We start from the raw sequence: 57,509 nt of genomic DNA, 5'->3' as shown, positions 1-57,509 counted from the left end.
CGATCGGCTTCGGCGCGCCGGCCTTCAGCGCGCGCACCTGCGGCCCGCGCTGCCACGGCTGCGTCTGCGGCCAGTGCCGCATCTGCCACGGGTTCGGGGTCGGTTTCGGCGCTGTCGGCGAGGGCTGGGCGGCGGCCGGGAGGGCGGTCAGCCCGAGGGCCGCGAGCGCCAGCGCCGCGGGCACCAGGAGAATCTTGTTCGCGCGCATGGTTCCTCAAGTCTCGGGGGTCGCCTGAGACCGTACGGACCGGCGCGTTCCAAGATCAATGTCCTTTTCGGACGAACCCCGCCCCACAACCCTGGCAAGCCCCGCCCGTTTACGCCGCGCTCCTCTCAGGCGAGGAGGTCGCGGGTGGCGAGGACGATGCCGTCGGCGTCGCTGTAGAGCCAGTCGCCGGGCGCGAACCGGACGCCGCCGAACTCGACCGGGACGTCGAGCGCGCCCGCGCCGTCCTTGGCGGACTTGCGCGGGTTCGAGCCGAGCGCCTTGATCCCGAGGTCGAGGCCGCGCAGCGCGACCACGTCCCGGACGGCCCCGTTGATCACCACGCCGGACCAGCCGGCGGCCACCGCGGACGCGGCGATCATGTCGCCCATCAGCGCGGAGCCGAGCGAGCCGGCGCCGTCCACGACCAGCACGCGGCCCTCGCCGGGGCTCGCCAGCACCTTCTTGACCAGGCCGTTGTCGCGGAAGCAGCGGACGGTCGCGACCCGTCCGGCGAACGCCTCGCGCCCGCCGAAGTCGCGGAACTGGGTCTCGCAGGAACGCAGCTCGTCCCCGAAGTCGTCGATGAGGTCAGCGGTGGCGAAGTCCATGCCCGGCAGCTTACTGACCGGTAGCCGGGCGGCGGCGGGCGGCGGTGGCCACGCCCCACGCGGTCAGGCCCGCGAGGAGGACCAGGCCGGTCCCGACCACGGCCGCCTGCCAGGTCAGCGACAGGTCCGCCTTGGTCCCGACGCGGCTCGGGACCCAGTTCGGCGAGCGGACGAAGCGCACCGGGATGTGCTCGTCCCGGCCGGGGAAGTGCATGCGGAAGAACCGGTCGGGGCACCCCGTCACGTCGGTGGCCTGCCGGTTCCCCGGCGGTCCCCACGCGATCAGGCAGTGCTCCTTGACGTAGCGGCCCTTGCCCGTCTTGTACGCCTGCCCGAACTCGCCCTGGACCTCGGTGCCCCGGCTCTTCAGGTAGAGCGGCGTCGCCGCGCCACCGGCCCCGACCAGCACGAGGAGGATCGGCAGCAGCGCGAGCCACGCCTGGAAGTGGCCGCGTCCGGCGACGAAGCCGCACGTCAGGACGGTCAGGAAGAACGTCGCGACGCCGAACAGCACCAGCGCCCAGCCCGCCGTCATGATCCCCCCGAACATCGCCAGCGGGACGGCCACCAGTGCGATCGCCCAGATCAGCGCCCAGGCGAGGAGCACCCGGCCCGGCGTCAGGGGCGGTCTGCCGGGCAGTCCCTCCTCTTCGACCCGCTTGGCGAACTGCCGCTGGCGGCGTTTGACCTCGGCGGCGTTCGCCTCGTCCTCCGGACGCGGCGGGCGCGAACCCGTCTGCGTGTGCAGGGCGAGGACGCTCTCCACCAGGACCGCGCCCTCCGGCTCGGACGCCAGGTGCGTCAGCCCGAGCATGGGCCCGAAGCCGTACCGGACGAGCTTCGCGGTCTCCCTGTCGGTGAGCCTGCTCAGCGTCCTGCGCACCGACCGGGGGGTGGGCTGCGACATGCGGCGTCCGTCCTTCGCCGAGGGAGGGGTGATCGAAGATACGCCCCTCCCTCGCGCCCCCGCCACAGCGGCTTCGCCGCAGCGGCCGGTGTCAGGCCGGGGTGGTCGCTCCGGTGTCGGTGGGACGGCCGATCAGGCGGGACAGGACGATCGCGGTCTTGGTGGCGGTGATGTTCGGCTCCCGGCGGAGGCGTTCGAGGGCCTGTTCGAGGTGCTGGATGTCCTGCGCGCGGACGTGCACCAGCGCGCTCGCGTCACCGCTGATGGTGTAGGCGGCGACGACCTCGGGATGCTTGTGGACGCTGTCGTAGATGTCCTCCGGGGACGTCGCGCCGGTGCAGAACACCTCGATGAAGGCCTCGGTCGTCCAGCCGAGGGCGGCCGGGTCGACGACGGCGGCGAAACCGGTGATCACGCGCTCCGCGCGGAGCCGGTCCACCCGGCGCTTCACCGCGGGGGCGGAGAGCCCGACGCGGTCGCCGATCTGGGCGTACGAGGCGCGGCCGTTCTCCAAGAGCTGCGCAACGATTCGACGGTCCAAGTCGTCAAGACGCAACAAATATCTCCCCCCGAGAGCGCAATCGGCACTGTGTGATGGTAGATCCCGAACATACGCTGGTGCCTGGGCCCGCGCACCACGTTCGCGCGAGGTCCTCCCCCCATCCGGCACCGGCCGACGTCCGGTGTGGACCACGTTCCCGGCGACGGCGCCGGGCCGACACGGGTGAAGGAGTGTTCGTGACCCGATCCGAGCAGCTGCGGGCCTTGTCCGAGGAACACAGCGCGCACAACTACCACCCTCTCCCGATCGTCATCGCCGAGGCCGACGGCGCGTGGGTCACGGATGTGGAGGGCCGCCGCTACCTCGACATGCTGGCGGCCTACTCCGCGGTGAACTTCGGCCACCGCAACGCCCGCCTGACCGAGGCGGCCAAGCGCCAGCTCGACCAGGTCACGCTGGTCAGCCGGGCGTTCGACCACGACCAGTTCGGGCCGTTCGTCACCGAGCTCGCCGAGCTGTGCGGCAAGGACATGGTCCTGCCGATGAACAGCGGCGCCGAGGCGGTCGAGACGGCGCTGAAGACCGCGCGCAAGTGGGGCTACGAGGTGAAGGGCGTGCCGGCCGGGCGCGCCGAGATCATCACCTTCGAGGGCAACTTCCACGGCCGCACGACCACGATCGTCAGTTTCTCCACCGACGCCGACGCCAAGGACTCCTACGGCCCGTACACGCCGGGCTTCCGGACCGTCCCGTACGGGGACGTGGACGCGCTGAAGAGCGCCATGAACGCCAACACGGTCGGCGTGCTGATCGAGCCCATCCAGGGCGAGGCCGGCGTGAACGTGCCGCCGAGCGGGTTCCTGACGGCCGTCCGCGAGCTGTGCACCGAGCACGGCGCGCTGATGCTGGCGGACGAGATCCAGTCGGGCCTCGGCCGGACGGGCACGACGTTCGCGGTCGAGCACGAGGGCGTCGTCCCGGACGTGTACATCCTCGGCAAGGCCCTCGGCGGCGGCATCATGCCGGTGTCGGCGGTCGTCGCCGACCGGGACGTCCTCGGCGTGTTCAAGCCGGGGCAGCACGGCTCGACCTTCGGCGGCAACCCGCTGGCCTGCGCGATCGGCCGGGAGGTGATCGCGATGCTGAAGACCGGCGAGTTCCAGGAGCGGTCCCGCGAGCTGGGCGCGCACATGCACGAGCGGCTCGGCCGGCTGCCGTCCGACCTGGTCCGCGAGGTGCGCGGGCGCGGGCTGTGGGCCGGCATCGAGCTCGGCGGCCCGGCGCGTCCGGTCAGCGAGCGGCTGATGGAGCTCGGCGTCCTCGCCAAGGAGACGCACGAGACCACGATCCGCCTCGCCCCGCCGCTGGTGATCTCCCGCGAGGACCTCGACTGGGCGATCGACCAGCTGGAGATCGCCCTCAAGGGCTGACCGCGCCCTACACCGCAGATCTCGAGGCCGCCGCCGGACAACGACGTCCAGCGGCGGCCTCTCGCCATACCCTCGGGCCAGCACTCACCCGCGGCCTCTCCTCATACGCGCGGGCCGGCGCTCCCGCGCCCTCCTGTCATGCGCGCGGGCCGGCGCTCCGGCGTCTCGCCATGCGCGCGGCCCGGCGCTCCGGTGTCGCGTTACGCGCGCGGGTTGGTGCTCCGGTGTCGCCTTACGCACGCGGGCCGGTGCTCCGGTGTCGCCTTACGCACGCGGGCCGGTGCTCCGGTGTCGCCTTACGCACGCGGGCCGGTGCTCCGGTGTCGCCTTACGCACGCGGGTTGGTGCTCCGGTGTCGCCTTACGCACGCGGGTTGGCGCTCCGGTGTCGCCTTACGCACGCGGGTTGGTGCTCAGTTGCCGCGGAGCGCGAAGACCGCGAGGACGTCGTCCGGTTCCGCGACGCGCCGCACCAGCAGGACGGACGTGAAGGCGAAGTATCCGAGCGCGGCGAGCGCGGGCCCGGCGACCGCTCCGGGAGCGCCGGCCCACGCCGTCCCGGCTGCCGCGAGCGCGACGGCCGCGACCGCCGCCGAGATCCGCAGGGCGGCCGACCCCCGGACGTCCTGGAAAGCGCGCAGAGCCTCGGACGGCCCGACCGCGGCCCCCGCCAACGCCCTGTCGGCGGCCACGAGTCCGATCAGCGGAACGACCGCGCTCCAGGCCGTCCCGAGAAGGAGGCGCCCGGCGGACGCCGGAAGCGCGGCGAGCCCGGCTCCCGCGACGAGCCCGGCCAGGGCGAGCGTGAGCGACACCAGCGCCGCGCCGCGTCCCCGCCGATGCGGCGCGACCCGGGAAAGTTCGCCGCCCGCCGCCGTCCTGCCGACACCGATCAGCGCGTCCACCGGTCCGAACAGCGCCCGGACGGTCCAGACCGCCGCCACGGCCCGCGGCCCGGCCAGCGCGCCGACCGCGATCAGCAGCGCGTACTCCGACGCGGCGACCAGCGAGCGCGTCACGGCGTCCCGTTCCCGCCCTTGCGAGCCGGGCGCCGGACGCGGGACCCCGGAGCGCCGGAGGCGGCGGCGCGGGCCGCGCACGGCGGCGATCGCCACACCCGCCAGGACGGCCGCGCCGATCGTCCACTCGGCGATCACGCCCGGCAGCTCGCGGACGAGGTGAACGCCCGCGCCCAGCGTCAACCCCCAGCCGAGATCGCACAGGAGGGTGACCGCGGCGGAGACCCGGCGCGCGCCGGCGTCCCGGAAAATTCCGGCCGCCAGGAGGTAGTGGCCGTAGAGGAGCGCGAACGCGCCCAGTTGGGCGCTGGACAGCCAGTGCGCGAACAGCACCGTCAACCCCAGTTGGGCCGCGCACGCGGTGCCGTGCTCGACGAGCGCCCGGCCGAGGAGGCCGTCCGGGGGCCGGGCCGAGCCGTCGTCCCGTGCGTCCCTCACGCCGGACGAGGCGTTCACCGGGCGAGTTCGCGGAAGACGGCGAGGTGCAGGCGGGCGGCGCGGTCCCAGGTGAACGTCGCGGCGCGGGCGAGGCCCCGCGTGCGGAGCCGCGCGGCGCAGGACGCGTCGTCCAGGATCTCGGCGAGCGCGCGGGCCAGGCCGTCGGCGGTCAGCTCCGGCAGGACGCGCGCCGCTCCCCCGGCGACCTCGGGCAGCGCGCCGCGCTCGGAGATCAGGACCGGCGTGCCGCAGGCCATCGCCTCGACGATCGGCATGCCGAAGCCCTCGTGCTCGGACGGCAGGGCCAGCACGGACGCGGCGCGCAGCAGCGGCGCGACCAGCCCGCCGGGCACCGCGCCGAGCATCCGGACGTGCGGGTAGCGCGCGACCGACCGCACGACGTGCTCGTCCCCCGCGCACGGGACGCCCGCGAGCACCAGCGGCACCCGCAACCGCGCGGTCGCCTCGGCGAGCATCGGGACGTTCCGGCGCGGCGCGAGCCCGCCGAGGAACAGCACGAACGGGTCGGGAAGCCGGAACGAGGCCAGCACTTCGCCGTCGCCTATGGAACTGGTGTGGAAGCGCGCGGCGTCCACGCCGTGCGGGATGACGTAGAGCCGCTTGGCCGGGACGTCGAAACGCTCGCGGATCTCGTGCGCGGAGAACTCGGAGACCGTCACGATCGCGTCCGCCACCGAAAGCGTGCTGCTCACCCGGCGGTACCAGAGCCGCTCCCAGAGGCTCTGCCGCATCCCCGCCGGACGCCGCGGAGGCAGTCCGTGGATCGTCGCGACCATCGGCACCCGCGCGCGCACGAGAGCGCCCGTGTCGTCCGGGTAGTGGAGCAGGTCGAACTTCTTGCGCTTGGGCCAGACGAAGCCGTCCGCCACGGCGTACGCCACCGGACGCACCGGACCGAGCGCTCCGCGCGGAACCAGCATCCCCGCCTGGACGCCCATGGGCCGCAGCCGTTCGTACAGGGCCCGGGCATAGGTGGTGTTGCCGCCGACGTGGCGCTCCAGCGCCTTCCCAGAAACCCCGACCCGCATAGTGTCCGGACGCTATAGACGCCGGACGGGCCCGCCGCGTGCGGCTCGCGAGCCGTTGGCCTGTCTTGGACCACCGTTGGCGACCTTGTTCCCGTCCCAACGATCACCGTTTCCGTCCGGACGATCACCGTTCCCGTCCGGTCCCGTCCGGTCGGTCACCGCCCGCCGCGCGCCGCCGGACGCTGCCGGACGCCGCCGAGCACCGCCGGACGCCGCTTGCAGGTGAGACGACCGTCACGTCCCCGGAGCGCCGGAATCTCGCTGACAGACCTGTCATAGCGGATTAATCTAAGTGGACTAATCCACATCAACCAAAGAACGCTGATGTCCAGAAACCTGACCCCCCTCGCGCTGACCGTGCTGCGCATGCTGTGCGACGGCCCGATGCATCCGTACGAGATGCAGCAGCGCATCCGGTGGCACGCCTACGACCACGCGGTCAAGGTGACGCACGGGTCGCTCTACCACACCGTCGACCGGCTGGCCTCGTCCGGCCTGATCGAGCCGGTGGAGACCAACCGCGAGGGCCGCCGGCCCGAGCGGACGGTCTACGCGGTGACGCCGTCCGGCCGGGACGCGGCGTGCGACCGGCTGGCCGACCTGCTGGCCGCGCCCGCCGAGGAGTTCCCGCTGTTCGGCGCCGCGCTGGCGTTCGTGGGCCTGCTGCCGGAGGACGAGGTCGCCCGGCACCTGCGCAGCCGCGTGGTGGTGCTGGAGGCGCTGGTCGCCGGACACCAGGCGTCGTTCGAGTCGCTGCGCAAGCGTGGCCTGGACCGTCACAAGCTGCTCGATCTGGAGCTCGGCCTCGTGCAGAAGCGCGCGGAGCTCGACTACACCCAGTCCCTGGTGGACGACCTCGAAGCGGGCCGCCTCACGTTCACCGACTCCGAGGGCTCGCCCTGCTCGCAGCGGCACCCCTACGAGCGGCACCCCTACGAGCGGTACGCCGGCGAGCGGGACACCACCGAGCGACAGACCGGCGAGCGACACACGTACAAGCGACACACCGACGAGAACGCGCCCGGCCACGGGGCGCGCACTGAGGAGAATCCATGACCAAGTGGCGCGGGAACCCCTGGGCGGTGCTGCTGACGCTCTCCCTCGGGTTCTTCATGACGCTGCTCGACCTGACGATCGTCAACGTCGCGATCCCGAGCATGATCGACAAGCTGCACGCCTCGCTGGACGAGGTGCTGTGGATCACCAACGCCTACATCCTGGTGCTGGCCGTCCTGCTCATCACCGCGGGCCGCCTCGGTGACCTGTGGGGCAAGAAGAACCTGTTCATCGCCGGGGTCGTGCTGTTCACCCTGGCGAGCCTGGCGTGCGGGATCGCGCAGGACCCGACGCAGCTGATCGCCGCCCGCGCGGTGCAGGGGCTCGGCGCGGCGCTGCTGATGCCGCAGACCATGTCGATCATCATCGCGACGTTCCCGCCGGAGAAGCGCGGCGCGGCGCTCGGCGTGTGGGGCGCGGTGGCGGGCGTCTCCACGATCGCCGGCCCGACCGTCGGCGGACTGCTGGTGACCAGCTTCGACTGGCGGTGGATCTTCTTCGTCAACCTGCCGATCGGGATCATCGTGCTCGCGATGGCGGTGCCGATCCTGCCGGGGCACACCCCGGGCGTGCGGCACAAGTTCGACGTGCTCGGCGTCTCCATCGCGACCGTCGCGCTGTTCTGCCTGGTGTTCGCGCTGACCGAGGGCCAGAAGTACGACTGGGGCGCCGGGATCTGGGCGCTGATCGGCGCCGCGGCGGTGCTGTTCGTGGTCTTCCTCGTGCAGCAGCGCTCCCGGCAGGACGGCGAGCCGCTGGTGCCGTTCGCGCTGTTCCGCGACCGCAACTTCGCGATCCTGTGCTTCGTCGGCGCGGCCGTCTCGGTCGGCATGGTCGGCATGTTCCTGCCGATGAACATCTACCTCCAGTCGGTGCTCGGGTTCAGCGCGCTGAAGGCCGGCCTCGTGATGGCGCCGTCCTCGGTGGTGTCGATGTTCCTCGCGCCCGTCGCGGGCAAGCTCACCGACAAGATCGGTGGACGGTTCATCCTGATGGGCGGGCTGCTGCTGTACGGCGCCGGCATGCTGTGGATGCTCGCCGTCGCGGGCACCGACACCTCCTGGACGGCCTTCCTCGGCCCGCTCGTGGTGTCCGGCATCGGCGTCGGCGGCGTGTTCGCGCCGATGGCGACCGAGGCGACCCGGAACGTTCCGCCGCGCCTGGCCGGGGCCGCGTCCGGCGTGAACAACACCATCCGGCAGGTCGGCTCGGTGCTGGGCTCGGCGGCGGTCGGCGCGATCCTGCAGAACCAGCTCGCCTCGTCCCTGAAGGAGCAGGCGGTCACCCGCGCGCAGGGCCTGCCGCAGCCGTACCACGACAAGTTCGTGGCGGGCTTCTCGCAGGCGGCGAAGGGCGGCATCGAGGTCGGCGCGTCCCAGCACAGCGCGGGCCAGAAGCTGCCGCCCGGCACCCCGCAGAACGTGGCGCACCAGATCCAGGTCCTGTCGGGCCAGGTGTTCAGCCACGGCTTCGTGCACGCGATGAAGCCCACGATGATCATGCCCGTGGTCGTCGTGATGGTCGGCGCGCTCGCCTGCCTCGGCGTCAAGCGCTACCGGGCGGCGACTCCGGCCGACGCCCCGTCGCCGGAGCCCGCGCCCGCGGCGCACTGATCCGCTCGCGTTGAGCCGCTGAACGGCGAAGCCCGGCACGACACCCCGTCGTGCCGGGCTTCTTCACGCCGGGCTTCTCCACGCCGGGCTCGGTTGTGCCGGGCGTCCGCGTGCCGGGCTCCGTTGTGCCGGGCGTCCGCGTGCCGGGCGTCCGCGTGCCGAGCTTGGTCGGTCCAGGTGGATGTCAGGGACCGGCGATGCGCCGGTAGCGGCCGTCGTGGAAGATCAGCGGCTCGCCCTCGGGGTTCGGGACGTCGAGGGCCAGCACCTCGCCGACCACGATGCTGTGGTCGCCCGCCTCGTGGACGGCGTGGGTGCGGCACTCCACGACCGCCAGCGCGTCCGACAGGACCGGGACGCCGGTCGCGGGGCCGCGGTGCACGCGGTACCGGTCGAGCTGCCCGGCGAGGCGGCGGCCGGGCGTCGCCAGGTGCTCGGACGCCGCGCGCAGCTCCTCCGGGAGGACGCAGACCGCCCAGATCCCGGTGGCGAGGACGGTGTCGTGGAAGCGGGCCGTCCGGTCGGCGCAGAACATCACCAGCAGCGGGTCGAGGGACACCGAGGTGAACGCGTTGACCGTCATCGCGTGGTCGACGCCGTCCGCGACGGTGGTCACGACCGCCACGCCCGTGGCGAACCGCCCGACGACCTGGCGGAACAGGCGGGTGTCGGGCGCGGCGGCGAGGGCGCGGGCTTCGGGGCAGGGGGGCTCGGTGCTCACAACGCCCCTCACACTACCCGCGGGTATCGCCACCGCCTCCGGTGAGCCACTGTCCGGTGAGCCACTCCCCCGGCGACCGGCGGGACGGCACGACGGCGATCGCGAGCAGGGCGGCGACCATCCCGCCGATGATGTAGACGTAGCCCGCGGTGCTGCCCGGCACCACCAGGTCGCCCTCCGCCTGCTTGGACGACATGACGAAGGTCACGATCATCCAGGTCGCGGCCGGGACCACGGCCCCGAGCTTGCCGCCCATGCCGAAGCCCGCGCCGAACACCAGCCCGAACAGCAGCACGCACAGGCCGATCGCGGGCAGCGGCAGCGAGGCGACCGACCAGTCCTGGCAGAACGCGCCGACCAGCCCGAACACGAAGCCGAGCACGGCGAGCACCCCGTAGGCCAGCCCGGAGACCAGCGTGTACAGCCCGGGGGAAGGCGGGGTGGCCGGAGCGGGCGGCGGGGCGGGGTCGCCCGTCCTCAGCGTGGTGGCGTCGTCCTCGTTCACGCCGACAGCCTAGCCAGGGACGGGGTCAGGAGAGCCCGGCGAACAGGTCGGTCTCCCGACCGCCCGCCGCCGACGGCCCGCGCTCGCCTTCCAGCAGCACGAAGTACTCGGTGCCGAACGCCTGCTGGCCGAGGTTGTTCGACAGCGCGAAGAACGGCCCGGTCTCCTCGGGCGCGACCGTGATCTGGGTGCGGTGGGCGCGCAGCGCGGCGAGCTTGCGCGGCAGGTGGGAGCGGGCGTCCACGACCGTGGTGATCAGGTCGTCCGGGACGCCGGAGCCGAGCTCGTCGAGGGTGGCGACGCGCGGGAACGGCAGCCGCGCCTCCCGCATCACCGCGATCGCGCGGACCAGGACGGTGCGCGGCGTCGCGTAGGCGTACAGCTTGGCGACCCGCCACGGCTCGCGGCCCTCGCCGGTGAAGGACGGGTCGGCGGCCAGGCCGAACGCGCGGCGGGTGACGCGGTGCGCCTGGATGTGGTCGGGGTGCCCGTAGTTGCCGCGGTCGTCGTAGCTGACCACCACCTGCGGACGGACCTCGCGGACGATCTCGGCGAGCGCGCCGGCCGCCTCGTCGAGGTCGGCGCGCCAGAAGCAGCGCGGGTCGTCGTTGGTGGGCGCGCCCATCATGCCCGAGTCGCGCCAGCGTCCCGGGCCGCCGAGGAACCGGTGGTCGGCGACGCCGAGCGCCGCGCAGGCGGCGGCGAGCTCGCCGATGCGGAACTCGCCGAGCCGGTCCTCCTTGTCGGCGGCGAGGTGGCGCAGCTCGTCCGGGATGACCTCGCCCTCCTCGCCCAGCGTGCAGGTGACGAGCGTGACGTGGGCGCCCGCGGCCGCGTACTTGGCCATGGTCGCCCCGGTCCCGATGGACTCGTCATCGGGATGGGCGTGCACGAACAGGATGCGCGGCTCCTTCATGACCATTGAGCCTACTAACGCGTGGGACCGTTCTCGGCTGTCACCCTTCCCCGCGCGTGCGCGAAACGTCACGCTCCGGACGTGACCGTCGTCACGTCCGGAGCGTGCGGCGTCCGCGGGCCCGGAGCCGGGAGCCGACCGAGTTCGGGCGGGTCAGCCGCTGCCGTTGCCCTTGCCGCCGCCACCGCCACCGCCGCCGGCCCCGCCACCGCCGCCACCGGCGCCGCCGCCGGACGGGGGCGGCGAGGACGGGCTGTGCCCGGTCGGGGTGTGGGACGGCGTGTGCGACGGGGTGTGGGTCGGCGTGTCCGTGGGCGAGCTGGGCTCGGTCGGGCTGTTGCTCTCGGTCGGCGTGGTCGTGCGGTGCTTCCTGGTGGGAGTGTCGGTCGGGGTGTCCGACGGCGAGTTGTCGTCGGTGTTGCTCTCCGACGGGCTCTCCGACACCGAGCTCGTCTGGTCGCTCGGCGTGTTGCCGTGGTTCTTGCCGCCGCCCATGTTCGCGACCGCGATGCCGACGACGGCCGCGAGCACCAGGACGGCCACGACCGCCGCGATGATCGGGCCCTTGGAGCGCTTCTCCGGCTCCCAGTCGCCGCGCCGCGCGGGTCCGCCGCCGCGGTAGGCGTCCTCGTACCCGGCGACGGGCGGCAGGGTCGCGCCGCCGCCGCCCATGTTCTGGGTCTGCCCGTAGCCCTGGTCGTAGCCGGTCTGGTCGTACGCCCCGGCGGGGGCCATCCGGGTCGCCGCGGCACCCGCGGCGGCGCCGCCCGCCGCGGCCGCCGCTCCACCGGCCAGCAGCGCGGTGGCCTGCGCCGGGTCGTCCAGCGCGGTCGCGCCGGGGACGCCGCTCGTCCCGCCCGGGCCGCCGCTGCCGATCAGCGCCATCATGAGCTGCTGGGCGGTCGGCCGCCGGGCCGGCTCCTTGACCAGGCAGGCGGCGATCAGGTTGTGCAGTTCGGGCGGCAGGCCCTCCAGCGACGGCGGCTCGTTCATCACCCGGTTGATCACCGCGACGACGGTGTCGTCGCCGAACGGCGGGCGCCCGGTCGCGGCGAACACCATGGTCGAGCCCCACGCCCAGACGTCCACGGCCTCGGTCAGGCGCTGCCCGGCGACCTGCTCGGGGGCCATGTAGGACGGGGTGCCGATCGCCTTGGTGGCGTTGGTCTGGCCCGCGTCCAGGGCGCGCGCGATGCCGAAGTCGATCACGCGCGGGCCGTCCGGGGCCATGATCACGTTGTGCGGCTTGAAGTCGCGGTGCACGATGCCCGCCTGGTGGATCGCCACCAGCGCGGTCGCGGTGCCGATGGCGAGCCGCTCCAGCGCCGCGCCGGTGATCGGCCCCTGCTCGCTGACCTGGCGGTACAGCGACGGGCCGGGCACGTACTCGCTGGCGATCCACGGCTGGTCGCCCGCGACGTCGGCCTCCAGCACCTGCGCGGTGCAGAACCGGGCCACCTGCATGGCCGCCTGGGACTCCCGGACGAACCGGTGGCGGGCCTGGTCGTCGGCGGCGAGGTCGGCGCGCAGCAGCTTGATCGCCGCGTGCGCGCCGGTGGGGTCCACGCCGAGGTAGACGACGCCCTGACCGCCCTCTCCGAGACGTTCGGTCAGTTCGTAGGACCCCAGCCGCCGGGGATCTCCCGGCTGCAAGTCCGGCATGGAACAACTCCTTCGGCGGGCGACACTGGCGACGCTTCGGCGCTGGGCGAGGTATGAGCTTACGCGAGCAGGCGTCCGCCCACGGCGCGTTCACCCTGCGGGACCATACCCACTTAAAAGCCGCAAAGCAGTGCAGCGGACGGGCTCCCGCCCGGAACGGTCGGGAGCGGCTGGCAGACTTCCCACCATGAGCATCAGCTATCCGCGGCAGACCGCCCGCACCCGCCGGTTCACCCTCGGCGTCCCCCGCGCCTTCCAGATCGCGCCCGACGGGTCCCGGGTGGCGTTCCTGCGCACCAAGGCGGGCGACGATCCGGTCACGTGCCTGTGGACGCTGGACCCGCGGACCGGCGCGGAGACGCTGGTCGCCGACCCCGCCGCGCTGTCGGTCGCGGGCGAGGCGAACCTGCCCGCCGAGGAGCGCGCCCGGCGCGAGCGGGCCCGGGAGGGCGCGGGCGGCATCGTCGGCTTCGCCACCGACTCGGCCGTCCGCCAGGCCGTGTTCACCCTGGGCGGGCAGCTCTTCCTCGCCGACCTCGCGTCCGGGGAGATCCGCGAGCTGCCGGCGCGGACGCCCGTGTTCGACCCGCGCCTCGACCCGGCCGGACGCCGCGTCGCCTACGTGTCCGGCCGCACCCTGCGCGTGATCGGCGTGGACGGCTCGGACGACCACTCCCTGATCACGCCCGAGAGCGAGCAGATCTCCTACGGCCTGGCCGAGTTCATCGCCGCCGAGGAGATGCAGCGCATGCGCGGCCACTGGTGGTCACCGGACGGCTCGACCCTGCTCGCCGCGCGGGTGGACGAGACGCCCGTCCAGCGCTGGACGATCGCCGACCCCGCCAACCCGGACCGGCCGGCCACCGAGATCGCCTACCCCGCCGCCGGGACGCCGAACGCCATCGTGTCGCTCGTCCTGCTGCGCGCCGACACCGACGGCCGCGCCTCGGTCTCCTGGGACCGCGGCCAGTACCCGTACCTGACCGCCGCGTCCTGGGACGCGCGCGGCCCGATGATCGTCGTCCAGACCCGCGACCAGCGCGCCCAGCGCGTGCTCGCGGTGGACCCGCTGAACGGCGAGACCACGCTGCTGCACACCGGCCACGACCCGGTGTGGACCGAGATCGTCCCCGGCGTCCCGGCGCGCACCGGCTCCGGCGACCTCGTCTGGACCGTCGAGGACCACCAGGCCGACACCCGCCGCCTCACGATCGGCGGCGAGCCGGTCACCCCGCCCGGCATCCAGGTCCGCTCCGTGCTGGGCGTCGAGGGCGGCGCGGTGCTGTTCACCGCGTCCACCGAGCCGACCGAGGTGCACGTCCACCGGTACGCCGACGGCGCGGTGACGCAGCTCACCTCCGGCCAGGGCGTCTACTCGGCCGTCTCCTCCGGCGATGTGACCGTGATCTCCGGCTCGCGGCTGGACGCCCTCGGCGCCGTCGCCGAGGTCCGCGGCCCGGACGGCACCGTCGCGATCGAGTCCCGCGCCGAGACCCCGGTGATCACGCCCCGGGTCGAGCTGCTGCGCGCCGGGGAGCGCGAGGTCCGCACGGCCGTCCTGCTGCCCACCGGCTGGACGCCGGAGCAGGGCCGCCTGCCCGTCCTGATGGACCCCTACGGCGGCCCGCACGCGCAGCGCGTCCTGGCCGTCCAGCGGGCCTACTGCGAGCCGCAGTGGCTCGCCGACCAGGGCTTCGCCGTGGTGATCGCGGACGGCCGGGGCACTCCCGGCCGCGGCGTCGCCTGGGAGCGGGCCGTCCGCGGCGACTTCGTCACGCCCGTCCTGGAGGACCAGATCGCCGCCCTGGAGGAGGCCGCCCGCCGCCACCCGGCCGCGCTCGACCTCGACCGGGTCGCGGTGCGCGGCTGGTCCTTCGGCGGCTGGCTCGCCGCCCTGGCCGTCCTCGCCCGCCCGGACGTCTTCCACGCCGCCGTCGCCGGGGCGCCGGTCACCGACTGGGCGCTCTACGACACCCACTACACCGAGCGCTACCTCGGCCTGCCCGAGGAGGAGCCGGAGTCCTACGCGGCCAACTCCCTCATCGAGCTGGCCGACAAGCTCACCCGCCCGCTCCTGCTCATCCACGGCCTCGCCGACGACAACGTGGTGGCCGCGCACACCCTGCGCCTCTCCTCGGCCCTGCTGGCCGCCGGACGCCCCCACACCGTCCTGCCCCTGTCGGGGGTCACCCACATGACCCCGCAGGAGATCGTCGCCGAGAACCTGCTCCTGCTCCAGGTCGACTGGCTGAAGAAGTCCCTGGCCTGACCACCGGGCCGGGTGGCCGGGGCCTGGCGGCCCCGGCCACCCGGCGTCCGGCGACGCGCCCGCCGGGAGAAAAAGGACGAACCGACGCAAGCGTGTCACCACCCGCGCAGGGACGATGCCGAAGGCGAGTCCTCGCGCGTCGGGTCACGAAGCGATGCCGCGCCCGCACGAGCGTCCGCGCCAGACCGCGCAGATCGCAAACTGCCTCGCCCCGTCACCGGTTGCGGTCGGCGATCTCGACTGGCTGGTCGCGAAGCGATGCCGCGCCCGCACGAGCGTCCGCGCCGGGCCGCGCGGGGTGCGTGCTCCTTGCCGCTTCAGCGGTTGCGGTCGGCGGGCTGGCGGTCGCCGTGCCAGGACGACCAGAGGGCGGCGTAGGAGCCGTTCTCGGCCAGGAGCTCGTCGTGAGTGCCCAGTTCGGTGATGCGGCCGTCCTCCACGACCGCGACGCGGTCGGCGTCGTGGGCGGTGTGGAGGCGGTGCGCGATCGCGACGACCGTGCGCCCGTCCAGGACGGCGGCCAGCGAGCGTTCCAGGCGCCGGGCCGCCCTCGGGTCCAGCAGCGAGGTCGCCTCGTCCAGGACGAGCGTGTGCGGGTCGGCGAGGACGAGGCGCGCCAGGGCCAGCTGCTGGGCCTGCGCCGGGGACAGGTCCTCGCCCGCCGCGCCGACCTCGGCGGACAGGTCCGGGCCGTCCCAGTCGACGGCCTCCAGCGCCGCGCGGACCTGCTCGTCGGTGGCGCCGGGGTTCGCCATCACCAGGTTGTCGCGCAGCGTGCCGCGGAACACGTGGTGCTCCTGCGTGACGAGGGCGACGTGGCCGCGCAGCTCGTCCAGCGGCAGCTCCACCAGCGGGACGGGCGCGTCCTCGCCGACCTCGACCGTGCCCGAGCGCGGGCCGTCGATGCCCGCGATCAGGCGGCCGAGGGTGGACTTGCCCGCGCCGGACGGCCCGACCATCGCCAGCCGCTCCCCCGGACGCAGCGCCAGGTCCACGCCGTGCAGGACGTCGTGGCCGGGCCGGTAGGCGTACCGGACGTCGCGGACCGCGATCCGCTCGCCGTCCGGGCGCGCCGACGTCGGCACCCGGTCGGCCGGGACGTTCCCGACGCCGAGCAGGCGGGCCAGCGACGCGCCGCCGATCTGCACCTCGTCCAGCCGGGTGAGCAGCATGTCCACCGGGCCGACGAGCTGCTGGACGTACAGGGTCGCGGCGGTCACCTGGCCCAGCGAGGCGAGCCCGCGCGCGTGCAGCAGGCCGCCGACGACGAGCGTCCCGACGATCGGCAGCAGGTAGCCGCTCTCCACGACGGGGAACAGGACGGTCCGCAGCCCGAGCGTGTACCGCTCGCGCGAGAACGAGCGGGCGATGTCGGCGTCGCCGCGCTCGATCCGCCGCCGCTGGAGGCCGAACGCCTCGACCGTCCGCGCGCCCTGGACGGTCTCGGCGAGCCCGTCGGTCAGCTCCGCCCAGGCCGCCTCCTCGCGCAGGTAGCCGTCGCGGGCGCGCTTGAGGTACCAGCGCATGCCGAAGTAGATGGACGGCAGGCCGAGCAGCACCGGCAGCGCGACGAGCGGGCCGGTCAGCAGCAGCGCGACGAGCGTCAGCACGATCGTGACGCTGCCGATGACCATCTCCGGGACGGCCTCGCGGACCACGCCGGACAGCTCCCCGACGTCCCGCGAGGTGCGGCTGACCAGGTCGCCCGTCCCGGCGCGCTCGACCCGCGACAGCGGCAGGGCGAGGACGCGGCCGACGAACTCCTCGCGCAGCTCCGCCATGACCCGCTCGCCGAGCCGCGCGGACGCGAAGTAAGCGTACCGGGTCAGCACGCCCTGCACGATGACGAATCCGGCGATCGCCGCGCCGACGGCGTCGATGTTGGCCGTCCCGGCGCGGACGCCGTCCACCAGGCCGCCGAGCAGCCGGGGCGCGACGAGCCCGGACACGGCCGCGAGGGCGTGCAGGGCCAGCGCGCCGGCCAGGGCGCGCGGATGCCGCCGGGCGAGCTCGACGGCGTACGCGCGCACCTGGGCGCGCGTGGCGACGGGCAGGATGGCGGTGCTCATGTGGCTCCACGGGTGACGACGGCGGCGTAGCGCGGTTCGGTGTCGAGCAGGTCGCGGTGGGTGCCCTCGGCGACCACCTCGCCGTGCTCGACGAACGCGACGTGGTCGGCGCGGTCCAGGACGAGCGGGCTGGTGGTGGCGATCACGGTCGTCCGGCCGGCCCGGACGCGGCCGATCCGCTCGGCGATCGCGGCCTCGGTGTGCGCATCCACCGCGCTGGTCGGCTCGACCAGGACGAGCACCTCGGGGTCGGCGGCCAGCGCCCGGACGAGGCGCAGCCGCTGCCGCTGCCCGCCGGAGAACTCGCGTCCGGCCTCGGCGACGTGCTCGTCCAGGCCGGTGGCCTCCACCACGTCCGCCGCCGAGGCGGCCTCGACGGCCTCGTCCAGGGTGACCGTCCCGGGCGCGCGGGACGCGTCCGGCGGCGCGAGGGTGTCCGGTGGCGCGAGGGTGTCGTGGAGTGGGCCGGAGAAGAGCCGGTCCTCGTTCACGGCGACCAGCACTCGCGACCGGACGTCCGCGACGTCGGCGAGCGGGACGCCCGCGTAGGTGACGTCGCCCTCGGCGTAGCGGCCGAGGCGGTCGGCCACGGCGGCGGCGTCGCGCGGGTCGGCGGCGGCGACGGCGGTGACCCGTCCCGGACGCACGACCAGCCCGGACGCGGCGTCGACCAGCTCGGCCGGGCCGTCCACGACGCGGGTCCCGGTGGACGCGATCTCCGGCTCGATCGACAGCAGGCGGCAGACGCGCCCGGCGGCGACGCGTCCCTTGGTGAACTTCTGCGCCATCTCGCCGATCGTGCGCAGCGGCTCCACCAGGAAGACCGCGTACCCGTAGAACGCGACGAGCTGCCCGACGGTGATCCGGTGCTCCTGGGCGAAGTGCGCGCCGAGCCAGGTGACCAGCGCGACGAGCAGGCCGGGCAGCAGCACCTCCGCGCCGCTGATCCGCGACTCGGCCCACGCGACCCGCACCCCGGCCCGCCGGACCTCCTGGGACCGGCGGGCGTAGCGGCCCGCGAACAGGCCCTCGCCGCCGACGCCGCGCAGCACCCGCAGGCCCGCGACCAGGTCGGTGGCCGTCGAGTTCAGCTCGCTGACCAGCTCGCGGTGCGCGTCCTCGCGGCGCTCGTAGGGGCGCAGCAGCGGCGCGGCGAGCGCCAGGATCACCGGGACGCCGATCAGCACGACCAGCCCGAGCGGCCAGGACGTGGCGAGCAGCAGCGCCGCGACCGCGACGATCGCGACGACCGAGCCGGTGCCGCGGCCGACGATGTCCAGGACGTCCCCGATCCGGGCGACGTCGGAGATGCCGACGCTGACCACCTCGCCCGCGGTGATCCGCTTCGGCAGCGTCGCGCCGAGCCGCGTCGTCTGCCGGGTGACGACCTGGATCGTCCGGTAGGCGGCCGACAGCCAGTTGAACACCGCCAGCCGGTGCCGGGTCACGCTCGACGCCATCTGCAGCACGCCGAGCGCGGACAGCGCGCCCGCCCAGCGCAGCAGCGCGCCCGTGTCCTCCCCGGCCACCCCGTCGTCGATGGCGCGTCCGATCGCGGCGGGCATCAGGGCCTGGGAGAGGAAGAACAGCGACCCCAGGACCGCCACGCCGACGACGCTCCGCCGCTGGACGCGCACCAGCCAGAGCAGGTAGCGCGTCGGGGAGCCGTGGTCGGGGGTCCCCGGATCGGAAACCGGCAACTCCTTCACCCTGCGAAGGTATGCGGCGTCCCCCGGCCGGCACGAACCATTTTTCCGGCCTCGCCGCCCCGGCGGAACACTCTTCCCGTCCCGGCGGAACACTCTTTCCGCCCCGGCGGAACACTCTTCCCGCCCCGGCGGACCGCTTCTCCCCGGCCCGGAGGGAACCCCCCTTCCGGCCCGGCTCGGTGATCGTCCGAGGTGCGCCGCGCCCGCCGACCGGCTAGCCTCCCTCGGGACGTGACCACTCCCCGCCGCCCCCTCCCGCCGCCCGGCCAGTCCGAGACCGTCGAGCTCCTGGCCGTCTTCGCCGACCCCTCCGACGTGCTGATGGTGGAGAAGATGCTCACCGAGGCCGGGCTGGAGGTCGCGCTGACCGTCGCCGCCTCGGTGGACGAGGCGCGCCACCGGGTGACCCGGCGCACCCAGTGCATCCTGCTCGACCTGTCCGGGCCGGAGGCCGACCGGCTGACCGGCCTGCGCCGGATGCTGTCGGTCTCCGGGACGGCCGCGGTGATCGTGCTGACCGGCGTGGACGACGCGGCCCTGGGCGTCCGCGCGGTCGCCGCCGGAGCCGAGGACTACCTGGTCAAGCGGGAGGTCGACGGCCCGCTGCTGGCCCGCGCCGTGCGGTACGGGATCGAGCGGCGGCGCGCGGAGGAGAGCGAGCGGCGGCTGGTCGAGGCGCGGCTGATGGCCGCCGAGAACGCCCGGCTGGAGCGCGGCCTGCTGCCCGTCCCGCTGATCGACGACCCGGCCCTGACGCACCACACCCGGTACCGGCCCGGCCGGTCCCGCGCGCTGCTCGGCGGCGACTTCTACGACACCGTGCAGACCGCCGACGGCACCGTGCACCTGGTGATCGGCGATGTTTCCGGGCACGGCCCGGACGAGGCCGCGCTCGGCGTCGAGATGCGGATGGCGTGGCGGACGCTCGTCCTCGCCGGCCACACCGGCGAGCAGCTGCTCGGCACGCTCGACACCGTCCTCGGGCACGAGCGGCGCGACGACGAGACGTTCACGACGCTGTGCATGATCACGGTCGCGCCGTCCCGGCGGTCGGCCCGGCTGTACCTGGCCGGGCACCCGGCGCCGCTGCTGTTCACCGGCGCCGGCATCGGGACCGACATCGGGACCGGGACCGGCGCCGGCCCCGACCCGGAGGCCCGCGTCGCCGTGCTGCCGGACTGCGCGCGCGGCCCGGCCCTCGGCCTGCTGCCGGGCGCCGACTGGCCGCTGACCGAGGTCGAGCTCGGCGCGTCCTGGAGCCTGATGCTCTACACCGACGGCCTGATCGAGGGGTACCGCGGGGACGGCTCGTCCGAGCGGCTCGGCACCGAGGGCCTGGTGGAGCTGGCGCGCGAGGCGTCCGGGCGCGGGCTGGCCGGACGCGCGCTGCTGGACGACCTGGTCGCGGGCGTCGAGCGCCTCAACGGCGACATCCTCACCGACGACCTCGCGGTGCTGCTGCTCTCCCACCGCTGAGCCTCCGCCGTCGATGTGACCCACGTCACCTGCGGTTTCATCTACTACAGGGCGTAGAGCATGATGTACTACAGGCTGTAGTTCCCGTCTGATGTGTGAACTCTGTCACGGTCTGTGATCACCGAACGGTCACGACCCCCTGGTCGGAGCGGGTCATAGCCAACGGCTATCGAAACGAGTGCCTCCATGACTTGGCCCTCTTTCCCCAGGCCGCCCTACCGTTCCGAGCTGTGGCTATAGCGAGTACTGCGATCTACAGATCGACCGTCGGCAAGAAGGCGGTCATGGCGGTGACAGGGGCGATCCTCGTCGGCTTCCTGATCGCGCACATGATCGGGAACCTCAAGATCTTCCTCGGCGCGAGCGACTTCGACCACTACGCGCACTGGCTGCGCACGATGGGCGAGCCCGCCGTCCCCCGGCGCACGCTGCTGACGATCCTGGAGATCGTGCTCGGCGTCTCCGTCGTCCTGCACATGTGGTCCGCGGTGTCGCTGGCCCGGCGCGCGAGCGCCGCCCGGCCCGTGAAGTACCACGGCAAGAAGAAGTCGCACGCCCAGGGCTACGCCACGCACACCATGCGCTACGGCGGCGTGATCATCCTGCTGTTCGTCATCTGGCACCTGCTGGACCTGACCTTCTACGCGGTCAACCCCAAGGGCTCGGACGCCACCCCCTACGAGCGGGTCATCGCCGACTTCGACGCCTCCCGCTGGTACATCACCGTCTGGTACGTCCTCGCCGTCCTGCTCGTCGGCCTGCACCTGCGCCACGGCATCTGGAGCGCGTTCCAGTCCCTCGGCCTCCGCTCGCCGCGCAACAACGGCACCCTGCGCGCCCTCGCCGCGGGCATCGCCGCCGTCGTCACGATCGGCTTCATCGCCGTGCCGATCTCCGTCACCTTCGGATGGGTGAGCTGACCATGACCGAACCCCTCTTCGACACCGGCGACCCGATCGTCGACACCAAGGCCCCCGCGGGTCCGGTCGAGAACCGCTGGACCACCCGCAAGTTCGAGGCCAAGCTGGTCAACCCGGCCAACCGCCGCAAGAAGAAGATCATCATCATCGGCACCGGCCTGGCGGGCGGCTCCGCCGGCGCGACCCTCGGCGAGGCCGGCTACCACGTCATCCAGTTCTGCTTCCAGGACTCGCCCCGCCGCGCCCACTCCATCGCCGCGCAGGGCGGCATCAACGCCGCCAAGAACTACCGCAACGACGGCGACTCGGTGCACCGCCTGTTCTACGACACCGTGAAGGGCGGCGACTTCCGCTCCCGCGAGTCGAACGTGCACCGCCTCGCCGAGATCTCCACGCAGATCATCGACCAGTGCGTCGCGCAGGGCGTCCCGTTCGCCCGCGAGTACGGCGGCCTGCTCGACAACCGCTCCTTCGGCGGCACGCAGGTCTCCCGCACCTTCTACGCCCGCGGCCAGACGGGCCAGCAGCTGCTGCTCGGCGCCTACCAGGCGCTCATGCGCCAGGTGGACGCCGGGAACGTCGAACTGCACGCGCGGCACGAGATGCTCGACCTGATCATGGAGGACGGGCGCGCCCGCGGCGTCGTCGTCCGCGACCTGATCAGCGGCGAGATCAAGCACTACACCGCCGACGCGGTCGTGCTGGCGTCCGGCGGCTACGGGAACGTCTTCTTCCTGTCCACCAACGCCATGGGCTCCAACGTCACCGCGTCCTGGCGCGCGCACAAGCACGGGGCCTACTTCGCCAACCCCTGCTACACGCAGATCCACCCGACCTGCATCCCCTACTCCGGCGAGCACCAGTCCAAGCTGACGCTGATGTCGGAGTCGCTGCGCAACGACGGCCGCGTCTGGGTGCCCAAGAAGGCGGGCGACGAGCGCGCCCCCGGCGACATCCCCGAGGACGAGCGCGACTACTACCTGGAGCGCATCTACCCGTCCTTCGGCAACCTGGTGCCGCGCGACATCGCCTCCCGCGCCGCCAAGAACGTCTGCGACGAGGGACGCGGCGTCGGCCCCGGCGGGCAGGGCGTCTACCTGGACTTCGCCGACGCGATCCAGCGGCTCGGCCGCAAGGCCGTCGAGGCCAAGTACGGCAACCTGTTCGAGATGTACGAGCGCATCACGGGCGAGAACCCGTACGAGGTGCCGATGCGCATCTACCCCGCCGTCCACTACACGATGGGCGGGCTGTGGGTCGACTACGACCTGCAGTCCAACATCCCCGGCCTGTTCGTGATCGGCGAGGCCAACTTCTCCGACCACGGCGCGAACCGGCTCGGCGCGTCCGCCCTGATGCAGGGCCTCGCGGACGGCTACTTCGTCCTGCCGACCGGCCTCGGCGACTACCTGGCCCGCAACACCGGCCTCGGCGAGGTCTCCGAGACCGCGATCTCCGAGGCCGAGCAGCGGGTGTCCGCGCAGATCGAGAAGCTGCTGTCGATCGACGGCACCCGGACTGTCGACTCCTTCCACCGCGAGCTCGGCCACATCATGTGGGAGTACTGCGGCATGGAGCGCACCGAGGAGGGCCTGCGCAAGGCGCTGGAGCTGATCCCGGCGCTGCGCGCGGAGTTCTGGGAGAACGTCAAGGTCACCGGCAAGGGCGAGGAGCTCAACAAGGAGCTGGAGAAGGCCGGCCGCGTCGCCGACTTCCTCGAACTCGCCGAGCTCATGGTGATCGACGCGCTGCACCGCACCGAGTCCTGCGGCGGCCACTTCCGCGCCGAGTCCCAGGACGAGGACGGCGAGGCCAAGCGCGACGACGAGAACTTCTCCTACGTCGCGGCCTGGGAGTGGGGCGGGGGCGACACCAGGCCCGTCCTGCACAAGGAAGCCCTCGAATTCGAATACGTCCACCCCACGCAGAGGTCGTACAAGTAATGAAGCTCACCCTGCGCATCTGGCGCCAGACCGGCCCGAACGACGAGGGCCGGATGGTCGAGTACCCCATCGACGACATCTCCCCGGACGCCTCGTTCCTGGAGATGCTGGACGTCCTCAACGAGCGGCTGATCACCGAGGGCGAGGAGCCCGTCGCGTTCGACCACGACTGCCGCGAGGGCATCTGCGGCATGTGCTCGCTGGTGATCAACGGCACCCCGCACGGCCCGGAGCGGAACACCACCACCTGCCAGCTCCACATGCGCAAGTTCAAGGACGGCGAGGTCATCGACGTCGAGCCGTGGCGGGCCCGCGCCTTCCCGGTCGTCAAGGACCTGGTGGTCGACCGGTCGGCGTTCGACCGCGTGATCCAGTCCGGCGGCTACATCACCGCCCCGACCGGCACCGCGCCCGAGGCCCACTCCGTCCCGGTGCCCAAGCCGGACGCCGACCGCGCGTTCGAGGCCGCCGAGTGCATCGGCTGCGGCGCGTGCGTCGCGGCCTGCCCGAACGGCTCGGCCGCGCTGTTCCTCGGCGCGAAGATCACCCACCTGGGCCTGATGCCCCAGGGCCAGCCCGAGCGCTGGGACCGCGTCGTCTCCATGCTGGAGACCCACGACGAGGCCGGCTTCGGCGGCTGCACGAACACCGGCGAGTGCACCGTCGCCTGCCCCAAGGGCATCCCCCTGGACGTCATCGGAAATCTCAACCGCGACTTCATCAAGGCCACCGTGGGCGGCAAGAAGAAGTAGGCAGTTCCGAGCTCCGAGAAGCCCCGCGACCGCTCCGGTCGCGGGGCTTCGCCGTTTCCGGAAGCGCTATAGCGCAATGCCGGACTGCGATGATCATGCCTGTTCGCACTCGTCTCGATTCTCCTAGGCCATAGGCGCAGGTTATGAGTGAGATCCGCCCGAATGAGGGAAGAAGCGCAGGCGACCATGTGTGCAGTGTCACACGCCCGCCTCGTTGTTATGTGGGTCACAGTCGCGCGACGGTGGCGTAGGGTCACATCCCCCGGAGGCGCGAGAACGGGGATCCACCCTTGCGGGGAGCCCTCCCCGTCACCCCGAACCGAGCTCAGGAGAGCGATCGATGAGCACAGTGGAGGCGCCAGGCAAAGCGCGCGCCCAGATCAAGGAACGCACGCTCCGGCGGGACAACTGGCGCGTCTATCCGATCACCACCCTGGTGATCTTCACGGCGTGGGTGGTGTACGCGACCATCCGCGCGTTCTGGGGAGCGGCCTTCTTCGTCCCCCAGTACCACTACCTGACGCCGTTCTACTCGCCCTGCTTCAACGAGATCTGCAACAACGTCAGCGCGAACGGGCACACCGGGGACGCCGCGGAGTTCGGCACGTTCCTGCCCGCCTCGACGCGCGGCTGGATCCCGTTCGCGGCGGTCTCGCTGCCGTTCCTGCTGCTGTTCCGGCTGACGTGCTACTACTACCGGAAGGCGTACTACCGGTCGTACTGGGCGTCCCCGCCCGCGTGCGCGGTGGCCGAGCCCCACCAGCGGTACACCGGCGAGCGCCGCTTCCCGCTGATCGGCCAGAACCTGCACCGCTACTTCTGGATGGCGGCGTTCCTGATCTCCCTCGTCAACACCTGGGACGCGATCCGCGCCTTCCACGGCAAGGACGGCGGGTTCGGCATCGGGCTCGGCACCGTGGTGCTGGTCGCCAACGTCGTCCTGCTGTGGCTGTACACCCTGTCGTGCCACTCCTGCCGGCACATCGTCGGCGGCCGGTTGAAGAACTTCTCCAAGCACCCGGTCCGGTACTGGATGTGGGGGCAGGTCTCCAAGCTGAACCAGCAGCACGGCAGGTACGCGCTCATCACGCTCGGATCGCTGGTGGTGGCCGACCTCTACGTCGCGCTGGTCTCCAGTGGCACCATCTCCGACCTGCGATTCTTCAACTGAGGAAACCCCTGATGACCGAAATCGAGAGGCACGCCTACGACGTCGTCGTGATCGGCGCGGGCGGAGCGGGGCTGCGCGCGGCGATCGAGGCGCGGCTCCAGGGCAAGAGGGTCGCCGTCATCTCCAAGTCGCTGTTCGGCAAGGCGCACACGGTGATGGCCGAGGGCGGCGCGGCGGCCGCGATGGGCAACGCGAACCCGAACGACAACTGGCAGGTCCACTTCCGCGACACCATGCGCGGCGGGAAGTTCCTCAACAACTGGCGGATGGCCGAGCTGCACGCCAAGGAGGCCCCCGACCGGGTGTGGGAGCTGGAGGCGTGGGGCGCGCTGTTCGACCGCACCAAGGACGGCAAGATCTCGCAGCGCAACTTCGGCGGGCACGAATACCCGCGCCTGGCGCACGTCGGCGACCGCACCGGCCTGGAGATGATCCGGACGCTCCAGCAGAAGGTCGTCGCGCTCCAGCAGGAGGACCACCGCGAGCACGGCGCCTACGACGCGCGGATCAGGGTCTGGGCCGAGACCACCGTGACCCGCCTGCTGAAGGACGGCGAGGGACGGATCTGCGGCGCGTTCGCCTACGTCCGCGAGTCCGGGAAGTTCGTGGTGTTCGAGACCCCGGCGATCGTCATGGCGACCGGCGGCATCGGCAAGGCGTTCAAGGTGACGTCCAACTCCTGGGAGTACACCGGCGACGGGCACGCGCTCGCGCTGCTCGCCGGGGCGTCGCTGCTGAACATGGAGTTCGTCCAGTTCCACCCGACCGGGATGGTATGGCCGCCGTCGGTGAAGGGCCTGCTCGTCACCGAGTCGGTGCGCGGCGACCGGGGCGTGCTGCGCAATTCCGACGGCAAGCGGTTCATGTTCGACTACATCCCCGAGGTGTTCAAGGACAAGTACGCGACGACCGAGGAGGAGGCCGACCGCTGGTACGACGACCCGGAGAACAACCGCCGTCCACCGGAGCTGCTGCCGCGTGACGAGGTCGCGCGCGCCATCAACGCCGAGGTGAAGGCGGGACGCGGGTCACCGCACGGCGGCGTGTTCCTGACCGTCGTGGGCCGGATGCCCGGCGGCGCGGAGGAGATCCGGCGGCGGCTGCCGTCGATGTACCACCAGTTCAAGGAGCTGGCGGACGTCGACATCACCGCCGAGCCGATGGAGGTCGGGCCGACCTGCCACTACGTGATGGGCGGGATCGAGGTCGACCCGGACACGGGCGCGGCGCTGGTGCCGGGCCTGTTCGCGGCGGGCGAGTGCTCGGGCGGCATGCACGGCTCGAACCGGCTCGGCGGCAACTCCCTGTCGGACCTGCTCGTCTTCGGACGCCGCGCCGGGCTCGGCGCGGTCGAGTACGTGGACGCGCTGCCGGACCGTCCGGCCGTGCCCGACGCGGAGGTCGAGGCGGCCTCGGCGGAGGCGCTGGCGCCGTTCGGCCGTCCGGACGGGGAGAACCCGTACGCGGTGCACGGCGAGCTCCAGACGACGATGAACGAGCTGGTCGGCATCATCCGCACCGAGTCCGAGCTGGCCGAGGCGCTGGAGAAGCTCGACAAGCTGCGCGAGCGCGTCGCGCGGGTCGGCGTCGCGCCGGTCGCGGTCGGCGCGGGCGCGGACGCCGGCGACGGGCGCGGCTACCACCCCGGCTGGCACCTCGCGCTGGACCTGCGGAACATGCTGCTGGTGTCCGAGGCGGTCGCGCGCGCGGCGCTGGAGCGGCAGGAGAGCCGCGGCGGGCACACCCGCGACGACTACCCGGCGATGTCGGCGGACTGGCGCAAGGTCAACCTGATCTGCCGGCTGTCCGGCGACGCGTCCTCCCCGGTGACGGGCGCGCACGTCGAGCTGCGCCGGCAGCCGATGGAGCCGATGCGGGCCGACCTCATCGGCCTGTTCGAGACCGACGAGCTGAAGAAGTACCTCACCGCGGCCGAGCTGCCCGGCGGCGACACTGCGGAGGCGACGGAGGCGGCGGGCGAGGAGGACGGCCGGTGAGCTACGAGGCCAAGTTCCGGGTGTGGCGCGGCGACGAGGGCCGCGGCGAGCTGCGCGACTACACCGTGGAGGTGAACGAGGGCGAGGTCGTCCTCGACATCATCCACCGGCTGCAGGCGACGCAGGCCCCCGACCTCGCCGTCCGGTGGAACTGCAAGGCGGGCAAGTGCGGCTCCTGCTCGGCCGAGGTGAACGGCATGCCGCGGCTGATGTGCATGACGCGGATGTCCACCTTCGAGCCGGACGAGGTCGTGACGGTCACGCCCGTCCGCACCTTCCCGGTGATCCGCGACCTGGTCACCGACGTCTCGTTCAACTACGAGAAGGCGCAGGAGATCCCGGCGTTCGACCCCGGCGACACCAAGCCGGGCGAGTTCCGGATGCAGCAGGTGGACGTGGAGCGCTCGCAGGAGTTCCGCAAGTGCATCGAGTGCTTCCTGTGCAACAACGTCTGCCACGTCATCCGCGACCACGAGGAGAACAAGCCGTCGTTCGCGGGGCCGCGCTTCCTGATGCGGATCGCCGAGCTGGAGATGCACCCGGCGGACGAGGCGGACCGGCGCAACATCGCGCAGGAGGACCACGGCCTCGGCTTCTGCAACATCACCAAGTGCTGCACCGAGGTCTGCCCCGAGGGCATCAAGATCACTGACAACGCGCTGATCCCGATGAAGGAGCGCGTGGTCGGCCGCCGCTACGACCCGGTCGTCTGGCTGGGCTCGAAGCTCGGCATCGTGAAGAAGGGCCAGGACACGCCGTCCGCGTGAGCCCTGCGAGTGCGTGAGGGCGTGCGCTCGTCCGGCGGACGGCGGTGATCCGGCGGACGGGGCGGCGGTGACGGCGGGCGGCGAGCCCCCGTCACCGCCGCCCGTCGCCACCGCCGTTCCCCGCGAACGCCGTCGGCCACCGTGACAACTGGGCCACCGTGCCGCGCTCCACCCTCGCTCTTGGACGCCGCGGAGAATAGGTAGAAGTACACAGAACCGGCCCTTGATTTGTTCTACAGTCGTGGGTCCCCTCACGCCGCCCCGCGACTTAGCGTGGAAGGATGACCGCCTTGGAGCCGGGCTCCTTCCTCGCCGAGCTCACCCCCGCCGAACGGACCGACCTCGAATCACGCGGCGGCGTGCGCACCTTCGACCGCGGGGAGGTCCTGTTCCACGAGGGCGAGGACGGCGTGTGGGTGGCGGTCCTGCTCTCCGGCCGCGTCAAGGCGTTCTCCACCCGCGAGCAGGGCGGCGAGGCGGTCCTCGGCGTCCGCGGCCCGGGGTCCCTGCTGGGCGAGGTCGCGGCGATCGACGAACTGCCCCGCTCCGCCTCGGTGAAGACCCTCGAACCCGCCCGCGCCCTCGCGCTCACCACCGAGGACTTCCGCGCCTACCTCGCCGCGAACCCGCGCGTCTCCTTCATCATCATGAAGATGCTCTGCCAGCGCTGGCGCGAAGCCGACCGGGGCCGCGTGGAGTTCGGCATGTTCGACGCCACCGGCCGCGTCGCCCAACGCCTCGTCGAACTGGCCGAACGCTTCGGCGTCCCGTACACGGGCGTGAACGGTTCGAGCGTCCAGATCACCCTGAACCTCACGCAGGAGGAACTGGCCGGCTGGGTGGGCGCCTCCCGCGAAGCCGTCAGCAAAGCCCTCCGCACCCTCCGCCGCCACGGCTGGATAGAGACCGGCCGGCGCAGCGTGATAGTCCACGACCTCCAAGCCCTCCGCCGCCACGCCCGCTGACCGGGGTGTCCAGACGCCGCGTCCGGGCGTGGACGTGCAGGCGCCGCGTCGAGAGGTTCGCGGGCAGGCCGGGAGTCCGCGCCACGACAGCCCTGCCCACGAGCGCGGAGGTTTGACCTGCGGAGATGGCGGGAGTCGGCGGGCCGGACGGTGGGGCGCGGGCGGCCTGCCCCTACCCTGTGAGCGTGCAGTTGCAGCAGCTCGCCTACTTCGTCGCGGTCGCGGAGGTCAGGCACTTCACGCAGGCGGCCGAGCTGCTGCGCGTCGCCCAGCCGTCGCTGTCCAAGCAGATCCGGGCGCTGGAGACCGAGCTCGGCGCGTCCCTGTTCAGCCGGGCGCGCGGCAACATCACGCTCACGCCGGCGGGCGAGGCGCTGCTCCCCCTGGCCAAGCGGATCCTCGCCGACGTCGACACCGCGCGGCTCGAAGTGCAGGAGCTCGCCGGGCTGCGGCGCGGACGGGTGCGGCTCGGCGCGACGCCGTCGCTGTGCGCGGGCCTGCTCGGGGACGTCCTGCGCCGGTTCCACGACGCTTACCCGGGCATCGAGCTGCTCGTCGAGGAGGGCGGCTCGCGCGACCTGGTGCGGGACCTGACCCGCGGCTCGCTCGACCTCGCGCTCGTCATCCTGCCGCTGCACGGCGATCCGCCGCTGTCCACGACGCCGATCCTGCGCGAGGACCTGGTGGTCGCCTCCCCCGCCGCCGAGCCGGGGACCCGCGCCGAGACGGGCGTGGGCGGACGCCTCGCCGACCGCGCGGGCCAGCTCCCGCGCCGTCCCTACCTGCACATCTCCGACCTGCGCGACCGTCCGCTGGTGATGTTCCGCTCCGGCTACGACCTGCGCGAGGCGACGATCAGCGCGTGCCGCGCGGCCGGGTTCGAGCCGCGCTTCGCGGTCGAGGGCGGCGAGATGGATGCCGTCCTCCGCTTCGTGGAGGCGGGGCTGGGCATCGCCGTGGTGCCGAGCATGGTGCTGGCCGGACGGCCCGGCTTACACGGCACCCCGCTGCTCATCACCGACGAGGACGACCCGGTCCGGGGCGGACGCCGCGCCGATCCCGACCACGGCCTGCGCCGCACCATCGCCCTGGCCCACCGCAAGGACGTCGATCTGACGCACGCCGCCCGCGCCTTCCAGGAGACCCTGGAGAGCTTCCTCGTCGAAGCCGGTCTGGCCGCCGGTCTTCCCTCTGGTGTGGAAACCCTTCTGACCCCCTGATCTCTCCCGATGGCTCGACCGCGCCTCACCGGTGGAGGGTGCGGTGGAGACGGGCTTCGGCGTCGGCGGCGCGTCCGTTGCCGTAGACGCGCAGGACCTCGGCGATCTCCGGGAAGCTGACGTCGATCGCCGTGGCCGGGTGCTGCAGGCGCTGTTGCGTGAGGTCGCGTCCGCGTCCGAGATCGAGGCGGATCCGGTCGAGCATGGCGAACCGCCCACCCACGACCCAACCCCCGAGCACGCCCCAACCCCCGAGCACGCCCCAGATCGTACGCGCCCCACCCCCAGCCACCCCTCGACAGCGCGCCCCGCGCAACGCTCGCAGACATCGCTCGCCGCGCAGTACCGAGCGCCGTAGGTGCGCGGGCGGGTGGCGAGGGGGGCGTTGAGCGCTGAGCGCTTGGTTACGGGTGGTGGCGGCTGTGGGTTATTGGGCCGGGGAAGCGTGGAGGGACGGAGGAGGGGCGATTTGCGGGGGCGGGGGTGAACCGGGGGGCCGCGTGGGGGGTCAGTACAGGTAGGCGGGCGTTTCGGAGGCGTCCTCTTGTCGGCAGGAGCATGCGATGTCCTATGGTCCGTCCCCGTATCCGGGGCCGCGGTACGCGGAGAGCCCGGTTCGTCCGCCGCTTCCCCAGACCGTCCAGATCGCGTTCTATCTGATGCTGGTCGGGGCGGCGCTGCAGGTGCTCGGCTTCATCATCACGGTGGTGCGCATCAGCGCGTTGCGGGACCAGCTGCGCAGGCAGCTGATCGACAGCGGCTCGACGCCGAGCGAGTCGTCCCTGGACGCGCTGGTGACGGTGGTGATCGCCGTCGCGGGGGCGTTCGCGCTGATCGGCGTGGGCCTGTGGATCTGGATGGCGTTCGCCAACCGGGCGGGACGGCACTGGGCCCGCATCACCGGGACGGTGTTCTTCGGCCTGTACACGCTGAGCACGCTGTCCGGCCTGCTCGTGCTGGCGACGAACGGTTCGCGGCAGTACAGCGTCGGTTCCAGCACGCCCGCGAACTTCGCGATCAGCGCGATCACCTGGGTGATCGGGCTCGCCATCGTGCTGCTGATCTGGAACAGGGCGTCCTCCGCCTACTACCGGCCGCCGTACGCGCCCGCGCCGTACGCCCAGCCGCAGGCCGGATATCCGTACGGCCAGAGCGCCCAGGCCGTCCAGCCGCAGGGGTCGCCGTACCCGGTCCAGGCGCCGCCGCCCGCGCCGATCCAGCCGCCGGACGGGGCCGAGCAGCAGGGGACGAATCCACCCTCCACACCACCGAACTGGCAGAATCCGGCCTAGCGCTCCGGGGGTAACTCAAGCCCGCCTAGCGAACTTTGCGCTATTTGGCCCCATAATCTGGCAGGGCGACCCCGCGCCCTCCACCAGTGCTGACCTCGAAACGGGACCGAATGAGCGACAAAGACGCCGAACGCGAGCACCCGCGCGCGGACCTCCCCCGGGACGCGTCCGCGCCGGGCACACCCGCGCGCTCCGAGGGCGCCGACGCCCCCGGTTCGGCCCCGTCCGGAGACGCACCCGCCGAGTCGGACGCCTCCGGCCTGGAGGCCGTGGGGCTCGAAGCCGGCGCGACCGAAGCCGGCGCGACCGAAGCCGAAGGCGCCCGGGTCAAGCGGCTCGAGCAGCGGAAGGCCCGGAACCGCAAGGTGATCCGCTGGGTCGCCGCCGGGACGGCCGGGGCGCTGCTGATCGCCGGAGGCGTCGCGACCTGGCTCTACCAGGACCTTCGCGGCAACATCCGGCAGGAGCACGTCAAGGACAGGCTCGGGGAGAACCGGCCGGCCAAGCTGAACAAGTCCCTGAACATCCTGCTGATCGGCTCCGACACCCGCGAGGGCGAGAACGGCCGGTACGGCTCCACCGCCGACATCTCCGGCGCGCGGTCGGACACCACGATCCTGCTCCACCTGTCCCCGAACCGGGACCAGGCCGTCGGGATCAGCTTCCCCCGCGACTCCATGGTCCAGATGCCGACCTGCAAGCGCGACAAGGGCGCCGACGTCCCCGCCCACTTCGGGATGATCAACGAGGCGTTCGCGTACGCGGGGCCGACCTGCACCTGGAAGACGCTCGAATCCCTGACCGGCATCCACATCGACCACTTCGTCCAGGTCGACTTCGTCGGCTTCAAGCGCATGGTGGACGCGCTGGGCGGCGTCGAGATCTGCCTCGACAAGCCGGTCGACGACCCGCGCGCCGAACTGCACCTGAAGGCCGGCCGCCAGGTCGTGAAGGGCGACGACGCCCTCGGCTACGTCCGCGCCCGCTACTCCCTCGGCGACGGCTCCGACCTCGAGCGCATCCAGCGCCAGCAGAAGTTCATGGCGTCCGTCGTGAGCAAGGCGACCAGCTCGTCCATGCTCACCGACCCGGCCAAGACCTACGGCTTCCTCAAGGCGGCGACCAAGTCGGTCACCACCGACGACGAGCTCGACCTCGGCACCATGAAGAAGATCGCGGACGGCCTGAAGGACATGAGCGCCGGCCAGGTCCGGTTCGTCACGGTCCCGGTGGAGCCCTACGCCCCCGACCCGAACCGCGTCCAGTGGAACCAGTCGCAGGCCAAGGGGCTCTTCCAGGCCGTCCAGCACGACAACGACCTGCCCGCCGTCCCGTCCGGCCCGCCGGCGCCCCAGAGCTCCGGCCGTCCGCCGGCCGCGGGCCCGCCGTCCGCCACGACGAAGCCGCCCGCGAAGGTCCGCGTCACCGTCGTGGACGCCGGCGCCAAGCCGCAGGACGTCACCCGCATCGTCCAGCAACTCCACCGCCGCGGTTTCGACGTCCAGAGCAAGGTGGAGAAGGGCGCCGCGGCCCAGCAGACCAGCCTGTCCTACGCCCCCGCCGCCGAAGGCCAGGCCACCCGCCTCGCCCGCATCGCCCCCACCGCCGCCCTGACCCCCGACCCGAACGTCCCGGCGGACACCCTCCGCCTGACCCTCGGCGCGGACGGCCTCCAGCTCCTCCCCCCGAAGGCCATCGACTCCATCACCGGCGGCGTCAAGTCCGACCAGAACCTCTGCGAGAAAAGCTGACGAGCGGCGCCGCTCCCGTCCGTTGCGGGTGAGATTTCCGCTACCGGCCGACAGGATCGGCGTGCCGCGCGGGTACTGTCGGCGGGCCGTCCGCGCCCGCGCGCTCTAGAGTCGTTCCAACGGTCAGGAACCCCACCAGGAGACGGCGATGACGCACCCATCCGACCCCGGTCAGTCCCAGCCGCCGGGCCATCCGTACGGCCCGCCCCCGCCGCCTCCGGCACAGCCGCAGCACGACCAGCCGGCTCAGCACCACCCGCAGCCCCAGAACACCCCGCAGCCTCCGCCCGCCTACCAGCAGCCGGGGCCCGTCCCCGGTCCGCGCGCGGACGGGGGCCGGCAGCGGATGACCGGCCCGCAGCAGGCGTGGGTTCCGCCGCCCCGCCAGAAGGGCGTGGTCGCGGCGCTGCTCGACGCCAACTTCGACACCTTCGTCACGCCCAAGCTGATCAAGTTCTGGTACATCCTGGCGATCCTGCTGGTCAGCGTCCAGTGCCTGGCGTTCCTCCTGCTGGGGCTGCGGATCGCGACGTGGGACGACTTCTGGGGGTGGGGCGTCATCATGGCCGTCGCCTCGCCGTTCGTCTGGCTCTTCGAACTGCTGATGGTGCGGATCCTGATGGAGGCGGTCATGGTGCGGTTCAAGGGCGTGGAGTACCTGAACGTGATCAAGGACAAGGTCTGAGCGGTTCTGGCAGGCACTGAGGACGAGGACGGACGTCAGGTGGCCGAGTTCGGGGAGACGCGACGCGACCCGGGAGTGACCCGGCGGGACGTGCCGGAGCCGCGGGGTGGCGGGGTGCCGTTGGTGCGGTTGCCGGAGGAGCTGGGTGAGCGGTTCGCGGTGGTCGCGGAGCTGCCGGTGCAGGGGGCGGAGTCGGATCTGCTGCTCGTGCGGGACGGCGGCGGGCGCGAGCTGGTGATGAAGGTGTTCCGGCGCGGGTACCACGCGGACCGGGACGTCTGGGCGAAGCTGCCGTCGCTGGGGTCGCCGCACGTGGTGCGGATCCTGGAGACCGGGAGCGCGGGTGGACGCGACTACGAGGTCTCCGAGTACGCGGAGCACGGGAACCTGCGCACGCTCATGGACGGGCCGCTCGACGCCGGGACGGTCGGCGAGGTGGTGGGGCAGCTCGCTGAGGGGATCAAGGCCCTGCACGACGCGGGGATCGTGCACCGGGACCTGAAGCCGGAGAACATCCTGGTCACGGCGCGGGAGCCGGTGGCGACGGCGATCACCGACTTCGGGCTGAGCCGGGTGCTGGAGCAGAGCGTCGTGTTCGCGTCGTCGTCGCGGACGCTGGCGTACGCGGCGCCCGAGTCGCTGTCGGGGCAGGTGTCGCCCGCGCGGGACTGGTGGTCGCTCGGGATGATCGTCCGGGAGATGGCGACCGGCCGGCCGCCGTTCCTCGGGTTGAGCGAGACGGCCGTCGTGGATCATCTGGCGACGCGTCCGATGCCGGTGGACGACGTGGCGGACCCGAGGTTGCGGCTGCTGGTGCGCGGCCTGCTGACCCGCGATCCGCGCCGACGGTGGTCGTATGCGCAGGTCAGCGCGTGGCTCGGCGGTGAGTCGCCCGAAGTCGTGGAGGATGCGGCCGCCGCGTCGGGGGCAGTGCCCGGCGGGCCGGGGGCGGCGCCCGGCGGGGCGGGGTTGCCGTTCGACGGGCGGCGCTTCACCGACCGGCGGGAGCTGGCACGGGCGCTGGTCGAGCGCTGGGACCGGGCGGCGGTCTACCTGTTCGGGCGCGGCGAGTCCGGGGAGGCATGGCGGGCGCTGCGGGACTGGCTCGCGGAGATTCCCGACGACAGCCGCATCGAGCTGGTCGACCGGTACCTGACCTCGCCCGATCTGACGGCGGACGCCAAGCTGCTGCATCTGGTGCGCTGGCTCGATCCGGATTTGCCGCCGCACTACCTCGGACGGCGCGTCCTGCCGGAGGATCTTCCCGGCCTGGCCGCGCTGGCGAGCGAACCCGGACATCCCGACCACCGGACGGCCTGCCTGCTCGGAAAATCCCTCTGGGACGAGCGGCTCCTGGGCGTCCTCGCCGGGTTCGAGGGCGCGCACGAGCTGGCGCGCGTCGACGACCAGTGGCGGCGGCATGTGGCGGCCTGGAACGAGCTGGGACGCTGGCTGCGCTCGCAGGACGCCCTGCCGCTGTCGGCGAAGGCGCGGCTGCCGGAGACGGGCGCGGCCGAGACGCCGGTCGCGGGGCAGGTGCCGCCGGACGAGCCGCCCGTCGTGCTGCTGACGCTGCTCGCGCTGGCGGCGCGTCCGGCGGAGACGGCGAGCGCGTTGAAGCGGGCGGTGGCGCGGCGGTACGGCGAGGACGTGCCGTGGTTCGCGTGGCTCGTGGACGGCGCCGCCGACGATGATCCGCTGCGCCTGCTGGCGGTCGTCCGGACGCAGCCGGAGGCCGCCGCCGAGGCGCAGGCGCGGCTGCGGGACCGGCGGACCGAGGAGATCAGGGCCGAGGAGATCCGCCGCCACTGGGACGAGCGGGAGCGGCTCCGCCTGGAGAAGCGGGACGCGAGCGTCCGGCGCGCGGTCGGCTGGTCGCTGCCGATCCTGGCGTTCTGGCTGGCCGGAAGCTGGGTGATCGCTCAACTTTCCGGAGGCGGCACGAAGCTCGGGCCGTCCGGCTGGTTCGTGATGCTGGGCGTCGTGGCCGTCCTCGCGTGGGCGGTGCAGTGCGCCGCCGAGGTGTTCGTCGCGCGCGCGCAGGGAGGCGAGTACCTGCCGCATGGCCCGTGGGCCCTGCTTTCCCGCGCGCTCTCGGCGAGCGGACGCGGCATGAACAAGGTCGGGCAGGTCATGCGCGGCACGCCCGGCAAGCGGAGTTTCGTCCCGTTCGCTCTCGTCTTCGGCGTCATGTTCGCCCTGCTGCTGATCGCCCTCGCCGCGGCGACCCCCGCCGGCGGGCTGCTGTGGATGCTCGTCATGCCCGCCGCGGCCGTCGCGCACGCGGTGGCCGCCGGCATCCGCCTGCACCGCTGGCGGACCGCCCGCGCCCCGGCGGACCCCACCCGCGGCCCCGCAGACCCCACAAGCGGCCCCGCAGACCCCACAAGCGGCCCGGCGGACCCCGCCGGCGGCCCGGAAACGCACGGACCCCTCTTCGACGGAAGGACACCATGAGCAGCGGCGTCGAGGCCGACATCGTCCTGGACGCGGCGGTCGTCCTCACCCTGGGGATGAACCGCGCGCTCGGCCGCGCGTCCGGCCTGGCGGGACGCGGCGCGCAGGCGCTCGCCGAACGCGCCGCCGGACGGGCCGAGGCGCGCGGGCGCCGCCTCGCCGAGGTCCGCGATCTCGAACGCGCGCTGCGCGAGGTCGTGGAGCGCAACGCCCGCATCCGGGCGCTCGCCGAGCTGGGCGCGGACGACCTGCCCGCCCCGCTCGTCCCCGGCGAGGACGACGCCGCCGCCGACCTGACCGCCTGGTGCGCCGAGACCGACGCGAAGCTGGACGCGGCGGAGACCGCCCTGTCCCGGAAGATCGCCGCCGAGCTCGGCACCCGGATCTTCACCGCCGAATCCCTCACCACCGACACGACGACGCGCACCCCGGACAACGGCCCTGCCAGGACGACCGAAACCGCGTCTACCGCGCAACCGGAGCTCGACGAGGCGCTGGGACGGGTGCTCGCGCGGTTGCTGCCCGATGCGACCGACGAGGACCGCCGGAGCGTCGTCGAGGCGGCGCGGCTCCTGGCCGAAACCGGCGGCTCGCAGGACGCCGAGACCGTCCTGACCGAGGTCCGCTTGCGCGTGCAGGCAGCAAACGAGAACGCGCGGAGCCGCCGGGAGCAGGTGCGGCAGGAGCGGGAGCGGCAGGACGCGCTGGAGCAGGCGGAGGCCGAACGGCAGTACGTGCTGTCGCAGGTGACCCGGGCGTTCGAGGATCTCGGCTACGAGGTCCAGCAGAGCTTCGAGACGCTCACGGCCGACAACGGCTCGCTCGTGCTGTCCAAGGGCGACTGGCCCGACCACAGCGTCCGGATGCGGCTCGACGGCGACGCGAAGCTGCGCGCGAAGATGATCCGCGAGACGCCCGTCCTGGACGAGAACGACCGGCGCGTGGACGTCGAGCGCGAGCAGGAGTGGTGCGACGCGTTCGAGCAGGCCAGGGAGCGGCTGGAGGACGCGGGGATCGGCTCGGACGTGACCTGGCGGCTCGCCCCGGGCGTCGAGCGGCTGCCCGTCCGGGCCGAGGCGCGGCACACTGGGACGCGGGCGGCCCGGGCCAGGGCGCGCGAGCGCCGGCCCGGACAATAGGCGCCCGCGCCCGCCTCCGACCCCCGACCCGCACGACCCGCACGACCCCGCACGACTACCGGAAGAAGTGAGCGTGAGTATCGAGTCCCCCACCCTGGGCGGGCGGCTGCCCGGATGGCCGCCGTTCATCCGCGAGCTGGACGCGACGCTGGCGGTGCACTCCCAGTACGTCCTGTCGGGGAACCTGTACGACAGTTTCCTCGCACCGGGAGACGGCACGACCGCGACGCGGCTGCTGCCGCTGCGCGACCTGCTGTGGGAGTCGCTGCGGTCCAGCGGCTACTCGTTCATGGTCGTCTACGACGCCGTGGACGGCGTCCAGGTGCATCCGGCGACGGCGGCGGACGAGGCGCAACGCCTGCTCGGGAAGGTCAAGCCGGACGACAAGCCGTCCCTGGAGGCGCTGACGCGGCTGCTGGCCGCGGTCGCGCGCCCCGCCGAGGACGTCCGGGCGGCGTTCCTGATCGACTCGGCGTCCCGGATCGCGCGCACGCCGACCGACCTGGAGCCCGCCGAGCGCGACTTCTTCCGGTTCTGCGCCCGGCTGTCGCGGACGGCCCGTCCGGTGCGGGTGCCGGGCCAGCGGCCGAAGCCCCTGTACAACCCCGTCGTCTGGCTCGTGGACCGGCCCGGCGACCTGCCGCCGTGGCTAACCGCCGAGAACGAGAACGTGCGCGAGATCACCATCCCGCGCCCGCACCTCGGCGACCGGCAGGAGACCGCGCGGCTGCTGGCACGCGCGTTCGGGGTGTCGGACGTCGGCGCGGACGAGGTCGCGGCGCGCGCGTGCGACGCGTTCGCCGAGCAGGCCGACGGCCTGACCCTCCAGTCGATGATCGAGGTGACCCGGCTGGCGAAGGAGCGCAACGTCTCGCTGGCCGACCTGCCGGACGCGGTGCGCACCTACAAGCTCGGCGTGCTCGACAACCCGTGGAGCCGCGGCCACCTGCGCCGCCGCGTCCTGGAGGGCGAGCGGAAGGTGCCGGAGCGGGTGATCGGCCAGCCGCAGGCGGTGACCAAGACGCTGGACATCCTCAAACGCGCGGTCCTCGGGCTGTCCGGCGCGCAGGCGACGCGGTCCGGGTCGCGGCCGCGCGGCGTGCTGTTCTTCGCCGGGCCGACCGGCGTCGGCAAGACCGAGCTGGCGAAGGCGATCACCGAGCTGGTGTTCGGGGACGAGTCGGCCTACCTGCGCTTCGACATGAGCGAGTTCTCCGGCGAGGGCTCCGGCGACCGGCTGATCGGGGCGCCGCCCGGCTACGTCGGGCACGAGGCGGGCGGCGAGCTGACCAACGCCGTCCGGGAGGACCCGTTCCGGGTGATCCTGTTCGACGAGATCGAGAAGGCGCACCCGCGGATCCTGGACAAGTTCCTGCAGATCCTGGAGGACGGCCGGCTCACCGACGGGCGCGGCAACACCGTCCACTTCTCCGAGGCGATCCTGGTGTTCACCTCGAACCTCGGCATGTTCGTCCCGGCGCACGACGCCGGCGGCGGCCCGACGACGCGGGTCCGCAACGTGATGCCGGGCATGCCGTACGAGGACGTCGAGCAGCGGATCAAGGGCGCCGTCGCCGACCACTTCACCGAGGTGCTGAACCGGCCGGAGCTGCTCAACCGGTTCGGCGACAACATCGTGGTGTTCGACTTCATCGGCGCGGAGGCCGCGGACCGGATCTTCGACCTGCAGTTCGCGAACATCTGCCGCCGGGTGACCGAGGAGCACCGGCTCGTCCTGACGATGAAGGGCGAGGCGCTCGGGACGCTGCGCGAGTGGTGCACCGCCGAGCTGGACAAGGGCGGACGCGGCATCGGCATGGCGCTGGAGTCGTTCTTCGTCAACCCCCTCGCCCGCGCGCTGTTCGACCGCGAGCTCACCGCGGACGAGAAGGTCACCGTGACCGGCATCCGGCGCGAGGGCAGCATCGTCCACCTGGACCTGGCGTGAGGGCGCCGGCGCGGGGGAACCCACACGAGGTGGCCGCCGCGGGGAACCCACACGAGGTGGCCGGCGTGGGGAACCGACATGAGGTGGCCGGCACGGGGAGCCGGCGCGAACGGGCCGGCGTGAGGGGGCGGGTGTGACCGATCTCCTGCTCGCCAAGGCGCACTACCCCGTGACGACGCTCGGCCCGGGGACGAGGGCCGGCATCTGGACGCAGGGCTGCACGCTGCACTGCCAAGGCTGCCTGTCCCGCGACACCTGGGACGCCGACCCCGCCAAGGCCGTCCCGGTGGACGCCGTCCTGGGCTGGCTGCGGTCGCTGCCCGCCCCGCTGGACGGCATCACCATCTCCGGCGGTGAACCGTTCCAGCAGCCGGAGGCCGTGCTGGAGCTGGTCTCCGGGGTGCGCGCCTGGCAGGCCGAGCTCGGCCATGAGAGCATTCCGTTGGACATTCTCGTCTACAGCGGATATGTCTACACACGGCTCTCGCGCTCCCTCGCGGCCCGCGAGATCCTGAACAGGTGCGACGCCGTCATCACGGGGCCGTACGTCGACCGGCTCAACCCGGAGGGGCGACACTCCCCCGGAGGGTCCCTACTCTGGAGGGGGTCGGCCAACCAACGTGTCGTGCCGCTGTCCGGGCTCGGACGGCGGCGCTACGCGGCGGCGGCCGGCGAGGAATCGAACCGGGACGACACGCCCCGCATGCAGGTGTCCGTGGACGAGGGGCCGGAGGGAAGGCGGGTGTACTACATCGGGATCCCGCGACGAGGTGACCTCGATCACCTCACATCGACGCTGGAACAGGCCGGAGTGCGCGCGGGGGATGTGTCATGGAGACCATGAACTGCCCATACTGCAATGAACCGGTGCAGCCGGGAGATCTGCTCTGCCTGAGCTGCGGCGCGAACCTGGCCCGCCCGGGCGCGCAGCAGCCGCCGCAGCACCAGCAGCAGCACCCCGGCGGCCAGGGCTACGGCGACCAGGCCCCGCCCCGCACCCCCCCGCCGCCCGCGCCCGGCCAGCCCGGCCCGCACGGCGGCGGTCAGCACGGCGGTGGACAGCACGGCGGCGGGCAGCACGGCGCACCCCCGCCGTACGGCCAGCAGGGCGGTTACGGCCAGCCTCCGCAGCCGGGCGGGCAGCCGCCGTACCAGCAGGGCGGCCAGCCGGACTACGGCCAGCAGCCCGACTACGGGCAGCCGCCGCGCCAGCAGCAGCCGCCGCAGTCGTCGGACCCGTGGGGCCCTCCGCAGCAGTCGTCCGACCCGTGGGGTCCCCCGCAGCAGCAGGGCGGCTTCGGCCAGCCTCCGCAGCAGCACGGCGGCGGCCCCGGTGGCGGCGGCCAGCACGACTACGGCCAGCCTCCCGCGCCGCAGCACGGCGGACAGCCGGATTACGGACGCGGCGGACAACCCGACTACGGACAGCCACAGCACGGCGGCCAACCCGATTACGGGCAGGCCCCCGCGCCGCAGCACGGCGGACAGCCCGACTACGGACGCGGCGGACAACCCGACTACGGACAGCCACAGCACGGCGGGCAGCCCGACTACGGGCAGCCTCCGGCGCCGCAGCAGCAGGACCCGTGGGGCTCTCCCCCGCCGCCGGCGCCGCAGGACCCGTGGGGCGCGCCGCAGCCCGGCTACGGCCCTCCCGGAGGCCCCGGCGGACCGGGTGGCCCGCCGCTGCCCCCGCACGGCCGCGAGCAGACGCTCCTCCCGTCCGACGCCCACGGCGGTCGCCGTCCCGACAACACGGCGATGATGTGCCCGTACTGCGAGGCGGTGCTGACCAACCCGTCCGCCGCGCAGTGCGACTCGTGCCTGCGCCCGCTGCCGGGCAAGGGCGCGCCGACGCTGCGGGTGCAGTTCCCGACCGGCGAGCTGAAGGTCGCCATCGGGCAGAGCCTGGTGCTCGGCCGGGACGCGGGCCAGTCCCCCGTCGCGGCGACGTTCACCCCCTACGACAACGTCTCGCGGCGGCACTCGACGGTCTGGCTCGACCAGCAGGGCACCGCCTGGGTCCGCGACGAGGGCTCGACGAACGGCACCTTCATCAACGGCGAGCGCCTGCCCCCGCGGGTGGACGCCCCGCTCCGCGACGGCGACCAGCTCCGCCTCGCCGCCGACGTGGCGGGCACCGTGTCCCTCAACTGATCACCCGCGAGGGCGCTCGAACACGGCGCCCTCACCGCAGAACGCTCAACGCGCGACGGCGGCCCGGCTCGTTCCCGGGCCGCCGTCGCGATTTCATGCCCGTCCCCGGTCAACCCGCGCACAGCCCGCGGCGTCCTTGATCTGGATCTTCACGCCGCCCCCGTACGGACCGCTTCCGGCGCGGACGCGGCCGGAGTTCCGGTAGCCGTCGTCCGAAGAAAGCGATGTCCATGCGCAAGTCCCTGCTCCTCGCGAGCGCCGCCGCCGTCGCGGCCTCCCTCACGCTCGCCCCCGCGACCGCGAACGCCGCCGCCACCGCGCAGACCGCGGCGAAAGCGCCGACGAAGATCACGTTCAAGGCGTCCACGACGTCCTCGGCTCAGCTCACCGTCACGGGCAGGCTCACCGCGACCGGGGCGCCCGTGCCCGCCGGGCTGCCGCTGACCCTCCAGTGCCTGGCCGTGGTCAAGGGCATCCCCTGGTTCACGATCGCGCCGCGCAAGGGCGTGAAGGCCCCGGTGACCCGCGCGGGCGGGGCGTTCACCTTCAAGGGAACGACCGGATGCGCCCACGGCCAGTTCCGCGTGCGCTTCGCGGGTGACGCGCGGCTCGCGCCCGCGACCAGCGCCTCCGTTCGCGACACCCGGATCAACGCGATGGTCACGGGGTGGAAGGTCAGCCCGCTGAAGGTCCGCAAGGGCGGCTACGTCTCCTTCAGCGGCACGCTCAAGCAGGACCCCACGCCCGGCAGGTACGTCGCGTTCAAGGGCCAGCGCGTCTACCTGATCGTCAGGTACAAGGGCGACCGCGAGTGGACGTGGTTCGCGCGTCCCAAGACGGACGCCAAGGGTCACTTCACCGCACGTTGGCGCCTCTACAAGAACGCGTCGTTCGCCTACGTCTACTACGGCGACAAGACCCACTACTACGACTCGCCCCTGAAGGCGACGTACGTCTCCGTCCGGTAAGCGCCCGCGGGCGCTCGGTAGGGACCGTTCCAACGTTGCGCTTTCGTGATCTATCATCGGCCAACCGGGCTGTGACCTGCGGCGTCCTGTTTACGCGTCCGGCTCGGACGTACTCGGACACCGGAAATGAGATCGATGCGCATCGCCCCCCTGGCGCTGGGCGCGGCGACGGTCACGGCCCTCACCGTGGCCGTCCCGGCCGCCGCCCACGCCGCCCCCTCCCCCCTGCCCACCAAGATCACCGGACTGAAGGTCGCCACCCGCGCGACCGGGCAGCTGAGCCTGTCCGGCCGGCTGACCACCAAGACCGGCGGTCCCGTGGGCGCCGGACGCAAGCTGGTCGTCGAGACCGCCGACGACACCCACCGGCACTGGCGCGCCCTCCCGAAGGCGCTGGTCACGAAGGCGGACGGCACGTTCGCCACCGACCCGCGCCACACCGGCGCGCGCTACCGGCACGGCTACTACCGCGTCCGCTTCGCGGGCGGGCCGGCCTTCGCCGCGACGGTCTCCGGCGAGGTCCGCGACCGCCGGATCTCGACCCGCGTCGCCGGTTGGAACGTCTCCACGACCCATCCGCGCCGCGGTTCGTCGTTCACTGTGCGCGGCTACCTCCAGGAGAAGCCCGGCTCGTCCTGGAAGGGGCTGAAGGGCCGCCGAGTCTCGGTGGAGTACTGCCTCAAGGGCCGCGACTGCCTGAACGACATGTCGGCCTGGCACGCGTTCAGCGACGACAAGTCCGGCTCGAAGGGCTTCTTCCAGACCCGCGTCCAGGTCGGCGCGAAGGCCAAGCCGATCTATGTCGGCTACACCTTCTACGGCGACTCGACCCATTACGTCACGTGGCTGGTCAAGCCGGTCCTCGTGTCCCCTCGATGAAAGTGATGCCCATGCGCAAGTCCCTGCTCCTCGCGAGCACGGCCGCCGTCGCGGCCTCCCTGGTGGCCGCCCCGGCGGCCGCGAACGCCGCGGCGCCCGCCGCGCCGAAGACCCCCACCAAGGTCACGTTCGGCATGTCCACCACGTGGGACGCCAAGCTGAAGATCTGGGGCAAGGTCGCGGCGACCGACGGCACGACCGTCCCGGCCGGGAAGTGGCTGGTCGCGGAGTGCTACTCCTACCAGCTGCACAAGTGGCTGACGGTGAAGCCCGGCAAGGGCCAGAAGCCGCTGATCACCACGGCGGGCGGCTCGTTCGCCAGCGACCTGACGGTCTACTGCTCGCATGGCAACTACCGGGTGCGCTTCCCCGGCGACCCGACGCTCGCGCCGTCCACCAGCCCGACGGTCATGGACAAGCGCATCAACGCGCTGACCTACGGCTGGAAGGTGACGCCGCGCAAGGTCCGCAAGAACGGCTACGTGTACTTCAGCGGGACGCTCAAGCACGACCCGAAGGCGGGCCACTACGTTCCGTTCAAGGGCCAGCAGGTCTACCTGTACGTGAAGTTCAAGGGCGAGAAGAAGTGGTACTGGTTCGCCCGTCCGAAGACGGACTCGAAGGGCCGCTTCAGCGCGCGCTTCCGCATTCCGCGCGACGCTTACTTCAGCTACGAGTACTTCGGCGACAAGACCCACTACTACGACTCGCCGGTCAAGACGACGTTCGTGGATGTTCGATAGGACGCGTTCCGTAGCGGCATAATGGCGGTCCGGAGTTTCCGGGCCGCCGTTGTCTTTTCGTGACCTGAGAGGCGCAACCTTACGGACGAATCGTGCATCCTCCAATATGCATGTTTGTGGCAATTTCATAGCTCGGCGTCACGCGAACGGCACGGTCCGTTCCGGCGAGCCGCTGGACGGCCGGGAGGTCGGTTGAAACGGGGGATCCTTGCGGTCGAGGCGATCCTCGCCCTGGGTGCGCTCGGCGTGATGTCGTCCCTGCTGGCGGCGTACCCGGACGGCCACGGAACCAGCACCGGCGCGCACGGGAAGGTGGCGCACCGGGCGGGCGACGCGCTCGCGGACGGCGTCCGGCCGACGACCACGCCGGGGACGCTCTCGGCCGAGCCCGCGGGCGGGACGGGCGGACGGTGGTCCGCGCCCGGCGGACGCTACATGCAGGTCGTCGCCCACGAGGACGACGACTCCCTGTTCCTCTACCCGGACATGATCCGCTCCGCTGCCGTCGACACGACCACGGTGTACCTCACGAGCGGCGAGGCGAACGGACGCCGGTACAAGAACCGGTGCGTCTACGGGATGCACCGCGAGGACGGCGCACGCGCCGCCTGGGCGCGCAACGCGAAGATGCCGAACCAGTGGACGCGCACGCCGCTGCGCCTCCCCGGCGGCCAGGTCGTCGAGCTGGACACGCTGAACGGGACGTCCAACATCCGGCTCGTCTTCTTCAAGCTGCACGAGGCCGGTGACAAGCCGGCGATGCAGCACACCTCGTCGCTGGAGGAGCTCCAGCACGGGGTCGGCGCGGCGACGACGCTCGGCTCCGAGCACACCGACGGGACGGGCTGCGACCCCCGCTACGTCCGGCAGCGGTACACCAAGCAGCAGCTCGAGAACGCGCTGACCTGGCTGATGCAGCGGTTCGGCCCGACCGTCGTGATGGCGCAGGACCCGAAGTCCCCGCCGGTCCAGGGCCGGTTCACGCACATCGTGGCGGCGATGGGCGACCACACCGACCACCGGGGCGCGGGCCGCCTGGTCGCCGAGGCCGCCGCGCGCTACACCGGCCCGCAGCGGAACGGGAACGTTCTCGTCCGCTACTACCGCGACTACAACGTGCGGACCTCGCCGCCGAACCTCGGGCCGATCGGCCCAGTGAAGAAGCAGCTCTTCCTGACCTACCTCGGCGTGAACGGCGTGAACGACCCGGGGCCGAGCCCGAACAACCCGACCTTCTACAACCTGTTCTACTCGCGCCAGTACACCCGCTGGACGAACGGAACCAACTGGGCCGTGCTGGACGGCGCCAAGCGGCTGAACGCGTTCGGCGTCCTGGACGGCCGGGTCGCGCAGTGGCAGCAGGCGCGGCCGGGCGGCCCCTGGACCGGTCCGCGGTTCGGGCCCGGCGCCCCCGGCGGCGGCCTCGCGCCGTACGTGACGGCCGTCCGGGACGCCCGCGGCATGATCCACCTGTTCGCGCTGCGGCTCTCCGACGACGCGATCGTGACCGCGGCGCAGACGGCGTCCGGCGGCTGGACGGCGTGGTGGTCGCTCGGCAACCCCGATCCCGACGCGGGCATCACGGTCGGCTCGCCCGCCGTCGCGGTGTCGGCGAACGGCGACATGACCGTGGCGGTCCGGAACCTGGACGGCGGCGTGAGCGTCAAGGAGCGGCGCGGCGGCGCCTGGGCCGAGGACTGGACCCCCCTCGCCGCCAAGGGCGTCCGGGACGGCGTCGCGGCCGTCGCCGACGCGTCCGGCCGGGTGGAGGTCTTCGCGCCGACCGACACGGGCGTCGCGCGCTGGCGGCGGCAGCAGCCGGGCGAGCCGTTCGTCCGGGTGCCCGGCGGCGTCGGCGGGCCGCCCGCCGGGCCGATCACGGCGGCCGTGGACGCGACCGGCGCGGCGCGGATCTTCTACCCCGCCGCCGGGGCCGCCTCGACCGTCACCCAGTCGGACGACGGCCAGCGCCCGGACCCGCTGTACGGCCCGATGACGTTCGAGGGCACGGCCGCCGCGGGCAGCGGGCAGCGGACCGTCCTCGCGGCCCGCACGACCGACGGCGCGCTCGCCCTGGGCGTCCAGAACGCCCCGTACGGCCCGTACGCGTGGTCCACGCACCGGGCCGACGTCATGGGGTCCCCCGCCCTCGCCTACGACGCGGACGGCCGTCTGGTCGTCCTGGCGTTCGGCGGCGACGCGCACCTCTACACCATGCGCGCGACGGCCGCGTCCACGGCGACGTCCTTCACCGACTGGACCCGCGCCGGGAACTGACTCCCTGGAACGTGAGAACGGCCCCTGCCGCTTGAGGCAGAACGAGGAACGGCCCCCGCTTTTCCAGCGGGGGCCGTTCCTCGTTCCGTTCTGCGTTCCGTCCGAGGAGCGTCAGCCGGCGTTGCGCTTGGCGCGGGCGCGCATCCGCTCCCGCTCCTTGGCGTCCAGGACGATCTTGCGGATCCGGACGAACCCGGGCGTGACCTCGACGCACTCGTCGTCGCGGATGAACTCCAGGCTCTCCTCCAGGGTGAGGAGCCGCGGCGGGGTCAGCGTCTCGGTCGTCTCGGCCGTGGAGGAGCGGACGTTGGTCTTCTGCTTCTCCTTGGTGATGTTGACGTCCATGTCGTCGGCGCGCGAGTTCTCGCCGACGATCATGCCCTCGTACACCTCGGTGGTCGGGCCGACGAAGAAGGTGCCGCGCTCCTGGAGGTTCAGGATGGCGTAGGCCGTCGCGGCGCCCGCGCGGTCGGAGGTGAGCGACCCGGTCGGGCGGGTGCGCAGCTCGCCGAACCAGGGCTCGTAGCCCTCGAACACGTGGTGCGCCATGCCGGTGCCGCGGGTCTCGGTCATGAACTCGGTGCGGAAGCCGATCAGGCCGCGCGCCGGGACCAGGAACTCCATCCGGATCCAGCCGGTGCCGTGGTTGGTCATGTGCTCCATGCGGCCCTTGCGGACGGCCATGAGCTGGGTGACCGCGCCGAGGTGCTCCTCGGGGATGTCGACGGTGAGCCGCTCGACCGGCTCGTGCTTCTTGCCGTCGATCTCCTTGGCGACCACCTGCGGCTTGCCGACGGTCAGCTCGTAGCCCTCGCGGCGCATGTTCTCGACCAGGATGGCGAGGGCCAGCTCGCCGCGGCCCTGCACCTCCCAGGCGTCCGGACGCTCGGTCGGCAGCACGCGCAGCGACACGTTGCCGACCAGCTCGCGGTCGAGGCGGTCCTTGACCAGGCGGGCGGTGACCTTGGTGCCCTTCTCGCGGCCCGCGAGCGGCGAGGTGTTGGTGCCGATGGTCATCGAGATCGCGGGCTCGTCCACGGTGATCAGCGGCAGCGGGCGCGGGTCCTCGGCGTCGGCGATGGTGTCGCCGATCATGATGTCCGGGATGCCGGCGATCGCGATGATGTCGCCCGGGCCGGCCTCGTCGGCGGGCTTGCGGGTGAGCGCCTCGGTCATCATCAGCTCAGTGATCTTGACCTTCTCGACGCTGCCGTCGTGCCGGCACCAGGCGACCTGCTGGCCCTTCTTGATCACGCCGTTGTGCACGCGGCACAGCGCGATCCGGCCGAGGTAGCTGGAGGCGTCCAGGTTGGTGACGTGCGCCTGGAGCGGGGCGTCCGGGTCGTAGGACGGCGCCGGGATGGTCTCCTTGATGACCGTGAACAGCGGCTCCAGGTCCTCGCTGTCGGGCAGCTCGCCGTCGCCGGGCTTGTTCAGCGACGCGCGGCCCGCCCGGCCGGACGCGTAGACGATCGGGAACTCGATCTGGTCCTCTTCGGCGTCGAGGTCCATGAACAGCTCGTAGGTCTCGTCCACGACCTCGTCGATGCGGGCGTCCGGACGGTCGGTCTTGTTCACGACCAGGATCACCGGGAGCCGCGCCTCCAGGGCCTTGCGCAGCACGAACCGGGTCTGCGGCAGGGGGCCCTCGCTGGCGTCCACCAGCAGGACGACGCCGTCGACCATGGACAGCCCGCGCTCGACCTCGCCGCCGAAGTCGGCGTGGCCGGGGGTGTCGATGATGTTGATCGTCATCCCGGCGTGCCGCACCGCGGTGTTCTTCGCCAGGATCGTGATGCCCTTCTCACGCTCCAGGTCGTTGGAGTCCATGACGCGGTCGTCCACGTCCTGGTTCTCGCGGAACGCGCCGGACTGCCAGAGCATGGCGTCGACCAGCGTGGTCTTGCCGTGGTCGACGTGGGCGACGATGGCGACGTTCCGGAGGTCGTCGCGCGTGGAGAAGGGCATGCGGTTTCGCCTTGGGTGAGAGTTCGGGATCGGCCGCAGACGTGCGACCAGCCCAGTCTACTCGGCCGTTCGGCGATCCCGTCCGTCCGGCGGAAGGCCATCGGGTGAAGGCCCCGGTCCAGCCGGGCGCACGGACCTCCGTCCATCCCGCCGCCCCAATAGCACCACCTGCTCACACATGGACACCATGCGTAGCTGTTTGGCCATTTTTGAACTTCCTTTGTAGTCTGCCCCGCAGATCCGGCCGTGCCGAAGCCCCGCCCCCGGGGCTGCGACCGGACCGCCGAATCCCGTCAGGGAACCGGGGACCCACACCCCCGGGGTGAATCGGCGCACGTCACGGGACGTCCTCATCCGGGACGGCGCCGCGCCGTGCGGCGTAGGGCGACTCCTGGCCCGAACCCGTCAGCTAACCCGGTAGGCGGCACACGAAGAGGAGAACACCGGCCTTGGCCAAGGACCCCCAGCGCCGCCGCGTGACACTCGCGGCCGCGACCGTCCTCGCGCTCGGTCTCGGCGTCGCCGCACCCGGCCTCGCCCAGGCCTCTCCGACGGCCCCGAACCCCTCGCCCTCCAGCTCGGGCAAGCCCACCGAGGCCGACCTGAAGAAGCAGCTCCAGCAGCTCCAGGACGAGGCCGAGAACCTGACCGAGCAGTACAACAAGTCCCGGGTGGAACTGGGCAAGGCGCAGAAGGCCGAGCAGGACGCCACCCGCCGGGCGGACGCGCTGGAGGCGCAGGCCGCGCCCGCGCGGGCCGCGCTCGGCCGGGTCGCCGCCAACCAGTACATGAGCGGCGGCGGACCCGACATGATCTTCGCCTCCGGCGACGACGGCGGCCTGTCCGACACCGCCTACCTGGCGCAGAACCGCGCCGGCGCCGTCCAGCGCCTCCAGGCCCTGATCGACCAGGCCAACAAGGCCAAGTCCGACGCGCAGGCGCAGACCGCCAAGGTCAAGCAGGCCGCGGACCAGGCCGACGCGGCCCGCAAGACCACCAAGGGCAAGATCGACCAGGTCCAGAAGCTGCTGGACAAGCTCAACATCACCCGCACCAAGGACCCGACGTCCGGCTACACCGTGACCGTCCGGGGCAGCGGCCTGCCGCAGAAGATGCTGCGCAAGGCCCTCACCAAGCTCGGCTCCCCCTACGTCTGGGCCGCCGCCGGACCGGACAGCTTCGACTGCTCCGGCCTGGTGATCTGGGCCTACGCGCAGGTGGGCAAGCCGGGCCTGCCGCACTACACCGGCGACCTGTACGACCTCGGCACCAAGGTCGGCCGCGACGAGCTGCGCCAGGGCGACCTGGTCTACTTCGGCGGCAACCTGCACCACATGGGCATCTACGCGGGCAACGGCCTGTTCCTCCAGGCCCCGCAGACCGGCGACGTGGTCAAGGTCTCCAAGCTCTCCGACCGCTCGGACTACGCGGGCGCGAACCGCATCGAGTGACCACCCGCCCTTCCCGGCCACGACCGGCGCCCGCATCCCGCGGCCGCCGGTCGCCGCATTTCAGGACCGGAACGCCGAGGACGCCGGGTCCCCTGAGCCCGCGCTGGGGACGCGGTCAGGGCGTCAGGTAGGGGGCGATCGCCTCGACGACCGGGAGGTCGCCGGGGAGCCACTCGACGTCGTACAGGTCGGTGCGCGAGAGCCAGCGGAGCGCGAGGTGCTCCAGCGCGGCGGGCTCGCCCTCCACGAGGGTCGCCGTCCACACCCGTAGGACGGCGCCGCCGAGCACCAGCGGCCAGTCGCCGCCGATACGCTCGCCCAGCTCGACCCGGACGCCCAGCTCCTCCTCGCACTCGCGGACGAGCGCCTGCTCGTCGCTCTCCCCCGGGTCCACCTTGCCGCCGGGGAACTCCCAGCCCCCGGCCAGTTCCGGCGGCTCCGCCCGCTGCGCCGCGAGCAGCCGCCCGTCCGAGATGATCGCCGCTCCCACCACCACGCTCACGCTCATGGACCGTCATCATGCCGCGTCCGCGCCCGCCCGGTGCCTCCGGGGCGGACGCCATCGCGCCCGCGTCCGGCCCCACAGCGGCTGCCCCGGAAGAACGCCGTGTTCGCAGGCCTCATCGGGCGGGACGATCCCGACGACACGTCCTCGGCGAAGACGCGCAGCCGTGCGGAGATCAGCGGGACGGCGTGGTGGCGGCGCGGGCGCGCGCCACGGTCTGCCGGGCGGCCTCGACGATCGACTCCAGATGGTCGCCGTGCGCGCCGCGCCAGTAGACGCGCCCGCAGTCCGGGCAGCGTCCGTAGGCGTCGTAGCTGCGGCGGGTGCCCTCGGCGAGCTCCCGCTCGATCTCGGCCTTGTCCACCGGGACGAGGACGCCGTTGCAGGCGGTGCAGCGCGTCCAGGGCGCCAGTTCCGGGGCGAACCGCTCCAGCAGGTCGCGGAGCTGGTCGTCCGGGCGGGGGCTGCGGACGTACGCGCCGAACCACAGCGCGCGCCGCATCAGCAGCCCCCGGTCCTGGCTGAGCAGGACGCGCCGCTCCGCGTTCGCCTGGACGACCAGCTCCGGGTCGTCCATGTCGTTGTGGTAGGCGGTGTCGAGGCCGATCAGGCGCATCCGGCGGGCGAGGGTGCCGAGGTGGACGTCGAGCAGGAAGCGCGGCGCGGCCTGGCCCGGCTCCAGCGGCACCTCCTGCGGGCGCGCGACCGGCTCGACCCGCACGACCGCCCCGGCGGGCGGACGGTGCGACGGCTCGACCGGCGCCCCGTCCACGGCCAGGCTGCCGACCTCGGGCAGCGGAACGCCGAGGGACTCGATGACGTGGCCCAGGCTCGACGTCCCGTCCCAGCCGACCCGCTGCCGCTCGCGGCGGCGGGAGGCGGGCAGGAACAGGAGGAGTTCGGGCGCGATTTCCAGTGTCATGTCCGGCTCGTCCACGCTGCCAGCATGTCACGGCGCCCCCACCCGCCACCCCTCTATTTCTTCCGGCCCGTCCGGTAAGGGCGCCAAGTCGCGCCCTTCCGGTCACGAGGCCACCTTCGGGTTCGAGGCGGCCTCCGGGTTACGAGGCGGCCTTCGCCAGGTGCTCGGCGGACGCCGCCAGGCGGTCGAGGACGGCGCGGACGTCCGCCACCAGGCGGCCGTCGCGCTTGACGACGCGTCCCGCCACCAGGACGGTCTCGACCGCGCGCGTGTCGGCGTGCAGCACGACCGCCGCCACCGGATCGTGGACGGGCGCGACGCCGGGCAGATCGGTGCGCAGCAGGACGAGGTCCGCCTGGCGGCCGGGGGCGATCTCGCCGGTGACGCCGTCCAGGCCGGCGACCCGGGCGCCGTCCGCGGTCGCCATGCGCAGCGCGTCCGCGGCCGTGAACCCGAGGCCCGCGCCGTCCGGACGGGCGCGTTCGGTGAGGTAGGCGGCGCGCATCAGGCTGAACATGTCGCCGGGGGCGCTGGTGATCGCGTCCGCGCTGAGCGCGGTCGGGACGCCCGCGGCCCGGGCGCGGCCGGTGACGGGGAGGCTGAACCCCATCGCGGTCTCGACCGCGGGCGAGACCGAGACCGTCCCGCCGTGGTCGGCGATGCGCGCGAACTGCTCGTCGGTGTAGTCGTTGGCGTGGACGTACATCGTGCCGGGCGTCCACAAGTCGTGCTCGTCGAGCCACGCCTGCCCGGCGGCGGCGGTCTCCCGGCCGTGGCCGCCCATGTGCGTGGTGATCATCACGTCCAGCTCGCGCGCGGACAGCCATTCCTCTCGGGCGGCGTCCAGGTCGCCGAAGTCGGGGCCGAGCGCGGCCACCGCCATCCGGACGAGGCCGTCCCCGCACAGCTCCCGGACGCGTCGCGTCTCCGCCGCGCGGGTCGCCTCGCCGCTCGTGTGGCAGTAGCCGAACACCGCGCGGATCCCGGCGTCGTGCAGGGCCTGGACGTTCGCGTCGGCGTGCTCGGGCGTGGCGAGGACGTGCGACCAGTCCACGACGGTCGTGACGCCGGAGTCGAGGGCCTCCAGCGCGGAGCCCAGCACGCCCGCGTGGACGTCCTCGGGCCGGAACTCGGGGGCGAGCCGCCCGAGCACGCGCTCCAGGTAGCCCGGCAGCGTCGTGTCCGGCAGGACGCCGCGGATCGCGCCCTGCCACATGTGCCGGTGGGTGTCGACGAAGCCGGGCAGGACGATCCGTCCGGACGCGTCGATCACCTCCGCGTCGTCCGGGGCGGGGAGGTCCGGCCCGACGGCGGCGACGACCCCGTCCCGGACGAGCACGTCGGCGACACCGAGGACACGCGGGGCGAGCACGAGCCCGCCCTGGATCAGCAGAGGGTTTGTCATGGCTGAAAGCTTAAGGAAAAGCTTTTTAGAAAGCAATATAGGCGGCGAGTATCCTCGGCTGCGTGCAGCACGACCGCGACTCCCTCCGCGACGAGGTCGACGCCCTCGCCGACGGCTGGCGCGCCGAGGGGCTCGGCGAGCCGCTCGTCGCCATGCTGGAGGTCGGCAAGCGGGCCGCGCGGTTGCAGGGCCTCGTCCAGCAGGCCGTCCGCGCCGACCTCGCCGACCTCGGCCTGACCTACGCCGAGTTCGAGGTCCTCACGATCCTGCGCCGCGCGGGCAGCCCCTACCGGCTGCGCCCGACCGACCTCACCCGCAAGGCCCTGCTCACCTCCGGCGGCACCAGCAACGTTCTGCAGCGCCTGGAGAAGGCCGGGCACGTCGAGCGCGGCAGCGACGAGGGCGACGGCCGGGGCCGCTGGGTCCGCCTCACCGACGACGGCCTGAGCGTCACCGAACGCGCCCTCACCGCCAGCGGCAAGGCGCACGAGGACCTCTTCGGCGCCGTCCCGCCTGAGAAGCTACGCGCCGCCGCCGACGCCCTCCGCGCCATCCTGGCGCCCCTCCCCCCGCGCCGCTGAAAACTCCCCACCAAGCACGCACACCAATTCCGCGCGCCCGGTTGGTGCGGCGGGCACGCGGGTCCGGCTCGTGCGTCGGGTCAGCCGCCGGGTTGGGCCTCCGCGGTCACGTGGGCAAGCTGCGCCTTGAGCTTCGCGGTCGCCAGCGGACGCGTCACGCCGACCCAGTCGGGGCGGTTGTAGGGCGTCACGCCGATGTTCGGCACGCACGCGGAGCAGCGCGCGACGATCATGCGGTTCTTCCCGATGACCATCCCGACGTGTCCCGGGTTGTCCGACGAGGTGCCCGGTCCCGAATTGAAGAACACCAGGTCACCGGGCTGCTCCTGGCCCTTGGGGATCTTCTGGCCGAACGGCCACTGGTCGAACGTCGTGCGCGGGATGTCCAGCCCCACCGACTTGTAGGCGGCCTGGAGGAGGCTGGAGCAGTCCCAGGCGTCCGGCCCGGACGCGCCGAAGATGTAGCGCTTGCCGCGCTGCGCGAGCGCGAACGCGATGATCTGCCGGATGACGCCCGACGCGTTCGCGGGGAGCTCGTCGTCCTTGCAGTCCACGCCGTTCGACTGGACGACCTTGAAGTTGCCGCTCGCGTACTTGCCCGCCCAGTCCAGGACGAGGTTCACGTAGTTCCAGGAGTGGTTGTACATGAAGATCGCGGTCTTCATCCGCTCCGGGGCGCCGTTGTGCTTGAGGTACGCGGCGGCGGTGTAGATCGCGTCGGCCGGGTCGTAGAGGTTCTTCTTGCCGTCGCGGTCGCCGTCCACCGCGAACGAGTCGAACGTGGACTTCAGGAACTGCATCGGCCCGCCCGCGCCCGCGTAGTTCACGCCGCTCGACACGCCGGGCTGGGTGGACGTGCCGTGCTCCGTCTCGACCTCGCCGATGCCCGCGAGCACGTTCCAGGGAATGCCGTACTGCTTCCCCGCCGCCTGGTACAGCGACAGGTAGTTCGACGGGATGCCGCGGGCGTCCGCGGACGCGCCCGGCTGCCCGGACGCGCCGGAGGTGTCGACGCAGCCGCCGCTGCCCGCGCCGCCCCCGCCGAACATGAACTGGCTCGCCCCGAACAGCACCGGGATCAGCATCAGGGCGGCGAACAGCGAGCCGGCGGCGACCAGCGCCGTGACGGCCAGCACGCGGGCGCGGGTCATCCGGTTCCGCCTCCTCCGGTGTCGCCCGCCTGGCCCACGTCGGCGGGCTCGAACGCGGCGACCTTCAGCGCGTTCCCGTCACGCGACACCGTCACCGCCCACTGCTTGCTGTCGTTCGTCCCGCCCCCGGCCCTGGCGATCTGCTGCTTCCCGGTCACCAGGAAGATGATCGAGTTGTTGCCGATGTCGCGCACCCGGTCGAGCGTCGCGGTGCAGGTCGCGACGGTCTGCTCCTGCTGCCGCCGCTGCTGGATGCCGGGCGCCGCGAACCCCTGCGCGATCTGCTGCGCGACCTGGTCGTTCACCAGCGGCTGGAGCCGCGCGGCATACGCCTGCGGCTGCTCGTCGAACCGGTAGGTCCCGTAGGCGGCCACGAACCGCTGCGCGGTGTCGGCGGCGGTCGCGAACTCCTGCTGGGTGAACGGCAGCAGCCGGTAGATGTCGAAGTTCCCGGGCGTGATCTGCGCCGAGATGCCGGGCGGCGGGGAGGCCGGGGCGACCGGCCCGCCGCTGGTCACCGGCGCGGGACGCGCGGCGTGATGGGACGGCTTGTGCTGGGGGGACGCCGCCGTCAGGTACACCCCGACGGCGGCCAGGACCACCACCAGCACTCCGAAAAGGATCTTTCGCTGCCGGTCGGACAGGTTCATCACTCGTCCCGATCGACCGGACGCAGCCAGAACGGGATCGGCGGCTCGTCCTCACCGCCGGAGCGGCGTCCGCCCCACAGCGGCGGCGGCTGGGGCGCGCCCGCGCCGTTCCCGTCGCCGCCCGAGCCGGACCGCTGCTGCGGCACGCCGGCGTCGCCTCCACCGGACGCTCCGCCGCCGCCCGAGCCTCCGCGCCCGGACCCGGCGTTCCCGCCGGAGTCGCGCCGTCCGCCGCTGCCGCCCGCTCCGGGGGCACCGCCGCCGCCACCGGATCCGCGGCGTCCGCCGCCGTCACCGTTGCCGCCGGAGTCGCGCCGTCCGCCGCCGAACCAGCTCCGCCCGCCGGACGAGGAGCCACCCGACTCCCCACCACCGCCGGCCGACGCACCGCCGCCGGACGCGCCACCACCGGACGCCGCGCCACCGCCACCGCCACCGGACGCCGCGCCGCCTCCGCCACCGGAGTCGCCGCCGCTGAACCAGCCGCCTCCACGGCCGCCGGAACCACCGTTGGAACCACCGGCCGCACCGGCGCCGGCACCGGCCGTGCGGCGCGACCTGCCGCCGCCCGCGTCCGCGCCACGAGACCGCCGCGACCCGGCCCCGGCCGCCCCGGCGTCACCACCGGAAGCGCCCGCACCACCGGAGCCCCCGGCCGCACCCGCGCCACCGGCGGACCCACCCGAGCCGCCCGTCGCGCCGCCGCCACCGCGCAGGCGGCCGGACGACCCGCTACCGCCCGCCGATGCACCGGCGCCCACGCCTTCGCCCGGACGAGCCGTCCACGACGTCGGCCCGGATCCGCCACCGCGAGCCCGCGCGCCGGCACCGGCCCCAGCGGCACTCCCGCCGCCCGAGCCGCTCCCACCGCGCCCCGCGCCGGACCCACCGGACGCGCCGCGTCCCGCGACCACAGCAGAGCCGCCGTTACCGGACGCACCACCTCGTCCGCCGGTCACCGCACCGGCACCGGTGCCTCCGCCGCCGGACGGACGAGCCGTCCACGAAGCCGGACGCCCCGCACCGGTACCCGAGCCGGACGCCGCCTCGGACGCGCCGCCGTCGCCGTCCGCCCGGACCGAACCGCTGAGCGACCCGGCGCGCGTCGGGAGGTTGAGCGGCGGAGCGTCCCGCCGCGAACGCCCGGTTCCGGCCGCCGCCACGGGCGAGCCACCGCGCGGTTTCGCCGCGAGCACGGGCGCCGAGTCCGGCGACGGCGCGTCGGCCACGCCGACCGCTCCCGCCCGCCGGTCGGCGACCGTGACGCCCGCCGCCGAGACACCGCCCTCGGCGGCCGCGTCCGCCGCCGCGTCCCGCTTGGTCCACCGGCCGAGCCGGTACCCGGTCGCGCCGGGCACCACGGCCGCCGCGACGCCCACCGTGCTCTTGCGGGCCTCGGCGACCGACTTGTCCAGGTGCGCCTCGCTCTTCTCCCGCGCCCCGACCGCCGAGTAGCCGACCGCCGAGAACAGGTGCTGGAACGGCTTGCGGTACACGAACGCCGCGCACGTCACCAGCGCGATGAGCAGGATCTGCAGGCCCCACGGCAGCGTCTCGCCGAGGATGAGCCCGTACGCCCACAGCAGCAGCGACAGCACGCCGATCAGCGCCGCCTGTTTCAGCAGCATCGAGAGCAACAGCTCGAGCCATCGGATCGCGATGACCCGCCCGATCCCCGGATGGATGCCGATCCCGAGGAAGATCGGCCCCGCCACGAGCAGCAGCAGGAACGCGATCTTCACCACGATCAGCGCGATCGCGATCACCAGGATCAGCAGCCCGGCGACCAGCGCCGCGAACAGCCCGCCGAACGCCACCGCCAGACGGCTCGTCCAGTTCTTGCCCTGGAACAGCGCGTACGTGCCGGAGTAGTTCTCCTTGACGTTCTTCGAGACGTCCTTGTACGCGTCGGCCTTCTTCGCGAGGTCGACCTTCTGCTGCCCGTACGTCTCGGGCAGGTCGACGGCCTGCGCGTACAGCAGCTTGTCCGCGTTGTCCTTGACGATCTTCGCGTTCGGGTCGGTCGTGCCGAACTCGCCCATCAGCCACGGCTTGCACACCAGCGCGACCCACAGCCCGTTCGCGTTCCGCGTCGTCGCGTCCGGCTGCGCGGGCGGCGGCGTCGCGGGCTGCCCCGCCGGAGGCGCGGGCGCCGGGATGCACGTCGACCCCTTGGTGTCGCTCTGCGGCAGCGCCGCGTTGAACGCCGCGCTCGTCGCCCCCGACACCTTCGTCCCGAGCGTGGTGAAGTCCGCCGGTCTCGCGATCAGCCAGATCAGCGCGACCATCGCGGCGACCATCCAGATCACGCCCTCGGTGACCTTGCTGGCCCGCTTGCGCACCAGCCCCCACCAGGCCAGCGTGATCGCCCCGAGGATCACGACCCACGACCAGTACCGGGCGTTGAACGTCTTGCCCATCTGGCTGATCACACCGTCCACGGTGTTCTTCAGCCAGCTCAGCAGCGACTCGCTCGCCGCCGCCTGGTACACGCTGATCGTCGTCCGGTCGATCGCCCGCACCAGCGTGAACGTCGTGTTCGCGAGGGCGTTCCCCATCATCGCCATCGCGTCCGAACAGCCCATGTCGACCGCGTACCACGACTGCCCGGCCGTCCCGTACCGGTCGTAGTACGTCAGCTGCGAAGGCGGCGTCGCCTTCAACTTGTCGTCCGGATAGTCGGGCGGCT

The 57,509-nt window shown here is 72.8% G+C and carries 47 protein-coding genes and 1 riboswitch (2 of these 48 running past the window's edge); of the genes, 27 read left to right on the top strand and 20 right to left on the bottom strand.

Going from position 1 to position 57,509, the window contains the following annotated elements:
- The 4 genes from ACFPCY_RS28075 to ACFPCY_RS28060 all read right to left on the bottom strand — a co-directional run.
- A protein-coding gene (locus ACFPCY_RS28075; protein WP_378259841.1) for a M6 family metalloprotease domain-containing protein crosses the window boundary here: on the bottom strand, positions 1–208 show its 5' end (the start). 1,850 nt of this gene lie to the left of the window's left edge; only the first 208 of its 2,058 coding nucleotides appear in the window; its start codon is at positions 206–208; its stop codon lies beyond the left edge, outside the window.
- 125 nt (positions 209–333) lie between these two features.
- A complete protein-coding gene (gene rraA / locus ACFPCY_RS28070) occupies positions 334–816 on the bottom strand; it encodes a ribonuclease E activity regulator RraA (protein ID WP_378259840.1) in 483 nt (160 codons plus the stop codon).
- 10 nt (positions 817–826) lie between these two features.
- Positions 827–1,723, bottom strand: coding sequence for a hypothetical protein (locus ACFPCY_RS28065; RefSeq protein ID WP_378259839.1), 897 nt, complete (start codon positions 1,721–1,723; stop codon positions 827–829).
- A gap of 91 nt (positions 1,724–1,814) precedes the next feature.
- On the bottom strand, positions 1,815–2,279 hold the full coding sequence (locus tag ACFPCY_RS28060) for an Lrp/AsnC family transcriptional regulator (RefSeq protein WP_378259838.1): 465 nt from the start codon (positions 2,277–2,279) through the stop codon (positions 1,815–1,817).
- Positions 2,280–2,461: 182 nt separating this feature from the next.
- On the opposite strand from ACFPCY_RS28060, the gene rocD reads away from it, so the two are divergent.
- Positions 2,462–3,655 (top strand): ornithine--oxo-acid transaminase, encoded by a 1,194-nt coding sequence (rocD, locus tag ACFPCY_RS28055; RefSeq protein WP_378259837.1) that lies wholly within the window; start codon positions 2,462–2,464, stop codon positions 3,653–3,655.
- 412 nt (positions 3,656–4,067) lie between these two features.
- On the opposite strand, the gene ACFPCY_RS28050 is transcribed toward rocD, so the two are convergent.
- Entirely contained in the window at positions 4,068–5,111 is a 1,044-nt protein-coding gene (locus tag ACFPCY_RS28050; RefSeq protein WP_378259836.1) for an MATE family efflux transporter, read from the bottom strand.
- A 14-nt stretch (positions 5,112–5,125) separates the two neighbouring features.
- The gene (locus tag ACFPCY_RS28045) at positions 5,126–6,160 is read right to left on the bottom strand and encodes a glycosyltransferase family 4 protein (protein WP_378259835.1); all 1,035 of its coding nucleotides are present in this window, start codon (positions 6,158–6,160) and stop codon (positions 5,126–5,128) included.
- A gap of 324 nt (positions 6,161–6,484) precedes the next feature.
- On the opposite strand from ACFPCY_RS28045, the gene ACFPCY_RS28040 reads away from it, so the two are divergent.
- On the top strand, positions 6,485–7,216 hold the full coding sequence (locus tag ACFPCY_RS28040; RefSeq protein ID WP_378259834.1) for a PadR family transcriptional regulator: 732 nt from the start codon (positions 6,485–6,487) through the stop codon (positions 7,214–7,216).
- Positions 7,213–8,829 (top strand): DHA2 family efflux MFS transporter permease subunit, encoded by a 1,617-nt coding sequence (locus ACFPCY_RS28035; protein WP_378259833.1) that lies wholly within the window; start codon positions 7,213–7,215, stop codon positions 8,827–8,829. The genes ACFPCY_RS28040 and ACFPCY_RS28035 overlap by 4 nt, the downstream gene beginning before the upstream one ends.
- 184 nt (positions 8,830–9,013) lie before the next feature.
- On the opposite strand, the gene ACFPCY_RS28030 is transcribed toward ACFPCY_RS28035, so the two are convergent.
- The 4 genes from ACFPCY_RS28030 to ACFPCY_RS28015 form a co-directional block, all read right to left on the bottom strand.
- Positions 9,014–9,550, bottom strand: coding sequence for a flavin reductase family protein (locus tag ACFPCY_RS28030; protein ID WP_378259832.1), 537 nt, complete (start codon positions 9,548–9,550; stop codon positions 9,014–9,016).
- A gap of 13 nt (positions 9,551–9,563) precedes the next feature.
- Positions 9,564–10,055: a DUF6113 family protein gene (locus tag ACFPCY_RS28025; protein WP_378259831.1), complete on the bottom strand. Its 492-nt coding sequence runs from the start codon at positions 10,053–10,055 to the stop codon at positions 9,564–9,566.
- A gap of 25 nt (positions 10,056–10,080) precedes the next feature.
- Positions 10,081–10,971 (bottom strand): N-acetyl-1-D-myo-inositol-2-amino-2-deoxy-alpha-D-glucopyranoside deacetylase, encoded by an 891-nt coding sequence (gene mshB, locus ACFPCY_RS28020; protein WP_378259830.1) that lies wholly within the window; start codon positions 10,969–10,971, stop codon positions 10,081–10,083.
- Between the two features lie 153 nt (positions 10,972–11,124).
- On the bottom strand, positions 11,125–12,633 hold the full coding sequence (locus tag ACFPCY_RS28015; protein ID WP_378259829.1) for a serine/threonine-protein kinase: 1,509 nt from the start codon (positions 12,631–12,633) through the stop codon (positions 11,125–11,127).
- 187 nt (positions 12,634–12,820) lie between these two features.
- Between ACFPCY_RS28015 and ACFPCY_RS28010 the strand changes: the two genes are divergently transcribed.
- Entirely contained in the window at positions 12,821–14,902 is a 2,082-nt protein-coding gene (locus tag ACFPCY_RS28010; protein WP_378259828.1) for a S9 family peptidase, read from the top strand.
- Between the two features lie 317 nt (positions 14,903–15,219).
- On the opposite strand, the gene ACFPCY_RS28005 is transcribed toward ACFPCY_RS28010, so the two are convergent.
- Both ACFPCY_RS28005 and ACFPCY_RS28000 read right to left on the bottom strand, forming a co-directional pair.
- Positions 15,220–16,971 (bottom strand): ABC transporter ATP-binding protein, encoded by a 1,752-nt coding sequence (locus ACFPCY_RS28005; RefSeq protein WP_378259827.1) that lies wholly within the window; start codon positions 16,969–16,971, stop codon positions 15,220–15,222.
- Complete coding sequence (locus ACFPCY_RS28000; RefSeq protein ID WP_378259826.1) at positions 16,968–18,680, bottom strand: ABC transporter ATP-binding protein; 1,713 nt, start codon at positions 18,678–18,680, stop codon at positions 16,968–16,970. The genes ACFPCY_RS28005 and ACFPCY_RS28000 overlap by 4 nt, the downstream gene beginning before the upstream one ends.
- A 231-nt stretch (positions 18,681–18,911) precedes the next feature.
- Between ACFPCY_RS28000 and ACFPCY_RS27995 the strand changes: the two genes are divergently transcribed.
- The 9 genes from ACFPCY_RS27995 to ACFPCY_RS27955 all read left to right on the top strand — a co-directional run bounded on the left by ACFPCY_RS27995 (position 18,912) and on the right by ACFPCY_RS27955 (position 29,891).
- Positions 18,912–20,156: a PP2C family protein-serine/threonine phosphatase gene (locus ACFPCY_RS27995; protein ID WP_378259825.1), complete on the top strand. Its 1,245-nt coding sequence runs from the start codon at positions 18,912–18,914 to the stop codon at positions 20,154–20,156.
- A 230-nt stretch (positions 20,157–20,386) separates the two neighbouring features.
- Positions 20,387–21,076 (top strand): succinate dehydrogenase cytochrome b subunit, encoded by a 690-nt coding sequence (locus ACFPCY_RS27990; RefSeq protein WP_378259824.1) that lies wholly within the window; start codon positions 20,387–20,389, stop codon positions 21,074–21,076.
- Between the two features lie 2 nt (positions 21,077–21,078).
- A complete protein-coding gene (locus tag ACFPCY_RS27985) occupies positions 21,079–23,019 on the top strand; it encodes a fumarate reductase/succinate dehydrogenase flavoprotein subunit (RefSeq protein WP_378259823.1) in 1,941 nt (646 codons plus the stop codon).
- The gene (locus tag ACFPCY_RS27980; RefSeq protein ID WP_378259822.1) at positions 23,019–23,771 is read left to right on the top strand and encodes a succinate dehydrogenase/fumarate reductase iron-sulfur subunit; all 753 of its coding nucleotides are present in this window, start codon (positions 23,019–23,021) and stop codon (positions 23,769–23,771) included. The genes ACFPCY_RS27985 and ACFPCY_RS27980 overlap by 1 nt, the downstream gene beginning before the upstream one ends.
- A 340-nt stretch (positions 23,772–24,111) precedes the next feature.
- The gene (locus tag ACFPCY_RS27975) at positions 24,112–24,942 is read left to right on the top strand and encodes a hypothetical protein (RefSeq protein WP_378259821.1); all 831 of its coding nucleotides are present in this window, start codon (positions 24,112–24,114) and stop codon (positions 24,940–24,942) included.
- Between the two features lie 11 nt (positions 24,943–24,953).
- Positions 24,954–26,939 (top strand): fumarate reductase/succinate dehydrogenase flavoprotein subunit, encoded by a 1,986-nt coding sequence (locus ACFPCY_RS27970; protein ID WP_378259820.1) that lies wholly within the window; start codon positions 24,954–24,956, stop codon positions 26,937–26,939.
- Positions 26,936–27,706 carry a succinate dehydrogenase/fumarate reductase iron-sulfur subunit gene (locus ACFPCY_RS27965; protein ID WP_378259819.1) on the top strand — a complete coding sequence of 257 codons (771 nt, stop codon included), beginning with the start codon at positions 26,936–26,938 and terminating at the stop codon, positions 27,704–27,706. The genes ACFPCY_RS27970 and ACFPCY_RS27965 overlap by 4 nt, the downstream gene beginning before the upstream one ends.
- A 281-nt stretch (positions 27,707–27,987) precedes the next feature.
- The gene (locus ACFPCY_RS27960; protein ID WP_378259818.1) at positions 27,988–28,671 is read left to right on the top strand and encodes a Crp/Fnr family transcriptional regulator; all 684 of its coding nucleotides are present in this window, start codon (positions 27,988–27,990) and stop codon (positions 28,669–28,671) included.
- Positions 28,672–28,856: 185 nt separating this feature from the next.
- On the top strand, positions 28,857–29,891 hold the full coding sequence (locus ACFPCY_RS27955) for a LysR family transcriptional regulator (RefSeq protein WP_378259817.1): 1,035 nt from the start codon (positions 28,857–28,859) through the stop codon (positions 29,889–29,891).
- 25 nt (positions 29,892–29,916) lie between these two features.
- On the opposite strand, the gene ACFPCY_RS27950 is transcribed toward ACFPCY_RS27955, so the two are convergent.
- Positions 29,917–30,150, bottom strand: coding sequence for a hypothetical protein (locus ACFPCY_RS27950; RefSeq protein WP_378259816.1), 234 nt, complete (start codon positions 30,148–30,150; stop codon positions 29,917–29,919).
- 304 nt (positions 30,151–30,454) lie between these two features.
- Here ACFPCY_RS27950 and ACFPCY_RS27945 point away from each other — a divergent pair, with 304 nt between their 5' ends.
- The 12 genes from ACFPCY_RS27945 (at position 30,455) to ACFPCY_RS27890 (ending at position 46,187) form a co-directional block, all read left to right on the top strand.
- On the top strand, positions 30,455–31,183 hold the full coding sequence (locus ACFPCY_RS27945; protein WP_378259815.1) for a hypothetical protein: 729 nt from the start codon (positions 30,455–30,457) through the stop codon (positions 31,181–31,183).
- Positions 31,184–31,293: 110 nt separating this feature from the next.
- Positions 31,294–32,934, top strand: a complete 1,641-nt coding sequence (locus ACFPCY_RS27940) for an LCP family protein (protein ID WP_378259814.1) — start codon at positions 31,294–31,296, stop codon at positions 32,932–32,934.
- A 148-nt stretch (positions 32,935–33,082) separates the two neighbouring features.
- The gene (locus ACFPCY_RS27935; RefSeq protein ID WP_378259813.1) at positions 33,083–33,619 is read left to right on the top strand and encodes a DUF4282 domain-containing protein; all 537 of its coding nucleotides are present in this window, start codon (positions 33,083–33,085) and stop codon (positions 33,617–33,619) included.
- Positions 33,620–33,742: 123 nt separating this feature from the next.
- Entirely contained in the window at positions 33,743–36,076 is a 2,334-nt protein-coding gene (locus tag ACFPCY_RS27930; RefSeq protein ID WP_378259812.1) for a protein kinase domain-containing protein, read from the top strand.
- Entirely contained in the window at positions 36,073–37,215 is a 1,143-nt protein-coding gene (locus ACFPCY_RS27925) for a response regulator receiver protein (RefSeq protein ID WP_378259811.1), read from the top strand. The genes ACFPCY_RS27930 and ACFPCY_RS27925 overlap by 4 nt, the downstream gene beginning before the upstream one ends.
- A gap of 73 nt (positions 37,216–37,288) precedes the next feature.
- Positions 37,289–39,163 carry an AAA family ATPase gene (locus ACFPCY_RS27920; protein ID WP_378259810.1) on the top strand — a complete coding sequence of 625 codons (1,875 nt, stop codon included), beginning with the start codon at positions 37,289–37,291 and terminating at the stop codon, positions 39,161–39,163.
- A gap of 133 nt (positions 39,164–39,296) precedes the next feature.
- Entirely contained in the window at positions 39,297–40,007 is a 711-nt protein-coding gene (locus ACFPCY_RS27915) for a 4Fe-4S single cluster domain-containing protein (protein ID WP_378259809.1), read from the top strand.
- Entirely contained in the window at positions 39,995–41,320 is a 1,326-nt protein-coding gene (locus ACFPCY_RS27910) for an FHA domain-containing protein (RefSeq protein WP_378259808.1), read from the top strand. Before ACFPCY_RS27915 ends, ACFPCY_RS27910 begins: the two co-directional genes overlap by 13 nt.
- A gap of 230 nt (positions 41,321–41,550) precedes the next feature.
- A complete protein-coding gene (locus ACFPCY_RS27905; RefSeq protein ID WP_378259807.1) occupies positions 41,551–42,288 on the top strand; it encodes a hypothetical protein in 738 nt (245 codons plus the stop codon).
- A 135-nt stretch (positions 42,289–42,423) separates the two neighbouring features.
- Positions 42,424–43,167, top strand: coding sequence for a hypothetical protein (locus tag ACFPCY_RS27900; RefSeq protein WP_378259806.1), 744 nt, complete (start codon positions 42,424–42,426; stop codon positions 43,165–43,167).
- 11 nt (positions 43,168–43,178) lie between these two features.
- Positions 43,179–43,910: a hypothetical protein gene (locus ACFPCY_RS27895; protein WP_378259805.1), complete on the top strand. Its 732-nt coding sequence runs from the start codon at positions 43,179–43,181 to the stop codon at positions 43,908–43,910.
- 192 nt (positions 43,911–44,102) lie between these two features.
- Positions 44,103–46,187 carry a PIG-L family deacetylase gene (locus tag ACFPCY_RS27890; RefSeq protein ID WP_378259804.1) on the top strand — a complete coding sequence of 695 codons (2,085 nt, stop codon included), beginning with the start codon at positions 44,103–44,105 and terminating at the stop codon, positions 46,185–46,187.
- 111 nt (positions 46,188–46,298) lie between these two features.
- On the opposite strand, the gene typA is transcribed toward ACFPCY_RS27890, so the two are convergent.
- The gene (typA, locus tag ACFPCY_RS27885) at positions 46,299–48,155 is read right to left on the bottom strand and encodes a translational GTPase TypA (RefSeq protein WP_378259803.1); all 1,857 of its coding nucleotides are present in this window, start codon (positions 48,153–48,155) and stop codon (positions 46,299–46,301) included.
- A gap of 271 nt (positions 48,156–48,426) precedes the next feature.
- Positions 48,427–48,596: riboswitch (cyclic di-AMP (ydaO/yuaA leader) on the top strand.
- An 8-nt stretch (positions 48,597–48,604) separates the two neighbouring features.
- Between typA and ACFPCY_RS27880 the strand changes: the two genes are divergently transcribed.
- Positions 48,605–49,606 (top strand): C40 family peptidase, encoded by a 1,002-nt coding sequence (locus ACFPCY_RS27880; RefSeq protein ID WP_378259802.1) that lies wholly within the window; start codon positions 48,605–48,607, stop codon positions 49,604–49,606.
- 115 nt (positions 49,607–49,721) lie between these two features.
- Here ACFPCY_RS27880 and ACFPCY_RS27875 read toward each other — a convergent pair whose 3' ends face one another.
- From ACFPCY_RS27875 to ACFPCY_RS27865, 3 genes are all read right to left on the bottom strand, one after another.
- Positions 49,722–50,114 carry a (deoxy)nucleoside triphosphate pyrophosphohydrolase gene (locus tag ACFPCY_RS27875; RefSeq protein ID WP_378259801.1) on the bottom strand — a complete coding sequence of 131 codons (393 nt, stop codon included), beginning with the start codon at positions 50,112–50,114 and terminating at the stop codon, positions 49,722–49,724.
- A 172-nt stretch (positions 50,115–50,286) separates the two neighbouring features.
- Entirely contained in the window at positions 50,287–51,033 is a 747-nt protein-coding gene (locus ACFPCY_RS27870; protein ID WP_378259800.1) for a Mut7-C RNAse domain-containing protein, read from the bottom strand.
- 139 nt (positions 51,034–51,172) lie between these two features.
- Positions 51,173–52,438, bottom strand: a complete 1,266-nt coding sequence (locus tag ACFPCY_RS27865; RefSeq protein WP_378259799.1) for an amidohydrolase family protein — start codon at positions 52,436–52,438, stop codon at positions 51,173–51,175.
- A 62-nt stretch (positions 52,439–52,500) separates the two neighbouring features.
- Between ACFPCY_RS27865 and ACFPCY_RS27860 the strand changes: the two genes are divergently transcribed.
- A complete protein-coding gene (locus ACFPCY_RS27860; protein ID WP_378259798.1) occupies positions 52,501–53,019 on the top strand; it encodes a MarR family winged helix-turn-helix transcriptional regulator in 519 nt (172 codons plus the stop codon).
- A gap of 80 nt (positions 53,020–53,099) precedes the next feature.
- Here the strand turns inward: ACFPCY_RS27860 and ACFPCY_RS27855 are convergent, their stop codons facing one another.
- The 3 genes in view from ACFPCY_RS27855 to ACFPCY_RS27845 are tightly spaced (each overlapping or abutting the next) and all read right to left on the bottom strand, a layout consistent with a single transcriptional unit that may run on beyond the window.
- Positions 53,100–54,170: a C40 family peptidase gene (locus ACFPCY_RS27855; RefSeq protein WP_378259797.1), complete on the bottom strand. Its 1,071-nt coding sequence runs from the start codon at positions 54,168–54,170 to the stop codon at positions 53,100–53,102.
- Entirely contained in the window at positions 54,167–54,820 is a 654-nt protein-coding gene (locus ACFPCY_RS27850; protein ID WP_378259796.1) for a hypothetical protein, read from the bottom strand. Before ACFPCY_RS27850 ends, ACFPCY_RS27855 begins: the two co-directional genes overlap by 4 nt.
- Positions 54,820–57,509 carry the 3' portion of a type IV secretion system protein gene (locus ACFPCY_RS27845; protein WP_378259795.1) on the bottom strand. Its footprint extends 262 nt past the window's final position, so the window shows 2,690 of its 2,952 coding nt (coding positions 263–2,952); the start codon falls outside the window, past its right edge; it ends in the stop codon at positions 54,820–54,822. Before ACFPCY_RS27845 ends, ACFPCY_RS27850 begins: the two co-directional genes overlap by 1 nt.

Origin of the sequence: Actinomadura gamaensis, assembly GCF_042652125.1 — a bacterium.
In the GTDB taxonomy this organism is placed as follows: domain Bacteria; phylum Actinomycetota; class Actinomycetes; order Streptosporangiales; family Streptosporangiaceae; genus Spirillospora; species Spirillospora gamaensis.
This window is presented reverse-complemented; position numbering and strand designations above follow the sequence as displayed.

What these genes read in the sequence shown, in the direction of transcription:
- rraA (WP_378259840.1), bottom strand. Translation starts at nt 816, where the DNA reads ATGGACTTCGCCACCGCTGACCTCATCGACGACTTCGGGGACGAGCTG.
- ACFPCY_RS28065 (WP_378259839.1), bottom strand. Translation starts at nt 1,723, where the DNA reads ATGTCGCAGCCCACCCCCCGGTCGGTGCGCAGGACGCTGAGCAGGCTC.
- ACFPCY_RS28045 (WP_378259835.1), bottom strand. Translation starts at nt 6,160, where the DNA reads ATGCGGGTCGGGGTTTCTGGGAAGGCGCTGGAGCGCCACGTCGGCGGC.
- ACFPCY_RS28040 (WP_378259834.1), top strand. Translation starts at nt 6,485, where the DNA reads ATGTCCAGAAACCTGACCCCCCTCGCGCTGACCGTGCTGCGCATGCTG.
- ACFPCY_RS28035 (WP_378259833.1), top strand. Translation starts at nt 7,213, where the DNA reads ATGACCAAGTGGCGCGGGAACCCCTGGGCGGTGCTGCTGACGCTCTCC.
- mshB (WP_378259830.1), bottom strand. Translation starts at nt 10,971, where the DNA reads ATGAAGGAGCCGCGCATCCTGTTCGTGCACGCCCATCCCGATGACGAG.
- ACFPCY_RS28015 (WP_378259829.1), bottom strand. Translation starts at nt 12,633, where the DNA reads ATGCCGGACTTGCAGCCGGGAGATCCCCGGCGGCTGGGGTCCTACGAA.
- ACFPCY_RS28010 (WP_378259828.1), top strand. Translation starts at nt 12,821, where the DNA reads ATGAGCATCAGCTATCCGCGGCAGACCGCCCGCACCCGCCGGTTCACC.
- ACFPCY_RS28005 (WP_378259827.1), bottom strand. Translation starts at nt 16,971, where the DNA reads ATGAGCACCGCCATCCTGCCCGTCGCCACGCGCGCCCAGGTGCGCGCG.
- ACFPCY_RS27985 (WP_378259823.1), top strand. Translation starts at nt 21,079, where the DNA reads ATGACCGAACCCCTCTTCGACACCGGCGACCCGATCGTCGACACCAAG.
- ACFPCY_RS27980 (WP_378259822.1), top strand. Translation starts at nt 23,019, where the DNA reads ATGAAGCTCACCCTGCGCATCTGGCGCCAGACCGGCCCGAACGACGAG.
- ACFPCY_RS27975 (WP_378259821.1), top strand. Translation starts at nt 24,112, where the DNA reads ATGAGCACAGTGGAGGCGCCAGGCAAAGCGCGCGCCCAGATCAAGGAA.
- ACFPCY_RS27970 (WP_378259820.1), top strand. Translation starts at nt 24,954, where the DNA reads ATGACCGAAATCGAGAGGCACGCCTACGACGTCGTCGTGATCGGCGCG.
- ACFPCY_RS27960 (WP_378259818.1), top strand. Translation starts at nt 27,988, where the DNA reads ATGACCGCCTTGGAGCCGGGCTCCTTCCTCGCCGAGCTCACCCCCGCC.
- ACFPCY_RS27945 (WP_378259815.1), top strand. Translation starts at nt 30,455, where the DNA reads ATGTCCTATGGTCCGTCCCCGTATCCGGGGCCGCGGTACGCGGAGAGC.
- ACFPCY_RS27940 (WP_378259814.1), top strand. Translation starts at nt 31,294, where the DNA reads ATGAGCGACAAAGACGCCGAACGCGAGCACCCGCGCGCGGACCTCCCC.
- ACFPCY_RS27935 (WP_378259813.1), top strand. Translation starts at nt 33,083, where the DNA reads ATGACGCACCCATCCGACCCCGGTCAGTCCCAGCCGCCGGGCCATCCG.
- ACFPCY_RS27925 (WP_378259811.1), top strand. Translation starts at nt 36,073, where the DNA reads ATGAGCAGCGGCGTCGAGGCCGACATCGTCCTGGACGCGGCGGTCGTC.
- ACFPCY_RS27910 (WP_378259808.1), top strand. Translation starts at nt 39,995, where the DNA reads ATGGAGACCATGAACTGCCCATACTGCAATGAACCGGTGCAGCCGGGA.
- ACFPCY_RS27905 (WP_378259807.1), top strand. Translation starts at nt 41,551, where the DNA reads ATGCGCAAGTCCCTGCTCCTCGCGAGCGCCGCCGCCGTCGCGGCCTCC.
- ACFPCY_RS27900 (WP_378259806.1), top strand. Translation starts at nt 42,424, where the DNA reads ATGCGCATCGCCCCCCTGGCGCTGGGCGCGGCGACGGTCACGGCCCTC.
- ACFPCY_RS27895 (WP_378259805.1), top strand. Translation starts at nt 43,179, where the DNA reads ATGCGCAAGTCCCTGCTCCTCGCGAGCACGGCCGCCGTCGCGGCCTCC.
- typA (WP_378259803.1), bottom strand. Translation starts at nt 48,155, where the DNA reads ATGCCCTTCTCCACGCGCGACGACCTCCGGAACGTCGCCATCGTCGCC.
- ACFPCY_RS27875 (WP_378259801.1), bottom strand. Translation starts at nt 50,114, where the DNA reads ATGAGCGTGAGCGTGGTGGTGGGAGCGGCGATCATCTCGGACGGGCGG.
- ACFPCY_RS27870 (WP_378259800.1), bottom strand. Translation starts at nt 51,033, where the DNA reads ATGACACTGGAAATCGCGCCCGAACTCCTCCTGTTCCTGCCCGCCTCC.
- ACFPCY_RS27865 (WP_378259799.1), bottom strand. Translation starts at nt 52,438, where the DNA reads ATGACAAACCCTCTGCTGATCCAGGGCGGGCTCGTGCTCGCCCCGCGT.
- ACFPCY_RS27855 (WP_378259797.1), bottom strand. Translation starts at nt 54,170, where the DNA reads ATGACCCGCGCCCGCGTGCTGGCCGTCACGGCGCTGGTCGCCGCCGGC.
- ACFPCY_RS27850 (WP_378259796.1), bottom strand. Translation starts at nt 54,820, where the DNA reads ATGAACCTGTCCGACCGGCAGCGAAAGATCCTTTTCGGAGTGCTGGTG.